The following is a 56623-nucleotide window of genomic DNA, read 5'->3' as shown; positions in this document are numbered from 1 at the left end:
GTGTGGATCAGCCCACCGAACGGCGCGGAGGCGCCGAACCCGACGTCGTCCAGGAGGACAAGTACGACGTTGGGTGCCCCCTCGGGCGACTCGGGCAGGGACGGGCCGTCAGTTTGCGTCATCTGGTCATCGACTTCTTTGGGGCGCAGCGGATGGGTGAGGGGTTGATCGTCAGCGAGGCATGAAGGCGGCGAGCGGCTCTCCACCGGAGTTCCACTCATGTCCCCAGTAGGAGTCGGCGGTGATCTCCTCGGAGGTGTAGGAGGACTCATCGACGAGCATGCCCTCACAGCCGTACTCGACGTCCCAGCCGCCGGGTGCCCGCACGTAGAACGAGACCATCTTGTCGTTGGTGTGCCGTCCCAGGGTCGAGGAGAGCGGGAAGCCCTCCCTGTTCACGTTGTCCAGGGCACGGCCGACGGCGTCCAGACTGTCCACCTCGACCATCAGGTGGATCAGGCCGGGGGCGCCTCCGTGCGGGGCCGGGCAGACGGCCAGGCTGTGGTGGCGCTGGTTGATCCCCATGAAGCGGATCCGGGCCGAGGTGCCGTCAGGAGCCGCTGGGCCGACCTTCATCGCGCCGCGGGGCAGGAACCCGAGCACCTCGGTGTAGAACGCGACGGTCTCCTCCATCTCCGTGGTCGGGAGCACCACGTGGCCGAGACCCATCGCCCCGGTGACGAACTTCTGGCCGAACCCGGTCAGCACCGGGGAGTGGTCGAGCACCGGACCGAAGAACACCTCGACCGGAATACCGGCAGGATCGTCGAAGGTGATCGCCTGTTCGACGTTGCGCTCGGTGCAGTCGGCGGCGGTGAGCACCTTCACGGCAACCCCGGCTGCCTCGACCGCACGCCCGACGGCAGCCAGAGCGAACTGGTCACGCACCTCCCAGCCGACTGCGAGCACCTGGTCGGTCTCACCGGGCAGCACGATCAGCCGCGACGAACGCTCGTCCATCCTAAGGTAGAGACCGCCGTCGACAGGACCGGTGCCCTCGGCGAAGCCGAGGGCACCCACGGCCAGCTCACGCCAGCGGTCGACGTCGGTGGACTGGACCTTCAGGTAACCAAGGGCACGGAGATCTGTCATGGGAATCGTCCTCTTCTCGCAGTCGTTGGATCGGGGTCGAGTCAGATCATCGAACGCATCGGCCCGGCAGGTGGCTCGACGTCGATGTTGGTCAGCGCGGACGCATGGAAGACCGAGCCCGGCACGTGGATCGCGTGCGCCAGGCCCATGTGGGCGTCACGCCAGAAGCGCTGGATCGGATTGCTCATCCTCATCCCGTTGCCACCCGAGCGGCTCACGATCTCATCGACCGCGCGGACTGCGCGCCAGGCCGCCTGGACCTGGATCCGACGACCGACTGCACGTTCCTCGAACGTCGAGGCGATGCCAGCATCGGCCTGGTCGTAGAAGCGGCAGATGTTCTCGATCAGCGCGGTGCGCGAAGCGGAGATCTCGGCGGCGGCCTCGCTCACCGCGTAGAGGACGTAGGGGTCGTCCTTGACCTTCGTGCCGGTGATCTGTGTGCGGGTCTTCTGGTACGCCAGGTGGTGGGCGAGCGCGCCCTCGGCGATGCCGATCACGGCAGAGGTGATGCCGAGCGGGAACGCCTGGGAGAACGGCACGTGGAACAGCGTGTTGGTCAGCCCGGCCTCCTTGGCCGCCGAGCCGTCGGCGATCCCGGTGAACGGGAGTGCCCGGTAGTCGGGGATGAACGCATCCTTGACGATGATGTCCTTGCTGCCGGTGCCCTTGAGCCCCACGACGTCCCAGGAGTCCTCGACGATCTCGTAGTCGGAGCGGGGCAGGATCACGTGGTACTGCACGGGCGGCATCAACGCGTTGCCCTCGGCGTCACCGAGCATGGCGCCCAGGAAGATCCACTCGCAGTGGTCGGTCCCCGACGAGAACTGCCAGCGGCCGTTGAAGACGTAGCCGCCGTCCACGGGGCGGATCACGCCCATGGGAGCGTACGGCGAGGCCATCCAGGTGTCCGGGTCGGTGCCCCACACCTCGTCCTTGACGCGGGGGTCGGCCATCGCCAGCTCCCAGGGGTGCACCCCGACAATGCCGGCGACCCAGCCGGTGGATCCGTCGAGGCTGGCGATCTTCATCACCGTCTCGGCGAACTCCTTGGGGTGCAGCTCGAGGCCGCCGTGCGTGGCGGGCTGAAGCATCCGCATCACACCGGACTCGCGGAGGATCTTCGCCGCCTGGTCATCGAGACGTCCGAGGGATTCGTTCGAGGTCGCCAGGCCGGCGATCTCCTCGGCACTCTCCATCAGTGCGTCCAGCACCTGATTGCTCATCTTCGTCCTCGTTCTCTCGTACGTCTCGGCGGGAAGCCGCTGTCACTGTGACAACGGGCAGTACTGGTGGGGTGCCTTCTCCCGGTGACTGGGAGTGGGCCGGCGACCCGCACCGCGCTACTGGTCATAGGTGATCCGGACCCGATCACTGAGCGGGATCGCTTGGCAGGCGAGCACAATGCCGTCGGCGATGTCCTCGGCCTCGAGCACCTCGTTGTGCTCCATCTCCACCTCGCCCTCGAGGACGATGCACGCGCAGGCGCTGCAGTTGCCCTCCTTGCAGGAGAAGGGGGCGTCGAGACCGGCCTCGAGGAAGACGTCGAGCATCTTGTTGCTGCGCGGCCAGGCAAGCTCGGTGGTCCTCCCGTCCAGCTCGACCTCGACGATGCCGGCCGGACCGGTGCTGTCCAGCTCGACGGAGACATCATCGAAGGGATCGTTGCCCAGGGAGAGGAACTTCTCGTGGTGCACATGCTCTCGTGCACACCCCGCGGCCTCGACCGCCGCTGTCACGGCGTCCATGAACGGAGTCGGACCGCAGATGAACACCTGCCGGCCGGCGTACGGCGTCGCGAGCTCGGTCAGTGACTCGAGCGACGGCAGGCCCTGCACGGACTCGAGCAGGTGCACCACGTGGAGCCGGTCTCGGTACTGCTTCTCGAGAGCAATCAGCTCGTCGCGGAAGATCACCGACTGCTCGTCGCGGTTGGCATAGATCAGCGCGACCCGCCCGCTGCCCGCATGGAGCACCGACTTGAGAATCGACATCACCGGGGTCACCCCGCTGCCGCCGGCCACGAGCAGGAAGTCGCCATCCAGGGAACGCGGGGTGAACGTCCCCGAGGGTGCCAGGACCTCGATCTCGTCGCCTGCCGCGAGGTGGTCGCACACCCAGTTCGACCCGTAGCCGTCCGCGGTGCGCTTGACCGTGATCTTCAATCCCTCGCCGAGCACCGGCGCACTGGACAGCGAGTAGCAGCGAGCCGCGCCCCCTTCGCGGTCGGTGGGGATGCTCAGCGTGAGGAACTGTCCGGGGCGATGGTCGAAGTGACCGGCGTCCTCGTCACGCGGCTGGAGCACGAGAGAATGCGCATCCGCGGTCTCGTGGATCACCTCCGTCACCCGGAGCTGGAAGGTGTGTGGTCGTGACATGGCCGGCCCGCGCTCAGACGTGCTGTTCGGCGTCGGCAGTCGGGTCGGTCCTGACGAAGCCGTCTGCCGCGTGTCGAGCCGCAACGTAGCCGAAGACGATCGAAGGGCCGATGGTCCCTCCGGCGCCCGGGTAGTCGTTGGCCATCACCGAAGCAGTGGTGTTCCCGGTCGCGTACAGACCGTCGATCACCGAACCGTCGTCACGCAGCACCCGTGAGTGCTCGTCGCAGACCAGGCCGCCCTTGGTGCCGAGGTCGCCGGCCTCGACCCGGATCGCGACGTACGGCCCACGGTCGAGCGTGTCGATGGCGGGGTTCGGCAGGGTCGGGTCACCGTAGTAGCGGTCATAGGCGCTGTCACCCCGGCCGAAGTCCTCGTCCTTGCCTGCGCGGGCGAAACCGTTGAATCGCTCCACGGTCTCGACCAACGCGTCAGCGGGAACGCCGATGCTCTCGGCCAGCGCGGGCAGGGTGTCAGCCTTGTGCACCGTGCCCGACTCGTAGAACGCCTTCGGGAACTCGGCACCCGGGAGCACCCGAGCGAACGGGTAGCGCGAACGGGCCTTGGCGTCCATCACGAACCAGACCGGTAGGTGCCCGCCGGCCAGCTGGTCATGCACGAAGTCCACGTAGGGCGCGGACTCGTTGGTGAAGCGCTCGCCGGTCTTCCCGGAGACGATCACCGACGGCGGGATCGAGCGCTCCGAGACCAGTGGGATGGTCGCCCCGGCCGGGTGCTGGACTCCCGGCATCCACCACGCGTCGTCCAGCAGGTCGGTTGCAGCGCCGATCTCGACGCCGGCGAGGATGCCGTCGCCGACATTCTCGGCCGATCCCATGCTGAAGTTCTCCTTGCCGCCCTCAGGAAGGTGCTTGTCACGCATCTCGGGGTTGTGGTCGAAGCCGCCGGTTGCCAGCAGCACTCCTCGCCGCGCCCGGATCCGTACGAGCTTGCCTTCGCGCTCGACGACGATCCCGGTGACCACCCCGTTCTCGAGGACCAGCTCCCTCATCGGAGACTCGAGCCACAGCGGCACGCCGGCGTCACGCAGGGCCATCCGCAGCCGGGCCACCAGTGCGCGCCCGGTGGTGGCCATGTGCCGGCGCCGGATCATGTTGGAGGAGACTCGCCAGGCAGCGACCAGTGACATCCAGCGACCGCGCCACGTTCGTTTGACCATGGCCAGGTCGTGGTAGTCCTTCGCGGTCACCCAGAGGCCGAGCGGGCCGGCCATTCCGTTGTACGGCAGCGCCTTCTCCTCCGCACCCAGCTTCCGGGTGTCGAAGGGCAGCGCCTCGATCGAACGACCGGAGGCGCGGCCACCGGGCAGCTCGGGGTGGTAGTCGGAGTAGCCCTTGACCCAGAAGAAGCGCATCCAGCGGCTCTTCTCGAGGAACTCCATGGCCACCGGACCGTTGTCGACGAACGCATCGATCCGAGCCGCGGGCGTCTTGCCCTCGGTGATCGTGGTGAGGTACTCACGCACGGAGTCCGGGGTGACGGTCTGCCCCTTGCGGCGCAGCGTCGGACTGTTCGGGATCCAGATGCTGCCGCCGGAGATCCCGGTGCTGCCGCCGAAGGTTCGCCCCTTCTCCACAACCAGGGTGTCGAGTCCCTCGGCCGCAGCGGCGAGCGCCGCCGTCATGCCGCCACCCCCACTTCCGACAACCACGAAGTCGACGTCCTGATCCCAATTCACGTCCATGCCCGGGACGCTAGTGAGCGGCGCTGCAGGGGCTGGTCAACATCCCGTTGAGCGGGACGCGCACCAGCCCACCGACGCGTGCACCGAGGCTAGGCTGAGGAGGAAGCGTGCCGCAGTCCCCGACAGAAAGGCAGCCCGACGTGTCGATGGAGATCGTCGAGCGGGTGCGTGCCCTCGTGCCGACCCTCCGGGAACGGGCGTCCCGGACCGAGTCGGAGCGCACCATCGCCGATGAGACCATGGCTGCACTCATCGATTCCGGGTTGTTCCGCATGCTCCAGCCACGCCCATGGGGGACCGAGTCCGCTCCGGCTGACTTCTTCACCGCGATCCGGGTGCTCGCCTCGGGTTGTGGCTCGACCGGCTGGGCTGCTTCCCTGATCGGGGCGACGCCTTGGCATGTCGCGCTGCTCGAGCCACGGGCCTCCCATGACGTGTGGGACGTGGACGCCGACGCACTGGTCACCTCCTCCTACGCACCGATGGGGCGCCTGGTGCCGATCGAGGGTGGCTATCGCCTCAATGGGTCGTGGCGTTCTGCCCCAGGCGTCGCACATTGTCAGTGGATAGTGCTGGGCTCATTGCTGATCGGTCCGGCTGGCGACCCGCTCGACTACACCGCGGTCCTGGTTCCTCGTGAGGACCTGACCCTGACCGACGACTGGAACGTGGTCGGCCTGCGGGGCGCCGGCTGCCGGGACGTCGTCGTCCGCGACGCGTTCGTCCCACTGCATCGCGTCTACGGCTCGGCGGGTCGGACCAGAATCGCCGGAATCCAGCGTCAGGCCGACTCCCCCGCGCTCTACCGGGTGCCGTTCGCGACCATCCACAGCACCGCCATCACCATGCCGCTCCTGGGTGCGGCAGAGGGCGCCTACGACTATCACCTGGCCCGGATGCGGGACCGCAGCCGGCTCAGCCACGGCGGTCGCAAGGGCACCGAGGACGACTTCGCCCATGTCGCCGTCGCTCGCGGAACTGCTGAGATCGACGCCTCGGTGTTGCAGGTGGACCGGGATCTTCGCGAGCAGATGGATCACGCAAGGCGCAACGAGCCGATCCCCATGGAGCTTCGGCTGCGTTCGCGTCGCGACCAGGTCCGGAGTACCGAACGTGCGGTGGAGGCTGTCGACCTGCTGTTCAAGGCCGCCGGCGGGCACGCCGTACGCACGAGCACGCCGATCCAGCGCGCGTGGCGTGACGTGCACACAGGCGCGGCTCACCTGGTCAACGACGTCGATCAAGGCCTGTCCCTGTACGGACGTTGGGCCTACGGGCTCGGCGTCGACGACAGCCTCATCCTGGTCTAGACGTGCCGCCCCCGCCCCAAGGAGAGTCTCCGATGAAACAGGACCAGCCGGCCGATCCCAGCGTGGCTCCACCCTCGATGGTGGAGCGGATGACATTGATCCTCGATGCATTCGACGACCGCAGCGTGCGCCTCCGGCTCGATGAGATCGCCGCCAGCAGTGGTCTTCCGCGATCCACCTGCCATCGAATCCTCGAACAACTGCTCCGGCTGGGCTGGCTTCGGCACACCCAGGGCGGCTACGCACTCGGTCAGCGCGCCCTTCAGCTGGGTGGCGTGGTCAGTGACCACTCCGAGCTCCGTTCGGCGGTGGTGCCACTGCTCGAGGAACTGCATGCCCAGACCGGCCGGATCGTCCACCTCGGTGTGCTCGACTTCGCCGACGTGGTCTATCTCGATCGGATCGGTGGGGCCTCGGCCGCTTCGCTCCCGTCACGGGTGGGCGGCCGGGCACCTGCCCACGCCGTGGGCCTCGGCAAGGCGATGCTCGCCTGGCTCTCGCCGGAGGAGGCCGACACCCTGCTCGAGGACGGCATGAAGGCCCGAACCCGCAACACGATCACCGACCTGTTGGTGATGCACGAAGAGCTGCGGCGGATCCGAGGTCGCCACGGCCTCGCCTTCGAACGCGACGAGTACGTGCCGGGCATCTCCTGTGTCGGCGCCGCGATCCGTGGACCTGAAGGCGTCGTCGCCGGAATCTCCCTGTGCGGCGATTCCGGCGCCGGGCCGCTCGAGCGATACGCCCCACTGGTCCTCGACGTGGCACGTCGGGCATCACGGCGGATGTTCCCGCGCAGCTCACCCGAGGACATGCCCTCCACCGTCTGGTCCGACGGCATGATGGAGCGGATTCTCACCCTGATCGATGACGACGCACTGATGTGACCTTCACCGTCGGTCGAGCACGGCCCACCAACGGTCGCCGTGGACTTCCGGTCCGTCAGTGCCCCTGATCACGCGGGAGAGCCCGCAGACTCCCGCCGCGCGATGTTCGCCGCGACCTCGGCACGCCAAGCCTTGACTGCCATCGTGGTGTCGATCTCGAACTCGAAGCGGTCGGTCATCTCCGGGGTCACGTCGGCGACGTCGACGTAGAACTGCTGGTACCACCGACGCAACTGGTAGACCGGGCCGTCCTCCTCGCAGAGCAGGGGGTTGTCGATCCGGGTCTTGCTGCGCCAGATCTCGACGTCCTGCATGAAACCCGCCAGGATGCCTTGCCCGGTGGCCTGGGCACCGGCCTCTGCGGCCTCGGCGCTCATCCCGGGACGGCGCTTGACCCGCAGCCCGAAGTGCAGCATGAAGCTGTTGTTGTCGATCGGGTAGTGCGCGTTGATCAGCACCGAGGGGTTCTCGCCATCCTCGAACTTGTGGTCGAGGTAGTCGATCATGAAGGACGGACCGTGGTAGGCCGCCTCCGAGCCGGACCCGATGAACTTGGGCCCATCGGCCTTCTTCGCCTCGTCCATCTGGTGCACGACGTCCTCACGCTGTACGCCGTCGTAGTACTGGGTGGCGACGTGGCCCTCGAAGACGTTCTTGAAGTACGTCGGGAAGCCGTTGTGCACGTAGAAGAAGTGCGCCATGTCGACAACGTTGTCGATCACCTCGCGCGCGTTCGTGTGCACGACCATCTCGTTCCACACCCAGTCGGTCCACTCCCCGTCATCGAACTTTGTGATGCGCGGGATGGCGACCTCTTCGGGAGGCGGGTTGCCCTCGGGGTCGTTCCAGACGAAGAGCATGCCGTCCTGCTCCATCGTCGGCCAGGTCGCGGTGCGGGCACGCAACGGCACCCGGCGGGCGTACGGAATGGCCTTGCAGCGACCGTCGCCACCCCAGCGCCAGTCGTGGAACGGGCAGGCGACCTCGTTGCCCTTCACCGTGCCCTGGGACAGGTCACCGCCCATGTGGCGGCAGTAGGCGTCGAGAACGTTGACTTTCTCGTCCTCGCCCATGAACACGACCAGCTTCTGGCCGAATGCCTGGATCGAGTGCGGCTCACCGTCCCTGAAGTTCCGGGACAGTCCCAGGCAGTGCCAGCCCCGGGCAAAGCGCTCCTCGACAGCGGCAGCTTCGATGCTGCGCACCTCGTCGGAGGGGGTTTCGACAACCGACATTTCAACCACTGCCTTCCTGACCGGGTCCGACACCGTGCCGGACCGGGATGGTTCCACGATGCCGCGAATCTAGCCATCGGACCCGGCGACCAACTTCGGCGTCCTGATCAACGGGATCGTGACCCGAATCACGTCGGCAGGGCAGTGCGCGCGTCCCGGTCGGTGGGAACGACCACCGGGCTCAGACCTGTGCGCCGAGGCGCTTGGCGAGGAACTGCTCGCGGATCGTCTCGGCGACGTCCGCCACAGCTGAAGCGGCCGGTGCTGCGCTGGGCAGGTCGAACTCGAGTGCCGAGAGCCGAGCACTCTCCGCCGAGCTGGGGCTGTCCCCCGGCTTCGATGAGGACCTGCGATCGAGCGAACACGTTGACATGACGATGCTTGATCGCCCACCGCCCCTCTTCACGGGTGAACAGGTCCAGATACCACCCGTCGGAGCGAGACTCGATGATGCCGGCGTGGTCAGGTGTCGCGATGTCGACATGCGTGACCGCGGCGAAGGGGGTCTCCACGAACGCCCGCTCGTCGTTGATCCGGATCGCGCTCTCGGACAGCACATGATGGGACCTGAAGGTCTGACGGACCCGCCAGTCCGCGAACTCGTAGGCGTTGCCATTGAAGATGCCGTGCACCTCGTAGGCATCCGGGTGGTAGCAGCTCCGGATCAGCGCAGCATCCAGGCGGTCGACTCCACGCACGTAGCGGGCCAGTGCATCGCGGATCTCGCAACGTGTCGTGAAGTCGGCCGTGGACATCATCGGGTGGCTCCCCCGCTCGATCAGAATCCGGCGCCGGCGGACATGCCACCGTCGATCAGGAAGTGCGATCCCGTGGAGTAGCTCGATGCGTCGCTGGCCAGGAACAACACCATCTCGGTGACCTCCTGGGGCCGGGCGAGGCGCGGGATCGGGATCGTGGACATGGGACCGCTCGAGGCATCGACATCATCCGCCTCGCGCCCGAGCATGGGTGTCGCGACGCCGGCCGGATGCACCGAGTTGACCCGGATCCCCTTGGGCCCGAGCTCAATTGCAGCCGACTTGGTCAACCCGGTCACCCCGAACTTGCTCGCCGTGTAGGCGGTCAGGTTCATCCCGCCGACCACGCCATTGAGCGAGGAGATGTTCACGATCGAGCCACCCTTCATCGCGGAGCTGGCGTACTTCATGCCCAACCACTGCGACACCAGGTTGACGTCGATGATCTTCCGGAACGCGTCCGACGTCATCTCCTCCATCGACCCGAACCCGAGGATTCCTGCGTTGTTCACGAGGATGTCGAGCCGCCCGAAGGTGGACACGGCCAGGTCGACGATCGCAACCCAGCCCTCCTCCGAGGTCGCGTCGTGCGGCAGGAACCGGCAGTCGTCGCCGAGCTCCTTCTCCAGCGCCCGGCCCTCATCCTCCAGGACGTCGCCGAAGACGACCTGGGCTCCCTCGCTGAGCAGTCCACGCACGTGCGAGGCGCCCATTCCGCGAGCGCCGCCGGTGACGATCGCCACTCGCCCGTCAAGCCTTCCCATGATGCTCTCCGTTCCTGGTTCAGTCGGCGTCATTGATCATTCCGGCGCCGACGGTGACGCCGGTGGCCTCGTCGATCAGGATGAACGAGCCCGTGGTGCGGTTCTTCGAGTAGGGGTCGCACAGCAGTGGCACCGTGGTGCGCAGCTGGACGCGGCCGATCTCGTTGACCCCGAGCTCCTTCGTCTCCTGGTCGCGGTGCAGGGTGTTGATGTCCAGGCGGTACTGGATGTCCTTGACCAGGGCACGACCGGTGCGGGTGGTGTGCTTGATGGCGAGCTTCTGGCGCGGGCGCAGCGGCTCGTTGGTCATCCAGCAGACCATCGCGTCGATGTCCTGGCTCGGCTTCGGCGCGTTGTTCACCCGCGCGATCATGTCGCCCCGCGAGACGTCGATGTCGTCCTCGAGCCGCACGGTGACCGACATCGGCGGGAACGCCTGGGTGATCTCGTTGTCGAACAGGTCGATCGAGGCCACGGTCGAGGTCATTCCACTGGGCAGCACGATGACCTCGTCTCCCGGCTTCAGCACGCCACCGGCGAGCTGGCCTGCGTAGCCGCGGTAGTCGTGGAAGTCGTCGGACTTGGGTCGGACGACGTACTGCACGGGGAAGCGCGAGGTGTGCAGGTCGCGGTCGGAGGCGACGTGGACGTGCTCGAGGTGGTGCATGAGCGTGGGACCCTTGTACCAGTCCATGTTCTCGGAGCGGGTGACCACGTTGTCGCCCTGCAACGCCGAGATCGGGATGATCTCGAGGTCGGGGATGTTCAGCTTGGTCGCGAAGGAGGAGAACTCCTTCTGGATGCGTTCGAACACGTCCTCGTCGAAGTCGACGAGGTCCATCTTGTTCACCGCGAGCACGAGGTGCGGCACCCGCAGCAGCGACAGGATCACCGCGTGGCGGCGCGACTGCTCGGTCAGGCCCTGACGGGCGTCGACCAGCACCAGGCCCAGGTCAGCGGTGGAGGCACCGGTGACCATGTTGCGGGTGTACTGAACGTGGCCCGGGGTGTCGGCGATGATGAACTTGCGGTTCGGCGTCGCGAAGTAGCGGTAGGCGACATCGATGGTGATGCCCTGCTCCCGCTCCGAACGCAGACCATCGGTCAGCAGCGCCAGGTCGGTGTAGTCGTAGCCCCTGGACTGCGACGTCGACTCGACGGCCTCGAGCTGGTCCTCGAAGATCGACTTCGAGTCCAGCAGCAGGCGACCGATCAGCGTCGACTTGCCGTCGTCGACGGAACCGGCCGTCGCAAAGCGCAACAGATCCATCTGGGTTCCCATCAGAAATAGCCTTCCTTCTTGCGGTCTTCCATGGCTGCTTCGGAGAAGCGGTCGTCGCCACGGGTGGCACCACGCTCGGTGACCTTGGCGATGGCGACCTCCTCGATGATCTCCTCGATGGTCGAGGCGGTCGACTCGACGCACCCGGTGAGCGTGATGTCACCACAGGTGCGGAAGCGGACGACGCGTTCCTCGACGACCTCGCCCTCACGGGTGGGGTTCAGCGGGGTCTCCGACAACAGCATGCCGTCGCGCTCGAAGACCCGGCGCTTGTGGGAGAAGTAGATCTCGGGGATCTCGATGCCCTCGCGACCGATGTAGTCCCAGATGTCCAGCTCGGTCCAGTTGGAGATCGGGAAGATCCGCATGTGCTCGCCCGGGTGGATACGACCGTTGTAGAGGCTCCACAGCTCGGGACGCTGCATCTTGGGGTCCCACTGGCCGAACTCGTCACGGTGGGAGTAGACGCGTTCCTTGGCGCGGGCCTTCTCCTCGTCGCGACGACCACCACCGAAGGCGGCGGTGAAGCCGTTCTCCTCGATCGCGTTGATCAACGTCGGTGTCTGCAACCGGTTGCGGGAGGTCTTGCCGTCGTCGACCACGATGCCGCGCGCGATCGCGTCATCGATGCTCGCCACGATCAGCTTGACGCCGAGGCGCCTGACCCAACGATCGCGGGTCTCGGCCACCTCGTCGAAGTCCTGTCCGTTGTCGATCTGCATGATCGGGAACGGGATCTTCGCGGGAAAGAACGCCTTCTCCGCCAGACGGAGCATGACGATCGAGTCCTTGCCGCCGGAGAACATCAGCACCGGCTTCTCGAACTCCGAGGCAACCTCTCGGAAGATGTGGATCGACTCCGCCTCCAACTGGTCGAGCTGACTCAGCTGGTAGTCGGATTGAAGAGTAGTCATCGGTTGAAGCCTTTCACTATTCCTACTAGGCATAGATCTTTGTGTCAGGGTGAGGCCGAGGGGGGCGCCGGCCGGGACGGGATCCCGCAGAGCGGGACAGGAGCCTCAGTCGACCGGTCGCTCTCCAGTCGGGGAGAAGATGCTGAACACACCCACCTCGGTCTCCGCCGACAGCGGGCGACGCATCGTCCACAGCGTCCTGAACGAGGAACCCGCGATGCGCCACTCCCCCTGTTCGACGACGTACCGGTCGTCGTACTCGCCCGTCAGCACGGACTCGAACCTGCCGACGAGGTCGACGTGGCGCATCTTCAGCGTCCAGCTGCCCGTCGCTGACACCAGATCGTCAGCGACCGCTATCACCGGGTGCATCCCGTGGTGCATGTCCTGGCCGGCGAAGCTTCCGTCCGGCCCCAGCAACCTCGCCTTCTCGTCGAAGGCAGCTGCAGCGTCATCCGCGTCCTCGAACTCGCCGATGGCTCCCAGACCGACGGTTGCACCGTGCCGGATGAAGCAGCCCCGGAAGCCGGCGACGTCCTTGGCGTCACAGGCACGCCAATAGCGATATTTCAGTGCGGTGATCGCAATGGTCGCTTCGAGCACGGCGACCCTGTGGGCGAGGGTGCCCGAGTCATGTTGCACTACTTCACCTCGCTGGCGACCGGATACCGTGCGAGATAGAAGTCGAAGCGCTTGCGGAGCTCCTCCGGCGTGGTCCCGAAGTCGGCACGGATGTCGTAGCTCATCGAGCCGCCCTTGTCGCGCGGGTGCGAGTCGATGTAGTCCTGAATGTGGTCGCGCGCCTGATCGGAGAACTCGATCCCCGCGGTCCGGTAGACCTCCGCCACGGTCCCGATCGGATCGGCCATGTAGCGGTCGAAGTAGACGTCGACCCGCTGACCCTCTGGGACGAAGTGGGCGTCCTTGATCCCCGAGCGCAGGAAACGCTCCACGAGCTCCGACCAGTATTCGAAGATCGCGCCGACGTCCGGCTTCACGTAACCCATCCGAGAGGTGTAGGCCAGCATGGTGGCGAAGGACTGCACCACACCCACCGGGTCACGGTGGGTGACCACGACCGTGGCGTCAGGAAAGGTTGTCATCAGCGGACCGAGGTTCTCCAGGTGCTGCGGGCACTTGAGCACCCAGCGCTGGGGCCCACGGAACCACGTCAGCACCTTGAGCACGGTCTTCAGGTATTCGTAGTGCGGAGTCTGGTCGTGGGACAGGTAGTGGTCGCGCCACTGGGGCGCCATCTGCACCAGCGACTCGAAGTAGTAGCTGGAGAAGTCCAGCTGCATCAGCGACATGTCCTCGTCGATGTGTTCCGGGCTCATCGGATGCCAGGCAGCCAGATAGGGGTTGGTGACCTGGAACGTCTCCCAGGCTTCCTGGCAACGTTTGAAACGGGGGTCGACACCGTCGGGCCCGGGCCCTTCGCCGTGCACCGGGACCGGCTCGTCGGCCTCCCACAGCGGCATCGACCGGAACCTGTCGTCCGCAGCCAGCATGTTGACCAGGTTCGTGGTGCCCGTGCGCGGCAGCCCGGTGACGACCACGGGTGCCGTGATCTCGATGTCGTGGATCTCGGGATGCCGGCTCAGCAGGTCCTGGATCCGGAGCCGGCTGCTGGCGTACTTCACACTGAGCATGAAGGTGAGCATCCGCGTGTAGGCGCTGCGATTGGGGTCGCCGTCGATCTCCTCGAGCCAGACTGCCAGCCGCTCCTTGAAGTCGTCCGGCCCGAAGTCACTCAGACCGGTGGCTGCGGACGCGGCATCCAGGACGACCTCGACCCTCAGCTCGACCGGGTTCTGCTCCGCGAAGGCCATGATGCCCTGCTGCGCCTCCGTCAGCACCGGTGCGTGCAGGTCGTCGATGCGGATCTGCTCAGCCATGTTCAGCCCCTCTCAGCCGCCGGTCAGGTCCTCGGCGGGCTCGTGCCCCGGACGCTAGTGCGGCGCTCGTGAGCCACGCCACACGATCCCGGTGATCGGGACCCCGGTCCATGATGTGACCCAGGCCACCTAGCGTCGCCGCAACGTATCCGTTGGAAGGCACTGCCTACCACGACCGAAATGGAGTGCCATGAGCCGCTTCGAAGGCAAGAACGTCCTGATCACCGGTGCCTCTGCCGGCATCGGCCAAGCCGCCACAGCCCGATTCATCGCCGAAGGGGCCACCGTCTTCGGCCTGGGCCGCAGCAGCGAGGGCCTCAAGGAGACCGAGGCAATGGTGGAGGACCCGACGCGCTTCGCCTCACACCAGGTCGACATGCTCGAGGACGCCTCCATCGTCGAGGCAGTACGGGCCGCGGCGGAGCACCTGGACGGCAGGTTCGACGTGGTCTGCAACATTGCCGGTGTCACCCTCAACACCCCCATCGACGCGTTCGACCCCGCTCGCGCCCGCGACATCGTGCAGGTCAACTTCGTCGGCCCGCTCTCGCTGATCAGCGCGGCCGTCCCGCACATGCCGGCCAACGCCGGAGCATCGATCATCAACATCTGCTCGTCCTCGGCGACCCAAGCGGTCCCGACCCTCGCCGCGTACGCCGGCTCGAAGGCTGCCCTGGTCACGGCGTCGTTCACCCTGGCGATTGAGCTCGCCCCCAAGCGGATCCGGGTTGTCCCGATCTCGCCCTCCGGCGTGCAGACGAAGATGATGTGGGAGATCTGGGAGCAGGTCAAGGACTACGAGGGCGACTGGTTCAGCCGGTTGATCCACCCGTGGGGCCAGGAGGAGTCGGGCCAGGCAGCCGACCTCGCCGGCTTCATCGCGTTCGCGGCATCGAAGGAAGCGGTCTACTGGAACGGCGCGGAGCTCCGGGTCGACGGCGCTGCGCGCGCTTCGTTCTGAGGGGTCGACGTGGAGAAGCTGGTCTACGTGGTCTGGCGACCGGAAGGTGGCGAGATCGAGGATCTGCACTCCAGCCTGCTCGGCCCGGTTGCGAACGATTTGTGCGCGGCCGGTGCTCGCGGCGTACAGGTCAATGTCACTGATGCGGCGGTCTCCCACGCGGCGCTGCAGCGTGCCCCGTGGGGGCGCCCGGCCGATGCAGTCGTGAGCCTGTGGGCGGACGGCTCACGGGACGCGGTGCGATGCCCCATGGAGGAGGCGTTGCGGTCGGCAGCGGGCGAGATCGCCGGCTGGCTGGTGACGGAGAGCGTTCCCCTTGCGCCGCCCGCGGTTCCACCGGGCGACCGCACGCCCGGCCTCTCCAACATTGCGTTCATCCGGCGCCCGGAGACGATGACTTCGGCCCAGTGGCTCGACCGTTGGCACAATCACCACACGACCCTGGCGATCGAGACCCAGGCGACTTTCGGCTACGTGCAGAACACGGTGATCCGCAGCCTGACTCCGGGTGCGTTCCCGGTCGACGGCATCGTCGAGGAGCTCTTCCCCATCGAAGCGTGCACCGACCAGCACGCGTTCTACGGCAGCGGCGGCGATCCGGACGAGCTGGCCCGTCGAATGCGCTCGATGTTCGGGAGCGTCTCGACATTCCTCGAGGGTGAGGCGACCGGGGTGATGCCCACCAGCCGCTTCGTGCTCACCTCACCCTTTGCCTGATCATCACGCACCGAAGGCTCCGGAACCTGTCCCGGAGCCTTCGGTCGATCGTCGGTCCGACGTGTGCAGTCACGAACCTGCCGCCATCGAACCTGCCGTCAGCTCACGGGCAGCCTGCGACCGTGCTCGGCCAGGTAGTGCACACTCAGATCCGGAGGTTCCGGGGTGGCGGTCACGGTCTCGTAGATACGGAAGTAGCCGGTGTCGATGATCTGCCAGGCCCCGTTCGTCTTGAGGTACTTGTCGGTGTAGATGGCGGTGCCGACAGTGGTGGACTGGCGACGAAGACTCATCGCGATGTCGGCGAGGTACCACTTGCCGGTCGCCTCGGTCTCGCTGAGGATGTCGATCTCGGGGTGGTGCCCGGTGTGCTGTCCGACGAACTCCGAGTTGAACGAGTTGGCCAGCATCTCGAGGTAGTCGTCCCGGTTGTCGAACTCGAGGTGGTAGTGACCACCCACCATCTTCGACTGCAGCTGCGGGTGCAACAGCTCCCGGAGCTCCTCCCAGTTCGCCGTGTCCAAGCACCGGAAGTAGGCGTGCTTGACCCTCTTGATCGCCTCGATGTCCTTGAGGACACGGACGTCATCGAGGAGCCGTTCGAGGCGGTCCCCCGACGTCGCACTCACCTGTGAGCCTCGGGAAAGTAGGTCTCGAGGTAGTCCGTGAACCTTTCGCCCACCTCCGCCGAACTCAGCCCGAAGTCGGCGAGGTCGTACCGGTGGACCGGACGACGCTCACTGATCTTGCTCTCCGCATGGCTGGCGTCGACCGCTGCCCGTGCTTCGTCGGAGAAGGGCAGCCCGAAGCGTCGATAGATCGAGTCGACCGTGCCGACCGCATCCTTGACGAAGTCCTCGTAGTGCACGTCGATGAACTGCGCGGGGTCGTAGCGGGTGCGTGCCTCCATGGCCGCCTCGGCGCCACGGGCCCACAGCTCGAGGCAGTCCCGACCCACCACGTCTCCGTGGAAGACCGTCGACCGACCGGTGCTGGCCTTCTGGTTCAGGCTGCTCACCGAGGCCACGATCGTGCGCGGGTCGCGGTGGGTCTGCACGATCAGGGCATCCGGGTAGGTCGCCATGAGTGTGTCCAGGTTGAAGATGTGCGACGGGCTCTTCAGCACCCAGCGACGCTGTTGGTCGTTGATGCCCACGAGCTGGAGCACCCGACGGTGCACGTCATAGGCCGGAGTCATGTTCTGGTCGGCCAGCCAGGCCGAGTACGTCGGAAGGTGTGCGGTGTTCTGGAAGGCCACCGTCAGCAGGGACTGCCGTTCGAGCCGCCAGCACTCCTCGACCATGTCGGCAGCCATGAAGTGCAGCCCCTTGAAGCCGGGGTCAGCTGCGTGTCGGCGGTCGATCGAGTCCTGGAGCCGCCGGTAGTCGGGGTTCGTGTCCCAGCTCTCGCGGGGCGGGCGCGGCTGAGGGGTGTCGGCGAGCCAGTGCTCGATGCCCTGGTGCGCCGAGTCCACGCACAGCAGCCGGTGCAGCGCCGTGGTCCCGGTCCGGGGCAGGCCGGTGACGAAGATGGGACGCTCGATCGCGACATCGGCGAACCCGGGGTTCTGCAGCCAGGACTGCTGGGTGGTCAGTCGGGCGCCCAGGATGTCCAGGATCATCGATCTGATCCCGGCGATGCCTGCCTCGGTCAGTGCGGCGTCGTCGCGGTAGCTGGCGAGCAGTACTTCGAGTGCCTCCAAGTAGTCGGTACCGCCGAAGTCGTCGAGTCCGGTGCGCACGGTTGCGACCTCGTGCAGCTCATCAACGCTCCCGAGCCCTGCGGTGCTGCCAGCGCTTCTGGCGCCGGTCGTGGTGGTCATCGTGATTCCTCCAGGAAGTGTCAGTCGTGGGTCTGGCCGCAGGTCACGTCGATGCACTGACCAGTGATCCCGCTGGCCATGTCCGAGGCGAGGAAGACGGCCGCGTCAGCGATCTCCTCAGGCGTCGGCAGGCGACGAAGATCGGTCTCGGCGGCAATCTCGTCATGGACCTGCTGCGCGCTGACCGCCCGTTGGGCGGCAACGCGCTCGAAGTGGCCACGCACCTTGTCGGCCATGATGTAGCCGGGGGCCACCGAGTTGACCCGGACCCCTTCGGGACCGAGATCCACCGAGAGCCCGCGAGCCGCAGCCAGCAGCGCTGCCTTGTCCATGCGGTAGGCCCCGAAGCCAGGCAGCCGGTTGCGGATCACCATCGAGTTGATCAGCACGACGGCACCGCGCGACTCGACCAGGGTCGGCATCAGCTTCTGCACCAGGCCCACCGAGGCCAGCACGTTCACGTCGGACCAGCGCCGGGCCTGGTCGAGGTCCACGTCCACGAGCCGCTGCTGAGGTTGGTGCACAAAGGCACTGTTCATCAGCGCATCGACGCGGCCGAAGTGCGAGACCGCTGCGTCGACGAGCTCGCTGCGCGAGGAGGCGTCAGCGATGTCGCTCGGCACGACCAGGGCCTTGCGCCCGAGGGCTTCGACCTCCTGGGCCACACTCTGGAGATTCGACTCGGTGCGGGCGGCGAGCACGACGTCCGCACCGGCATGGGCCGAGCGCAACGCGAGCGCCCTTCCGAGCCCGGGCCCGACGCCGCAGACCATGACGACCTTGTCGTCGAGAAGGTGCGCACCCGCAGCACGTTCGGCGGTCGGTGTGCTCACTTGATCTCGATCGGAACGCCGTGAGCGGCCAGGTACGCACCGAACGGTTCGCGGACCTCTTCCGGCTCCACACCGAAGTGGCCGCGCAGGTCATAGACGACCCGGCCGTCCTTGCCCTGTCGGTTGTGCTCGATGAAGGCACTGATCTCACCGCGGGCCTGCTCAGTGAGCTCCATCCCACTGCGCGCGTAGACCTTCTCCACAGCGCTCCAGTTGTCGGCGATCATCTCGTGGTAATAGACGTCGACGACCTGACCCTCGACCGCAGCCCGGTCACGCATGCCTGCCTCCAGCAGTCGCACGCCGACGTCACGCCAGTAGTCGAGGTGGAGGCCGGGGTTGACCTCCTTCTGCCACATCCTTGCCATGTACGTGTGCATCGTCGCGGCGGACAGCACCGGCCCGACCGGATCACGGTGGGTCTCGACGACGACGGCGTCGGGGAAGACCCGGAGCAGCGCCGGGAGGTTCTCGATGTGGGCGGGATACTTCGTGACCCAGCGCTCCCGTGGCCGGAACCAGGTCATCACCTGCATGCAGAGCTTCTGGAACTCGTAGTGCGGCGTCTGGTCGTGGGCCAGGTAGTAGTCCCGCCAGCCAGCAGCGTGCTGCATCAGGTGCTCCGGGTAGTAGCCGGAGAAGTCGGCCGCGTGCAGCTCGATGTCCTCCTCGATGCGCCAGGGGTCCATCGGGTGCCAGGACTTGATGTAGGGGTTGGACAGCTGGGCCTGCTCGAAGACGGCAGCCGTGGCGGTGAACCGCGGGTCGACGCCGTCGGGTCCGGGTCCGTCCCCCCGCCCCGGGACGATCTGGTTGAGCTCCCACAGTGGCGCCGAGCGGAAGCGCGAATCGGCTGCGAGGAGATTGACCAAGTGGGACGTGCCCGAACGGGGCAGTCCCGCGACCATCACCGGCGCCTTGATCTCGATGTCGCGTACCTCCGGGTGACGGGCGACGAAGTCGAGGACCCGCATCCTGTTGGCGAGATACTTCACCGAGAGACCGTGCATGGCCATCCGGGTGAGGTTCGTCCGGATCGGCTCGTGTGCCACGTCGATCCAGACCTGGAGCCGCTCCTTGTAGTCCGGGGTCCCGTCGTCAGTCAGACCGGTGGCCGCACGGGCGCCGGCAAGCACGCTTTCGACGCTGTAGTCGACCGGGTTCGCATCGGCGAAGTCGACCATCTGCTGTTGGGCAGGGTTCAGGACCGGATCGAGCAGGTCATCGAATCGAAGTTCTTTTCCAGGCATGTCTTTCCTCCTCGAGCACGTTTCGGCCAACCTAGAAGGACGTCCGCGATGGGCAGAGTGTGATCCCGGTCACCGGGACCCCCGGGAAGCGGTCGCACCCGGACGCCGGGCGCCTCGCGCACCTTGCCTCGCCGAAGCACGGAAGGCCGTCTGGCCGGGGCTGGACACGAGCCGTCGAGTCCGGCATGAAGGCCTCGACCAGTGCCTCATCCTCTCTGAAAGGATTCTCATGAGACGTTGGCTGGCTCGAACGGCCGGCCAGATTCGGGGGAAGTAGAAGCTCAGAGGTCAGAAATCTTCACCACCCGACTCGTGGGGACCGGGTGATGATCAGCCTTCACCCAGCGGATGAGGGCAGTTTCCTCGTTGTGGAAATCAGTGGAAATCCAGTTGCCGACGCCCGGGTCCGTTGCAGAGACCACGATGGTGACCGTGCCGTCGGCATTGAGCTTGGCCGTGTGGTTGTTGATGTAGGTGTTCGCCCGCTCGTGGTCCAGGGACTCCATCCACCAGTTGTGGAGCACGAAGTTCCAGTACTCGCAGTCGGGCACCTCGCTGTCGATCACCCAAGCCTCATCGGGGGCGAGCTGCCAGTAGCCGTGGAGGTAGAAGATCGTCGGATCCCCGCCAGTGTCCTGGAACAGTTCTTGGCCCCAGTCGATGATTTCATTCGGCCGTTTCATGAACATCTTGGTCCAGTCGGCGAACTTCTCGGCGGTCCCACTCACGAATGAGGTCGCCATCCGTAGCTGGGCCGCGAAAGCGACCGGGTCGAGTGGGGCAGGCCGCGACGGCTCGTCAAGCACCTGGATCCGGAACTCTGCCGCTTTCTCGTTCGACCGGTCCTGGAAGGATTGGCGACACAGGACGTTGGTGGTCTCCTCCGAGATCGGAAGCCATGCACCCGACTCCGGCCTGTCCTTGCTGACCACGAAACTGAACCGACCGTGCTCATCGACAGGGACGTCAACCATGTCCAGTTCACCCGTGGAGACAAACGTGCCATCGATGTGCAGCTTGTTGGCCTTCGAGCCGAAGGTCATCAACGGCGCCGTGCCGCGAGTCCCGCTGATCCGGTAGCGGCGGGTCCCTGCGACATTCATCCGCTGATAGATGTTGTCGGGGTTGTCCGCGCCGATCTTGCACTTCATGTTCGGGTTGAACGGGTCGAGCACCTTCGGACGCGAGGTGTCCGAGTTCTCCAGGAAGTTGACGGTGCCGAATCGCAGAAGGCGAATCAGGTAGCGAATCCCTTCGGCCTCGGTGAACGCGTCCCGGGGAACCAGATCGTCGGTGAGAAACGCGCCCGCCGCCTTCAGGTCATCGCAGAAGTCCGACCATGCCTTGTTCGACATCCGAGGTCTCCGGTTCGTGGGCAGAAGGGTCCGTCAAGCGAGCGTCACTTCATAACTATTAGTCATATATCAAATGGACAGTCTTGGTGAGCGGGACCGGTGACGGAAGCCGAAACGCACTTTCCTATCGTGCGCAAGGCACACCCCTTCCCAGACGACAGGCAGACCCATGACGACGACCAGCAAGGCATGGCACGACTTCTGCGACCAGCTCCGGGATGCCGGAGCGTCCCTGGTGGCCGAGGGCGCCCCTCAGGATGACTTCAGCCAGGCGGAGGGCATGCGCTCCCTCATCCGGATGCTCCGCTACGCGACGATCAACTCGATCGAGAACTCCGACCCGATGTACCCGTCGATCAGCGAATGCCTCGACCCGAACATGAAGTGCAAGATCGGCGGTGACAACCCCGACAACATCTACATGCGGATGAACGTGTCCGGGAAGTACCGCTACAGGGTCAGCGGCACCCGCGGCACGGTGCCACTGATGACCTTCGGCTCGAAGGTGCACAAGTTCGACTCCGACGGCACACTGGCGTCGACCGGCGAGCTGCACAGTGATGACATCCCCGTGGACGAGAACGGCCACTTCAGCTTCATCGTGAGCAAGGAGAAGCCAGCCGAGGGCGCGTGGCTGCCCATGGAAGACGACACCACCAACATCGTCGGCCGCCAGTCCTTCCAGGATCGGGCCAACGAGGTGCGGGCCGACGTGAAGATCGAGTTGCTGGACCAGCAGCCAACACCGGCCCCCTTGGACCCAGCAGTGTTCATCGAACAGCTGCGAACGGCCACGGCGACGGTCAAGGGCATTTCCTCGCTCTTCTCGGGGTGGGCCCGGAGGTTCAGCGAGCGCCCGAACGAGATGCCCGACTGGGGCCAGGACTACTTCCAGACGACCGGCGGTGACCCCACCATCTTCTACGGCCAGGCCTACTGGAGACTCGCTCCTGACGAGGCGTGGGTGCTCGAGACCGAGGTGCCCGACTGCGAGTACTGGAACTTCGTGCTCCAGAACTACTGGATGGAGTCACTCGACCACGATCGGATGAACACCTACATCAACAACCACACCGCGAAGCTCAATGACGACGGCACGCTCACCATCGTGGTTGCCGCTGAGGACCCGGGCTTCGGCAACTGGCTCACCACCGCATCCCACGAGGAGGGCACCGCCATGCTGCGCTGGGTGAAGGCGGACCACCACCCCCTGCCCAAGTGCAAGGTCGTCAAGCTCTCCGACCTCTGAGACGTGTGCGCAACAGGACGGGCTGGGAACTCCTCCCCGCCCTGTCGCGTCCTGGCCCACTGGGCGCCGAGGCCCCGCTCAAGGTAGGCCGCGAATGCGTTGTCGACCTCGGCCTCGGTGAGACCGAACTCCTGAAGGCTGTATCAGTGGACAGGCCGCCGATCGCTGACCTTGCTCGCTTCGTCGGCGACCCGGGCTGCCTCGCGGGTGGCCTCCGTCCACCGGACTCCCCACATGGTCGCAGATGGCATCCAACCACCGCCGGGGCATCGGCGACGAGGTCCTCGTTGGGCCACATGCATGAAGTGCCCGGGATCGTGTCGGTCGCGTCGCCGCCGGAGCGGACTCGGCACCCGGGACCAAGAGCGCGAGGCAATTGCGGCCGATTCTCTCGGTGGTGTGGACCGTGGACGTTCCTCGGCTGGCCCGGCCTGGTCAGCCAGCACTCAAGCCCGTGCTTCCCCGGGTCGACACACAGCACTCGGTGCAGCGCCGTCGTACCCGTGGTCCGAGAGCTCGTCGGTGCTCCACCCGACGCACACGCCCCAGTCCACCCGGCCACCCGGTCACCCGGCCACCCCGACTGATGGTCCAACGTCGCCATGGTCTTCGCCAACGTCCCGGTGGCCCTAGAGTATGTGAGATCGGGTCCTTGAAGTTGGCTGCTCGTTCACCCGGCAGGGGTGACTCCGGTCGCTGGGGCTCAGTGGTGGACTTCCCCGCAGGTCACGTCGAGGCACTGTCCGGTGACACCGCTGGCCAGGTCCGAGGACAGGAACACCGCGGCGTCGGCGATCTCCTCCGGCGTGGGGAACCGTCTGAGATCAACGGTCTGCGAGACCTGCTCGAAGACCTCCTCAGGTGCGATGCCGAGCTGGTCCGCCCTCTTCCGGAAGAAGCCCTGCACCTTGTCCGACCAGATGTATCCGGGAGCCACCGAGTTGATGCGCACCCCCTTCGGCCCCAGCTCCATGGACAGGCTTCGGGCCGCGGCGAGCAGTGCGAACTTGTGCATCCGATACGCACCGAACCTCAATGCACGGTTGCGCAGCACGACGGAGTTGATCAGGACGACGGCCCCTCGCGCCCGGACGAGATGCTCGGCCATCTTCTGGACCAGGCCTACGGACGCAAGCACGTTGATGTCGGTCCAGTGACGCATGTCGTCGAGGTCAACGTCGAGCAACGGGACCTGGGGCGGCTGCACGAATGCGCTGTTCATCAGGATGTCGATCTTCCCGAACTCGGCCATCGTCAGGTTGACCAGGTTGTCCTGGGCGTCGGCGTCCGAGACATCGGTGGGCACGGCAACCGCTCGCCGTCCGAGTGCCGTGACCTCGTCGGCGACAGCAGCCAGGGTCGATTCGGTGCGGGCCGCAAGCACCTCCGGCCGGGCCACGACCGGCCCGTTCTCCAATGCAGTCATCCAAAACTCCATGCTTCTGGTCGGTTGTCCATTGAGCACCGCTGGCCGTCCACCGGTGACGTGCGGCTGTGGTCAGTCCGCAAGGTGGTCGGCCGTCAACTCGAAGGAGGGCGTGTCGTCGAACGAGGTCTGGAACTCGTAGAGCCTCTCCAGCATCGTCCGGCTGATTCGCCAGGTGCCGTCGGCACCCCGTCGGTATTCGTCGGTGTAGATGCCGGCTCCCTCGACCAGTTGCCGGTTCGCCTTCTGGACGGAGCGAAATCTCAGCAGCCATGTTCCCGATGCCTCGTCCCCGTCGACATCGATCTCGGGGTGGTGGGCGAAGTGCACTGTGAGCCGGGAGTTGTCCATCGCCTTCCGGACGGTCTCCACCAGCTCCGCCGCCGAGTCGAACTCCAGCCCGTTGCCGTACGAGGCCCTGATGTCCGGGTCGAGCGTCGCCTCGAGCAGGCCCCAGTTCCGGGTGTCACCGGCCCGGAAGTAGCGGTACTTCAGCTGTTCGATCGCCTTGATGTCCTCAAGCACATTCGCCATTGCAGTCCTCTCCTCTGTGTCTTCCGGTGGCAAGGTCGGTGACTCCCACCTGGGCCGGTGCGCTTCTCGCCAGGGGCAGGTCAAGCCCGCTCACACTGCCGAGTTCGCAGCAGCAGGCGCCTTGAAGGGGTCTGTCAGCGCCTGGTCCGGGCCGGATGTCGTGTGTCCGAGCTCGCCGACTAGCGCATCACGCTACCGCCGTCGACACCGATCACTTGGCCGTTGACCCAGGTCGACTCTCCACCGAGCAGGAAGGCCGCGGCAGTGGCGATGTCCAGCGGCTCCCCGAGCCGACCGCTGGGGTTGGCGGTGACCGCAGCATCCCAGAAGCTCTCCGAGTTCGTACGCGCACTGGGCGTGTTGACCAGCCCGGGTGCGACCGCATTGCACCGAATCCCCTGACGCCCCCAGCGGGATGCGACATGCCGGGTGAGGGCACCGACCGCCGCCTTCGCCGCAGCGTAGGCGGGTCGCTGGGGTTCTCCGACGAAGGCAGCACCCGAGCTTGTGTTGACGATCGAGCCACCGCCACTGTCGATCAGCCGCGGGAGGGCTTCTCTGATGGTCAGCACATAGCCACGGAGCGCCACCGCCATCGTCCGGTCCCAGACCGCCAGGTCGAGGTCGAGCAGATCGGTGTCCTCCCGAAGGACACGCATGTCGGCGGCAACGTTGAACAGACCGTGCAACTGACCGTAGGTGTCCTCCACGTGGGAGAACGCCCCACGCACCGATTCCTCGTCGCCCAGGTCGACATGCAGAGCCGTCGCCGTACCGCCCTCACTCGCGATCGAGCGGGCCACCTGCTCTGCAGCCTCCATCGCCACGTCGGCGACAGCGACGGCGGCGCCACGCTCGGCCAGTAGCTGGGCTGTCCGTGCACCGATTCCGCTGCCACCACCGGCCACGAGGACGACCTTGCCGTCCATCGATGAAGTGGCGCTCATCGGAGGTCCGATTCCGGGTCCGGCCCCCGCGCGGGAAACGGATGACCGAGAGGAAACACGTTGATGCCCTGACTCATGAGTGCTCCGGATTCAGTGGGGCGAGCGCCAAGACGACTCGCAGAGGTGGGTGTGTCAATCGAGGGATCGCTTGTCCGTCAAGCATCCAGAGGCGCTGCTCCCGATTGCGGGGAGCCTCACGGTCGCTCTCCACGGGTCACCTCGAGATGTGAATGGGGCCGTGGGTGAACGGGGATTCCAGCACCCATTCGCCCACGGCCCGCGCTTGTTCCCGTGAGGTCTCCCTACTTCGTCAGGTAGACCTCGCGGAAGTCCGCGACGCCGCCGTTCACCGACGCAAGGTCGTCGAGACCCTGGACGTTGGGCGTCGACATGAAGCCCCCCACGCCCTGCCACAGCGGCGCGTAGAGCGCCTTCTCCGAGGCGTAGTCGATGATCTCGGCGGTCCGGGCAGCCCGGTCATCCTCGCTCATCGTCGAGTCGTCGAGACCGGTGGACATCGTGGCGATCTCAGGATCCGCCCCCACGCTCCAGACCGGGTTGACGAACAGTCGCTGCACCCACGAGTAGGCGTCGATGGACGGAAGGCTCATGTACATGAGCTCGGCGTCCGCCTTGCCCTGGGCCCACTCGGTCACGAGGGTGTAGACGTCGACGTTGCGCAACGTCACGTTGATCCCGACGTCCTTCAGGTTCGACTGGATCGTCTGCGCGGCAAGTGTGAAGACGCCCACGTTCGCGACCGCGATCTCGCCCCCGTCGAGGCCGTCCCCGTAGCCGGCCTCCTCGAGGAGTTCCCTGGCCTTGTCCGGATCGAACGAATAGTCGTCCTCACGTGCCTCGTCGAAGCCCGGAAGGCCGTCCGGCCAGGGCTGGACACGAGCCGCCGAGTCCGGCATGAAGGCCTCGACCAGTGCCTCACGGTCGATGGCGTAGTTGACTGCCTGACGCACCAACTGGTCGTTGTAGGGCTTGCGGGTGTGGTTGAAGTTGAGCCCCACCATGTTCAGCACCCCGTCCATCACGGTGTGCTTCAGCTTGCCGCTGTCGATGTCGGTCTGGAACCGGTCGACACCGCTGCTCCACACGATCAGGTCGGCCTGACCACCCTTGAGCGCATTCGTCGTCGCCTCAGTGTCACCCAAGGTGCTGATCGAGACGGTGGCCGACTGACCGGTCTTCGGGTCCCAGATGCCACCCTCATCAGTACGCCGCTTGTAGGTCACCTTCTGGCCCGGCTGGAACTCATCGATCACGTAGGCACCCGTGCCCACCGGGTGCGTGGAGAGATCCTTGCCACCCAACGCCTTCGGCGAGATCATCACGCCACCCAACTCGCTCGAGAGCGCCGAGAGAACCGTCGTGCTCGCCGACTTGAGGTCGAGCTTCACCGTGCTCGGGTCCACCACCTCCACCTTCGCAATGCCAGCCACGTTGGCACCCAACGCCGTTCCCGTGGCGCCGATGTAGTTGTCCAGGTTCGCCTTCACCGCATCCGCGTCGAACGGCGTCCCATCACTGAAGGTCACCCCTTCCCGCAGGGTCAGGGTCAACGACTTGCCATCAGGCGAGAACTCCCACTCGGTCGCCAACATCGGCTCGTACGTGGCCTGGGCACTGACCTGGATCAGGCGGTCATAGACCGGCCAGGTCGCAATCAGCAGCTGGGCCGGCTCCGGCGCCAGGTGCGGGTCCAACGACTGGGTCACCGGATAGGCGATCCGCAGGTGGGCGCTCCGGTCAACCTCGCCGGAGTCAGAGTTCGCCCCCGAGCTCGTCGCACCGCCACACGCGGCCACCAGCGCCGCCACCGCCACCGCGGCACAAGTGACGAGGAAGGTTCGACGCCTTCTTCCGCTTCTCATGGGCTCCATCTCAGTCCTCTCTCACGTCGGCTCGATCGACCAACGACTGCCGCGACGATAGGAGCGGACCAGCTCGCCGGCGGATGTGATTCCGGTCACTGGGACACAGTGGCTGGAATCACATCCGCACCGGTCCCGACGGGCGGCACTTTGTGTGCGGACCCGGTCAGTGCACCTTCATCACGAGATCGCGGGCCTCCATCGGATCCGGGGCATCGGCGCGATCGGCGAGCTCGATCCGGATCCGCTCGAGCACGCCGCGATAGGCATTGTCAGCCGGCAGCGCGGCGTACTCCTCGGTGACCGGAGTGCCACGATTGCACCCCACGTCCATGGTCTCGTCCATGGAGAACATGAATCCGATCGTGTTCTCCAGTCGACCCGATCCGCACGGGTCCCCATCGATGGTCACCACGACACTGGCCCCCTTGCCGACTCCTCCGCCGTCGTAGGAGACCGAGAGGCCGACTGTGTGGGCACCCGTGGGGACCTCACGCTCGCCACGCACCCACGTACGCTCCCCACCGCGGTTGTAGCAGTAGACCGGTCGTCCGTCACGGACATAGAACGACCACCCACTGAACCGCCCACCCTGGGCGATGAGCACACCGTCGGCACCGGCCTCGGGCACCACCACGTCGGCGCTGAGCTCGAACGAGGTGTTCTTGACGTTGGGTGCCACGCCCTCACGCAGTCCGTGCATCGACGGTCGCAGTGTGATGGAGCGTCGGTCGCCGAGCAGGTCCGGGTGCGGCGCCGCGGCAGAGTCGAACCTCTCCTGCATCCGGTCGTCGAGCGGCAGCACCTGGTAGCGCGCAGCCTCCACCAAGAACTTCGCCTTCAGCTCCTCGAGCTTCTCGGGGTACTTGTCGGCGACGTTCTCCGCCTGGGTCCAGTCCGACGAAGTGTCGTAGAGCTCCCAGACGTCCTCGGCGAACGGGACCTGTGGCTGGCGTGGCATTGCCCACGGCATCTGGTTGTGCCGGGTCGACGCGGTCCAGCCGTGGTCATAGATGCCGCGGCTTCCATGGATCTCGAAGTACTGCGTCGTGTGTCGCTCGGCCGCGTCCGCGTCGTCGAAGGTGTAGCCGAACGATGCGCCCTCCATCGGGGCCTGCGGCACCCCGTCGACCACGTCGGGCACCGGGATCCCAGCCGCCTCGAGCACCGTCGGAGCCAGGTCGGTGCAGTGGTGCCACTGGTGACGGACCCCGCCGCCGGCGATCCGTTCCGGCCAGTGCACGATCATGCCGTTGCGGGTGCCACCGTAGTGGGAGGCGTACTTCTTCGACTGCTGGTAGGGGGTGTTCATCGCGAGTGCCCAGCCGACCGGGTAGTGCGGGTAGGTCATCGGTCCACCCAGCTCGTCGAGCTGGCCGACGATGTCCTCGACCGAGCTGGGGATTCGGTTCAGGGGACGCACGAGGTTGGCTGACCCGTACAGCCCACCTTCGGCAGCCGCCCCGTTGTCGCCGAGGATGTAGACCACCAACGTGTTGTCGAGCTGTCCGAGCTCCTCGATGGTGTCGAGCAGCCGGCCGACCTGGGTGTCCATGTGCTCGGCGAACTCCGCATAGAGCTCCATCAGCCGCTCGCACACGAGCCGCTCGTCGTCGCCCAGGCTCTCCCAGTCCGGCACGTCCGGATCGAAGTCCGGGAGCGTGGCATCGTCGGGCACCAGGCCGAGCGCCTTCTGCCGAGCCAGCGTCTGCTCTCGTTGGGCATTCCACCCGTGCGCGAACTCGCCGCGTGCACGACCCCGCCAGGACTCGGGGACGTGCAACGGGTCATGGCAGGCACCGAAGCTCACGTAGCTGAACCAGGGACGATCGGGTTCGAGCGAGCTGACGTTCTCGATCCAGGTCGCCGCTTGGTCGACGATGTCCTCCGAGAGGTGGTACCCCTCCTCCGGCGTCCGTGGCGGATCGATCGGGGTGAACCCGTCGATCAACGCAGGCGTGTACTGGTTGGTCTCGGCGCCGATGAAGCCGTAGAAGCGGTCGAAGCCCTCATTGAGCGGCCACCTGTCGAACGGCCCGGTCTCGCCCATCTCCCACATCGGTGTCTGGTGCATCTTCCCGAAGGCACCGGTCTGGTAGCCGTTGCCGGAGAGGATCCGCGGCAGCGTCGCCATCGAGTCAGGTCGGATGCAGTCATAGCCGGGAGAAGAGGTCGCCATCTCCGGGACCGTGCCCATGCCCGCGCTGTGGTGGTTGCGGCCCGTGAGCAGGGAGACCCGGGTCGGCGCACAGATCGCGGTGGTGTGGAACCGGGTGTAGCGCAGACCGTTCTCGGCCAGCCGCTCGGCGGTCGGCATCCGACACGGTCCGCCGTAGGCGGAGGACGCGCCGAACCCCATGTCGTCGACCAGCACGACAAGGACGTTGGGAGCACCTGCGGGCGGCGAGATCCGCCCCCGCACCGGATAGCCCGGGCTCTGGTGGGCACGGTCGACCGACGGAGTGATCGTCGCGGTCGGCTCGGGGACGGGAAGGATTCTGCGGTTCACGTGGGAACACTCCTGTTGAATTGAGTTGAGGTGGGCGATCAGTCGACGACGGCGCTGTTCCAGGTGGTCGGGTTGCCGAGGAAGCCTCGCGGTGAGGTCGGCACCGAGCCGTCCACATCGGTGACGCCAAGGGCGCTCCCGATCTCTGCACCGACGAGGATCTGGCCGGACCAGGTCATTCGCTCCGGAGCGTCGGCGAGGGCGGCAATCACGCGCCCGGTGAACTCCGGCGACTCCGCCAGCGCGGTCATGGCCCCGTAGCGCTCCGGATCCGCGTCGAAGGCGGCCGCGGTGCGCTCGGTCCGGAGCAGGCCCATCCAGATCGAGACCACGGCCACGTCGTGCGGCCGGAAGTCGACTGCCATGTCGTGGGCCATCTTGTCGACGCCGGCCTTCACCGCGCCGTACGCCGGCCCGTGCATGTAGCAACCGCCTCCGAAGGAGGACGTGTTCACCACCAGCCCGGCGCCGCTGGCAACCAGCAGCGGCGCGGCGTGGTGGCTGGCCACGTAAGTCGATCGCAGCCCGACGTCGAACTGGTCCTGGAGCGCCAACGGCTTCTCCCAGAACGGGCCCTTGTCAGCGAGGTGGTCGGGGACGACATATGCGTTGTTGACCAGCACGTCGACGAGGCCGTGCTCCTGACGGATCCGGTCGAAGAGCGCAGCCACCTGGACATCGTCCGAGTGATCGCAGATCACCGGCACTCCCCTGCCGCCGCGTCGATCGATCTCCTCCGCCGTGGCACCGACCGTGCCCGGAAGTGGTGCGTCTCCCTCATTGCGGGAGCGCCCGGTCACATAGACGGTTGCACCGGTCTCGCCGAGGGCGAGCGCAATCCCCTTGCCTGCACCCCGGCTCGCACCGGTGACCACGACCACGCGTTCGGCGGCCGGGCGCAGGTCCAGGCCGGTCATGCAGCGGGACCGGCGGATCCCGCCATGTCGAGCGCGGCGAGATGACTGAAGACCATGCACGAGCCGATCGGGTTGCCGCCTCCGGGATAGACCGTGCCGCTGACGGCGGCCATCGAGTTGCCGGCTGCGTACAGGCCCTTGATGACCTTCCCTTCCGCATCGAGCACCCGGGCGGAGGCATCGGTGCGGAGACCGCCCTTGGTGCCGAGGTCGGAGATGCCGAAGGCGGCTGCGCGGAACGGGCCCTTCTCGATCGGCACGAGCGGCGATCCACCTTCGGAGAAGGCGCGGTCGTAGGCCTCGTCACCCCGGTGGAAGTCCTCGTCGACACCGGACTCGGCGAACGTGTTGAAGCGGGCCACGGTCGAACTCAGCCGGTCGGCAGGGACGCCGATCTTGGCGGCCAGCTCCTCGATGGTGTCGGCGCTGACCCACAACCCGGCGTCCTGGTAGTCGGCCGTCTCCCCCATCGGAACGCTCGTGGAGCGGACCGGGGGGCGCTCACCGTCACGGTCGTCATAGATCATCCAGAACGGCAGCGTGACCGTGCCGTCGACCATCCGGTCGATGACCACCCGACCGAGGCGGTCATAGGCCCACGACTCGTCCACGAACCGCTCGCCGTTGTCGTCGACGAAGATGCCTCCGGTGAACCACAGCGAGAACGTCGAGCTTCCGTCAGGGTGGGTGAGCCCCGGGGACCACCACGCCTCCGACATCAGGTCGACGTCGGCGCCGACATCGATACCGGCCTGGATTGCCTTGCCCTGGTTGGTGTTCGGACCCATCGCGTCGCGCGAGGTCCCGGGCACGCCGTACTTCTGCCGCATCTCCTCGTTCTGCTCGAAGCCGCCAGCGGCGATGAGCACGCCCCGACGAGCACGGATCCGGCGGCGTACGCCGTCCTGCGTCACGACCGCGCCGACGACGGTGTCGCCCTGGCGGACCAGCTCGTCGCAGCAGGTGTTCAACCGCAGGTCGGCGTTGTCCTTGCGGGACAGCGCCAACAGGTAACGGCCGACGAGGGCCTGGCCACCGATGATCATGTCGGGCAGCGGCTCGCCCGCACGTTCGACCGGCAGGGTCGGGCGCAGCGAGTCTCGCAGGGAGCCGAGCACCTCGGCCTGCAGCGGCTTCATCATGATGTGCCGACCCGTCGCGCTGGACTTGGGGGCCGACCCGAAGTAGTCCGGCCACGGCCACACCATGAACTCGAAGTCGTCGTCGGTCTCGAGATAGTCGACCAACGCCGGCCCGGTCGCCAGATAGGCATCCTGGAGCTCCACCGGGGTCCGGTCACCGACCACGGCGCGGTAGTAGGTGCGGGCGTCCTCGGGCGTGTCGGTGCTGCCGTCGCGCCGCAACGCGGCGTTGTTGGGGAACCACATCCCGCCACCTGAGTAGGCAGTGGTGCCACCAAAACTGTCGGAGGCCTCGACGAGGATCACCGACAGGTCCTCACGGGCGGCGGTGTAGGCGCCCGCGAGGGCACCACCACCGGAGCCCACCACGAGCACATCGCACTCGTCGTCCCAGGTCTGCTGCGTCTGTGCTGTCGTCATTCGAAGGCCATCCCGATCTCTCGTTGTCTTGCCAGGGTCTCGGGCCCCGTGCCGGGCGCTTGCTCCCCCGGGGTCCAGGTCACCGAGTGCAGGTCTCCGCTCCAGGCGAAGCTCCCCTCGGCGTCGTACCGTTCCCACGACACGGGTGATCCCCGGTCGATGCCGATGTCGATGCCCTGGAACATCGCCTGCCCCATCGGCATCACCAGCCCGTCGGCGCGTCCGCGCTCGGTGCCGTCGACCAGGACTCGTGCGTCCACGTGCAGGCCACCGGCGAGCGCAGTGGCCTCGAGCACGATCTCTCGGCGGCCGGCATCGAGACGGCCCAGGTCGAGCACGTCCATCTGACCGGAGTGGTTGTGGAAGTAGGAGAGTCGGTCGCGGTCGACCGAGAGCGAGTAGCCACCGCTCTGGCAGCCGTGGGCGAACAACACTCCTCGATCACCGGGACGGAAGTCGAGATCGACGGTGACGGTGAACGATCGCCGGTAGACGAGCATCAGTGATCGGTAGCGCTCCAGGGTCGGCGTCCCGGGCACCAACCGCACTGGCCGCGCGAAGGCATCCTCCCGCTCGGGCCGCTGGGTCCGCATCAGGCCGGAGCCCTCGTTCATCGGAAACACCTGGTTCTCCCACGCCGCACGCTCCCAGCGGGCAGCGAGCTCCGCCACGAGCTCGGGATTCTCATCCGCCAGGTCATGGGTCTCGGTCGGATCGTTCCGCAGGTCGTAGAGCTGCCACTCGTGGTCACCGAACGGAGTCAGTGCCCGGTGGCGGGTGACGATCTCCCAGCCGTCGCGGTAGTAGCCCCGGTGGCCCTGCATCTCGTAGTACTGCTCCTGGTGCGTCTCGGGTGCCGTGGCATCCGAGAGCGACCCCAGGAAGCTGCTTCCTGCGAGCGGCTTCAACGGCACCCCGTGGCGGTGGTCCGCAGCGGTGGCCCCAGTGACCTCGAGGATTGTCGGGAAGAAGTCGGTGACGTGCACGTACTGGCGACGAAGGCCCCCCGCAGCGCCGGGCGCGTCAGCCACCTTCCGTGGCCAGCTCACGATCGTCGGCACCGAGTGCCCGCCAGCGTGGGTGTTGGTCTTGTAGAGCCGGAACGGCGTGTTCGAGGCCATCGCCCACCCGCGCGGATAGTGCGGCAGGGTGCGCGGACCGCCGATCTCGTCGATGTGCTCGAGATCCCGCTCGAACTCCTCGTCCATCCCAGCACCGCCGCCGTGATAGTGGCGCAGGACGTCGAAGTACTGGCTGCTGCCCTGGGTCTCTCCGTCACGGGAGGCGCCGTTGTCCGAGGTGAAGAGGAGGAAGGTGTTGTCCCACTCGTCGATCTCCTCCAGAGCGGCGCGGAGGCGTCCGACGGAGGTGTCCACGGACTGCACCATGGCGGCGTACACCTCCATGTAGCGGGCGAACACCTCCTTGCGCGCGGGCGGCAGGTCGTCCCACGCCGGAACCTCGTCCCCTTCCTCGCTGTTGCGTGGCGAGAGCGGAGTGCCGGGCTCGACGATCCCGAGCTCCTGCTGACGCGCGAAACGTTGCTCACGAATCCGGTCCCACCCGGCCTCGTACGCCCCCCGGTGTCGCTCGATGTCCGCGGCCGGCGCGTTCAGCGGCGCGTGCACGGCGCCATGGGCGAAGTAGAGGAAGGCCGGCTTGGCCGGGTCGGAGGCCTTGACCGCCCTGATCATGGCGATCGCCTCGTCGGTGAGGTCGTCCGTGAAGTAGTAGTCCTCGGCGTGGTCGGTGGGCGTGATCCGACTGTTGTCGCGGTAGAGGGCATGCGGATGGAACATGTCCGTCATCCCGTCCATGATCCCGTAGAACCGGTCGAAGCCCCGCTGCAGCGGCCAGGACTTCCGCGATCCGGTGTCGGTGACGTCACTGTCCTTGCACAGGTGCCACTTGCCGACCATCAGGGTCGAGTAGCCGTTGTCCCGCAGCACCTCGGCGATCGTGCTGACGTCGTCCGCGAGTTCCATCGCGTGGCCCGGGAAGCCGGGGTCGGCGTGCGCCACGTAGCTGACCCCCGCCGCGTGCGAGTTCCGTCCGGTCAGCAGCGCGGCCCGGGTTGGCGAGCACATCGGGTTGACGTGGAAGTTCGTGTAGCGAACCCCCTCCTCGGCCATCCGGTCGAGGTGGGGGGTGGTGATCTCCGACCCGAAGCAGCCGATGTCGGAGAACCCCATGTCGTCGACGAGCACGACCACCACGTTCGGCGCCTTCGGCTGTGCCTTCGGCATCGGTGGCCACCAGGGCTCGGAGCCGGCGATCGTGCGGCCGATGCTGCCCTCGAAGCCCAGATACGCACGGCTCTGCTGCGGAAGGCCCTCCGGGACACCACGGGAGTCAGCGGTCATGTGGCCATGCTCACGTCTGGACCACCGGACAGGCCCATCGCATCCCACTGATCAGGACGTCGAAGGACGTTTCACCTCGTGGTTGAGCGGACCTGTGGGTGGGCCTCGAGATAGGCACCGAACCGTTCGTCGATCGCAGCCTGGCTGAGCCCGTAGTCGGCCAGCTCGTAGTGGTGGTTCGGGTCGCGATGGCCCAGGTGGCTGGCCTCGTCGGCGGCCCTGACCGCCGTACGCGCGTCATCGGTCAGGCTCTCGCCGAGCCGGTCGTAGACACGTTCGACCGTCGCCATGGGGGATGCGACGAACTCGTCGTAGTACACGTCGAGGAACTGGGCCTCGTCGTGGCGGGCACGAGCGGCCATCGCCTTCTCCACCCCGGTGGCGTAGTAGTCGAGCTGCCCCTGACCGATCAGCGCACCCTCGTAGGTGTGGGACTGCCCGGGCACCAGCTTCTCCAGCACGCTCGAGATCGAGGGGATGCAGGTCTCCGGGGCCCGGTGGGTCCAGATCACCAAGGCGTCCGGATAGACGCGGAGCAGCTCGTCGAGGTTGTGCAGGTGGCCCGGGTTCTTCAGCACCCACCGCTTGTCGGGGACGGTCATGCCGATCAGCTGCAGGTTCTTGCGGTTGCGCTCGAGGGCCGGCACCCAGTCCTGCTCGGCCAGCCACTTCGCATAGGTCGGCACGTTGGCCGTCGCCACCCACATGTTGCCCATGAACGACTGCTGGGACAGCAAGTCGCACTCCTCAGGCGCGTCCGCCGCGACGAAGTGGATGTGCGCGAACTCGGGGCGGCTGTACGGAGTCTCCTTGATCTTCGCGTCGATCATCTGGAAGACCGGGTGCTGTGGCCAGGTCTCCCGAGGGGGCCGAGGCATCGGCACGTTCGCGAGCCACAGGTCGAGTCCTTGGTGCTCTGCGGGAGCGCAGAGCAGTCGGTTCAGTGCCGTGGTACCGGTCCGGGCGACACCGGTGATGATCACCGGTCGCTCGATCCGTACGTCGGCGTGGCCCGGGTGCTGCGACCAGGCGGACTGGCTGAACAGCCGGGCGGCGAGTGCGCCGACGAGTGCGCCGAAGTGGTACTCCGCACCCAGCTCGGTGAAGTCCGCGTCCTGGTCGTAGGCCGTGGTGAGCACCTCCAGGGCCTCGAGGTAGGAGGAGCCGCCGAAGTCCTCGAGTCCGGTGTGGGCGGTGGCCGTCTCGTGCAGCCGATCGATGATTCCGGCGCCGAACATGGAACTGCTCATGGGGTTGCTCCTTCGTGTGCGTTCGGAGGGTTCAGAGGATCTGGTCGGCGTAGTCGCCGAGCAGGACCTTCGGCAGCACCGGCCGTCCAGCCGCCGTCGACCGCGATCTCGGCTCCGGTCGTGTAGGAGGCCTTGTCGGAGAGCAGGTAGACGATCGCTCCCGCGATCTCATCAGCAGCACCGACTTGCTCCATCGCGGTCCCGGGAAAGTTCGCCGCGCCCTCGACCAGCTGCGCGGACTCGGCAGCCAGTCCTCCTGCAACGACACGTCATGGGGCAGGAAGGTCGCCGTGTCGCCCACCTGGGCTGCGGCCTTGGCGCCCTTCGCCATGAGAACCACCTTGTCCGCGACCTCTGCCATGGCCCACTCCATCCTCTGTGACCAGTGACCGGGATCGTACCGATTAGGCATACTTCTAACAAGTACTTTGAGGATGTCCACCAGCCCTAGGAGTGAGAGCCATGACCCGCAACGATGCGACCTCCGCCGAGATCCCGGCGTCCATGCAGGACTCGATGGGACTCGCGTTCGCCGCCTGGACCGCGCCCGCCGGCAAGGCGATCGAAGTCGCCCCCCGCACCTGGCAGGTGTGTGCCCATGTCACGAACGTGAGCGTGATCGAGACCGATGAGGGCCTGGTCCTGGTCGACTGCGGCCTGCCGAAGGACGGCCCCGAGCTGCTGGCGCTGGTCCGCTCGGTGACCTCCGCGCCACTGCACACGGTGATCTACACGCACGGTCACATCGACCACGCCTTCGGCCTCAGCGCCTTTCTCGAGGAGGCGGGCGAGAACCGGCCGCGGATCATCGCCCACGAGAACCTGGTCGGGCGGTTCCAGCGCTACGCTCGCACCGCCCCGTACAACGCGACGGCGAACAGTCGGCAGTCCGGCGGACCCGGTGCCGGGCGACCCGCGACCTGGTGGCCGAGCCAGGAGGACGAGTTCCACTGGCCAGACACCACCTATCGCGACTCACTCACCTTGGAGATCGGTGGCGAGACGATCGTGCTCAACCACGCGCAGGGAGAGACCGACGACGGCACCTGGGTGTGGATTCCCGGGCGACGACTGGCCTGTGTCGGCGACCTGTGGATCGACGGCTTCCCGAATGCCGGCAACCCGCAGAAGGTGCAGCGCTATGCCGAGGAGTGGGCCTGGTCCGCCCGTAGGATCGCCGAGCACGATCCGGCCGTCGTGATCCCCGGCCACGGGATGCCGCTGACCCATCGCGCCGGCATCCAGGAGCGGTTCACCAACATGGCGCGCTATCTCGAGCTGCTCACCAGCTACACGATCGACGCCCTCAATGCGGGCCTCGACCACAACGCGATCGTGACCGGCTTCGAAGCGCCCCGCGAACTCGCGTCGTTGCCCTACCTCCAAGCCGTCCACGACCGTCCCGAGTTCGTGATCCGCAACCTGATCCGCCGCTACGGTGGGTGGTGGAACGGTCGCGCCGCCGACCTGATGCCGCCTCGCACGGAGGACCACGCACGTGAGGTCGTGAAGCTGGGTGGGGGTGCGGATGCCTTCGTACGGCGGGCGAGGGATCTTGTTGGTGAGGACCTGCCCCTCGCCTGCCAGCTGGCCGAGTGGGCGGTGCTCGGGGATCCCGACAGCATCGACGCTCACCGCTGTTTCATCGAGGTCTTCGAGCGCAGGCTGGCCGGCGAGACCGCCTACCAGGCGCGCGGCATCTACCGCACGGCGATGAATGCGTCAGCCGAGCGGATCAAGGATCTCGAGGGCTGACGGAGACACCTTCAGAACCGCCCCCTCGGGTCGCTGACCCCCGGTCCTGTGGAGACCAGCTCGAAACCACCACCGGGAGTGGCGTAGACGGTCAGACCCTCCCCCACGCCGTCACCGTCGGTGGCATTGGCGACCGCGATCTTGTTGCGAGCGTTGCGCTCGACATCGAGGACGATCTCGGCCAGCTCGTCGTCGCCGAAGTGCTCGTGCAGCCGGCTGGCGAGGCCGGACGGGAACTCTCCCGGGGACATCAGCACGGCGTCGGTCAGCGCCAGCGCCAGCTCGTGCCGCTCGTCGAACCCACCGGAGGCGTGGTCGTCGATCCTGGCGAACATCTCCTCGTCGCCTCCCGCCGCCAAGGCATCGGCATGCCGCAGCGCCTGGCACATCCGGCAGTTGTGGATCCGGGCACCGCGCAGCCGAACCAGCTCGGTGGTCAACGGATCCAGCGCATCCAGCCGGGCGATGTCGCGGGTCATCAGGTTGAGGGCGTCGGGCAGCGGGGCGAGCGGACCGGGATCGATCCGCTCGAACGGATCGATCCCGAAGAGCTGGGCGTAGGCAGCCCGCAGCCGCAGCTCGACGTCGATCGCGTAGAGCACGTTGACCAGGACCGGCGCATCGGGGCCCATCGCCGCGCGGATCATCGCGCGCTGCTCGTCATCGACCTCCGAGACGTCGAGGACGAACTGCTCCGCCATCGTCAGAACTGCCCGGTCGGCCCGGTCGAAGAGCTCCGAGGTCGGCCAGGCGGGCAGGTGAGCCCGGCGGTCGTGCCGCTCCGCTGGGCGCCAGGCGTCGTCGACGCCGAGCAGATGCGCCATCCGCGGCCTGGCCAGCGCATACAGGGCCGGGTCCAACGCATCGGCTGCGGAGGCGAAGACGGCAGCGGTGCGGGTCAGTGCTTCGGTGGAGGTCACGTGGTCCGTCATCGTGACAGCGTGCACCGCACGCGGTGCATCGCGCCTCCTGGTCCTGTCCATCGGGACTTCCGAGCGGTGACTCCTGCCAGCCGACGATGATGGCCGGCAACGTCCATCGAAGGAGCACGCATGGCCGACCTCCAGACCATCTCTGACCGGATCGAGATCGCCGACGTCATCACCCGCTACACCAGGGCGATCGACACCGGAACCTGGGACGGCCTCGACACCGTCTTCACTCCCGACGCCCTCATCGACTACACCTCGGCCGGAGGAACCAAGGGCTCCTTCCCGGAGATGAAGGCGTGGCTGGCCCGGGTGCTGCCCCGCTACGTACGACGCCAGCACGTGATCGGTCAGCTCGCCGTGACGTTGGAACCGGACGCCGCGGCCGTGACCGCGTACTTCAGCAACCCCATGGTGCACATCGGTGAGGACGGCTCGGAGCTGCTCACCGACTGCGGCGGCTACTACCACCACCGCATGATTCGTACGCCGGACGGCTGGCGTTCGTGTGAACTGGTCGAGGAGACGGTTTGGACTCGATGAACCTACGCAGCGATGTGGTGGATGTCGGTGCGATCCGGATGCGCTACGTCGAGCAGGGCACTGGCCCGGCCGTGGTGATGTGCCATGGCTTCCCGGGCCTCGCCCACAGCTGGCGCCACCAGCTGCCGGCACTGGCTCGGGCCGGCTTCCGTGCGATTGCCGTCGACATGCGTGGCTACGGGGGCACCGACCGGCCCGAGAACCCCATCGACTACGACCGGGCCAGCACGGTGGGCGACCTCACGGGACTCCTCGACGCGCTCGGCCTGGACGATGCCGTCTTCGTCGGCCACGACTTCGGCGCCGCCCTGGTCTGGGACCTCCCACAATGGGCACCCGGACGGGTCCGGGCACTGGTGCAGCTCAGCGTGCCGCGGGCGAAGACCTCGCCGATCCTGCCGAGCACGGCCTTCGCCTCGCTCGCGCGCGACCACTTCTTCCACATGCACTACTTCCAGCAGTACGGCGTGGCCGATGCGGAACTTACCGCCGACCCCGGCGGCTTCCTGCAACGGGTGTTCTGGGCGCTGAGTGGTGGTTACCGCTACACCGACATCTTCGCCCATCCCAGCGAGGGCAACGGCTACCTCGACGTTCTGCCGTCGGCACCTGAGCTGCCCTGGCCTTGGCTGACCCAGGAGGAGCTCGGGCACTACGTGGAGACGTTCACCAGCACCGGCTTCACCGGCGGCCTCAACTGGTACCGCGCAGCCGACCACATCTGGCGCGAGAAGCAGGAACGACCCGACGAGCCGATCACGCTGCCGGTCTGCTTCGTCACCGGTGACCGCGACCCGGTGCAGCAGATCACCGGACGCGATTCCGTGGAGGCCATGCGGGCCTCGGTTCCCGGCCTGCGCGAGACACACTTCCTCCCCGGGATCGGTCACTTCCTCCAGATGGAGGCGCCCGACGAGGTCAATCGGATCATGGTGGACTTCCTGCGCACGCTCTGAGGACCGGTCAGCGACCCTCCGTGGGGTCCGCCTGGCTGTCGGGGAACACCACGATCCCGGAGATCAGGCCGTCGTCACTGACCGTGATGATGTCCGTGGCTGCGATCGACCGAATGCCGTCGGGTGTGGGGACGTCCACCCCGATCTGGAAGGCGCCGCGGTTGCCGACCACGGTGACCGGTCCGAGGCGGGTGAGCTTGAAGCCGATGTCCTTGTACTGGTCGAGGAAGCCGAAGATCTCGTCGTGGCCATGTCGTACGGGCGTGCCGGCCGGCTCCTCGTGGCTCGCGTCCGGCGCGAACAGTGCCACGGTCGCGGTCGGATCTCCGACCGACATCGCCGCAATGTAGGCATCGCACGCAGCAATCACGGCTTCTCGGGTCGAACTCATCCATCTGCTCCTTGGGTTGGTTGTCTCAGTCCATGTCGGCGAGGAATGCCAGCATGGCCTCGTTGACCGCAGCCGGGCTCTCCATCTGCATCAGGTGACCGGCTCCGGGCACGATCCGTACGTCGCGCACGTCGCTGTAGTACTGCTGGAACCGCTCGAGTGGGTCCTTGCCGTGGAAGACCGCGAGGTCGATGTCCTTCTCACTGCCGACGAAGTAGTAGGGCACCGTGATCCGCTCGCCCTCGAACTGCTTGCGCTGCTCCCACCGGATGTCGCCCACGCGATACCAGTTCAGCCCACCGGTGAACCCGCTCGCACTGTAGTTCTCGACGTAGAGCTCCAGCTCGGCCTCACTGAGCCACGACCACGGCAGCGGCGGCGCCTCGTCCATCGCGTCGATGTAGGTGGTGCCCGGTGGGTGCTGCCAAGTGTTCAGGTAGTTGCCCGACCCCGAGAGGGTGTGGAAGACCTTCGTCAGGAACTCCCGGGGAGCGGCATCGAGATCGCGATCGGACGGACCCGGCTCGGTGAAGTAGGCGATGTGCTGGAAGTGCTTCCGCCCCGCAGCAGCCGCCATCTCCAGGGGTGGCTTGTCGGTCCAGTTCAGGAACGGGTTCTGCAGCCCGATCAGCGCACGAACCCGCTCGGGATGCAGGTGCGCCAGGTCGTAGGCCGCAGTCACCCCGAAGTCCAGACCACTGAAGACCGCCTTCTCCTCGCCGAGGTGCTCGAGCAGCCCGGTCAGGTCCGCGGTCAACGCCGGCAGGTCGTAGTCGCGGAAGTCGGCCGGAGCGGTGGTACGACCCATCCCACGCATGTCCGGGGCCACCACCCGATGGCCCGCCTCGGCGATCGGCCCGATCTGGTGGCGCCAGCTGTACCAGAGATGTGGGAAGCCGTGAAGGAGGACCACGAGCGGGCCTGACCCCTGCTCGACATAGTGCACGTCCAGGTCGTTGATGCGGGCGTACTGATGGGTCCATCCGGCCACGGTTGCCTCCTCGTCGCCTCGAACGTAGGGACCCGGCCCAGCCTGCGCAGCCCCGGTCCCGGCCAACGGGACCGGGCCGCAGCACGCCCGGTCAATGCTCAACGATCCCGGTAACCGTCTAGGAGGATTCATGCCCCGCACCGGAGTTCGCTTCACCTTCGCCCTTCCCGAGCCCGACCCCGTCCAGCAGTCCCAGGTCTTCCGCACAGCCATCGAGATGGCCCGATTCGCGGACGCCAAGGGCGTCGACATGATCAGTCTCGACGAGCACCACGCCAGCGGCTTCGGCTGGAGCAGCAACCCGATCCTCACCGGCGGCATGATGCTCTCGAACACCGAGCGGATCAGGGTCGGAGTCGCGGCAGCGCTCGGACCCCTGTGGGACCCGATCCGTCTCGCCGAGGACCTCGCTGTCGTCGACCAGGTCAGCGGCGGTCGGATGTCGGTCACGTTCGGCCTGGGCTACCGCCCGGTCGAGTACGCCGCCCTGGGCAGGGACTACCACCAGCGAGGCAAGCTGATGGACCAGATGCTGGAGACCCTCCTGAAGGCTTGGACCGGTGAGCCCTTCGAACACAACGGCGACACCGTGGCGATCACTCCCCGGCCCCTGACCCAGCCGCACCCCTACATCCTGGTCGGGGGGTCCGCGAAGGCGACCGCCCGTCGAGCGGTGAGGTTCCGGCTGCCCCTTCAGATCCCCGACCACATCCCGGAGCTGAAGTCCTACTACGAGGACCTGTGCCGCGAAGAGGGCATCGAGCCCGACGTCAACATGGTCGCCGCACACCGGCCGGGCATGGTCATCCTGCACGAGGACCCGGAGAAGGCCTGGGCGGTGCTGGGCAAGCACCTGATGTGGGAGGCGGTCGAGTACGGTGCCTGGGCAGCCTCCGACATGAAGTCGGTGATGCACGTCCGCGGCGTGACCGACATCGAGCAGGTCCGCGCGTCCGGTCGCTACCGGGTGCTCACGCCCGACGAGCTGCTCGACGATCTGTCCCAGCACGGTTCAGAGGCCTCGGTCACCCTGCACCCGCTGGTCGGCGGGATGCCGATCGACGAGGCGTGGAAGAGCCTGCACCTGCTCACCGACGAGGTGATCCCGCAGCTGGTAGGACGCCGATCGACGTCCTGAGACCGACTCAGTTGCCGAATCGCTGCTGCACGTGGCGGCGGCGTACGGCGATCTGGGCGGTCCGCTGCTCCGCGTCCAGTCGCGGAGTGTCGGAGGGCAGGACCTGGTCGAGCTCGGCGAGCTTCACCACGACCGCGTGCGGTCGTTCCGAGGTCGGGAACGACGCCACCGCAGCGCCGTCGAAACGCATCAGGATCATCCCGTCCGCGCGACCCACGGTGTCCAACCAGTTCGGTACACCCGGGTCACGGCCGCACACCACGAACCGGTAGACGCCGTCCGAGTCCAGGTGCGCCTGGTCGCCGGAGAGGCTGCTCTGGCGGTTCGCGTACTCCAGGGACGAGTACCACGGGTCGGTGAGCTGGATGCCCTGGTAGTGCCCTGCCCACGGCCATGCCGTGATGACCAGGGCCTCGTCGTCGGCCAGGTCGAACCGGCCCGAAACCATCCATCGACCGGGAACGCCCCCTCGGGTTCCCGGGTCGAACGGATCATTGAGCCGGTTCGCCGCCCGTGCGTAGGACTGCGTCGTGACGGCCGGCCAACATCGCGTCTGCACCTCCAGATCGGCGGCAGCGGCCCGGAGTCGCTCGGCCAGCTCGGCGGCACCCAACGGCGGACGCAGGTCTCCCTCGTGGCCGACCCGGTCGATGTGGACCTCACCCGGCGACCGGGCAGCCCCCCAGTCGCTGTAGATCTGGCGCACCAGCATGCGGGTGGCATCGGCCGGGTTCTCCAGCCAGTTGCCCGGTCGAGGATCCAGTGAAGCGATCACCTCGAAGGTGCCGTCTTCCTCGACGTCGAGGTCCTCGAAGGCCAGGTAGGACGCCATCCGCCCGTTGAGATAGGGGTCGCCGGCATACACCTGGAACTCCAGCCGGCGCGCGTCACCGATCGTGCCCCAGACCCGGTAGGTCTCTCCCGGCACCAGGCGGGAGATGAGGTAGCGCTGGTGGGGTTGTCAGCGCCCTCACGGATCCGGGTGTCCATCACCCGGAAGAAGGGGAACAGCGGGTCGAAGAGGACGTGTTCCTCGAGCCTGGCGAGCAGCATGCCCAGCAGGAACGTGTGCGCACCTGCCCGGTTGTGCTCGTCGGCGTAGAACTCGTGCCCACGCAGCTCCCCGGCGGCAGCGGCGACGGCCGTCAGCAGTCCGTCGAAGGAGTCGGCAACATCGTCGGTGGTCATCGTCCACTTCCTTCGCTAGCGGTTCGGCAGGGCGTCAGTCTGTGGAGCCGATGACGACGACCCCGAGACGTTCCCGTTCACTGGGACGAACGTCCGGCCCTCTGCTGCTCTCCGCGACGGTCGACCCGACCCGTCCTGACGCCCGCGAATGAGCAGCCTCCACAGAGGAGTTGGCAGTTGACCTTCACATCGAGCTCCTCCCTCGGCCGCGACGACCTGGTGCTGTGCGCGGGAACCGTCCTCGGGACCGACTTCCTGACGCGGGTCGAGGTCGCGGCGGCGACCGGCTACCGCGGCGTCACCCTGCGGGTCGGCGAGTGCGGAGCTGCGCTGGCGTCGGGCGCGGCGGAGATGCTGCGCGTGCTCGACGAACATGACGTCGAGATCGCCGAGCTCGACGGGATCACCGATTGGGCGGGGCACCACGACGAGGACAGGAGCCGGTTCGATCCGATGTGGTCCGTGGTCGAGGAGGTCGGTGTCCGCGCGCTCAACGTGATGGAGATGGGCACGGCGCAGATGCCGGTCGAGGCGTACGCCGAAGGGTTCGCCTCCCTGTGTGACCGGGCCGCGGACTCGGGCACCCTGGTCGGGTTGGAGCCCCTCCCCTGGACCGGGATCCCGGATCTGGCCCGTGCGGCCGACATCGTCCGCGCAGCGGGACGTCCGAACGGGGGTCTCACCGTCGACACGTGGCACCTGTTCCGCGCTGGCCACGGCGTTGCCGAGCTCACCGCGGTGCTCGACCTGGTGATCGGCATCCAGGTCAACGACGCCCCCACTGCACCCATGTCCGACCTGCTCGTGGAGACCCAACATCATCGACTCCTGCCCGGCCGTGGGGATGCTGCAGTCGCGAACACCCTGCGTGTCCTCCGTGACGCCGGCATCGACGCGCCCCTGGGCGTCGAGGTGATGTCGGACGCGCTGGCCGCCATGACGCCCATCGCGGCCGCAGCCCTCGCGGCCGAGGCCGCCCGCGAGGTGTCCGGGCCCTGAGGCCCCATTCCCGGATCCGCAGCAGACGCAACGGACGACAACAGACGGCAGAGGACGAGGAGTTCACCCATGCAGACCACCTACGAGGACGAACGCGAGATCAACCGGTGCATCATACGGTTCGCACGCGCCATGGACGATCGGGATTGGGCCGAGATCGAGAAGATCACCGTGGAGGATCTCACCGCCGACCTCGGCACCGGCGCCCTGGGCAGCCGCGGCGAGGTGATCGCGCTGATGCGCAGCTTCCTCGACGACTGTGGCACCACTCAGCACCTGATCGGCAACGTCCTGATCGAGATCGAGGGCGACACCGCCAGCAGCCGCGCCTATGTCTCCGACATGCACCTCGGCACCGGTGCCCTCGAGAGTCAGACCTTCCGCACCCTCGGCGACTACCACGACCGGTGGCGCAGGACAGCGGACGGATGGCGGATGACCCACCGGACCAAGCTCAACCGCGGAAGCCTCGGCGATCACGCCGTGCTCGGACAAGGGCCCTCCGGCTGGTCGGCCCCGTAGCTGGGTGACGTCGGTCCTGGTCTCGGTCAGCTGTGGATGGGCGCGACAAGGCAGGTCCGCTGCACAGGTCCACCAGAGCATGCTGCCCCGCGGGCACTCCTCAGCTCACGCGTGCTTCTCCGCGATGGACGCGATCGCGTCGACGATCCGCTGCACGTGCTCCGGCGGCAGTCCGTGACTCATGCCCAAGGTCATGCCGCGCTCGAAGACCTCGTCGGCCACGGGCAGACCGTCCTCGGGGATGCGGTGCTCGATGCCGGCCATCATCGGGTGGCGGGTGATGTTCCCGCTCCACACCGTTCGGCTGTCGATGCCGCACTCGTCGAGGTGCTCCTGCAGGTCGCTGCGGGTGAAGGGCGCGTCCGCGTTGACCATCACGGGGTAGCAGAGCCACGCGGTGTCGAGGCCCTCGGTCTCCACCGGTGTGGTGAAGAACTGCGGGTAGCGGGCGTACACCTCGGTGAAGGCCTGCCAGGTCGCCTTGCGGGTCTTGTAGTTCTCGCCGAGCTTGTCGAGCTGCACGACGCCGTACGCCGCACCGAGCTCCTGCGGCTCGAAGTTCCACGAGAGAGTGTCGAAGATGAAGTCGTTGTCGTAGTCGACCCCGTCGAGGTCTTCGCGGAACACCCTGCCGATGCCGTTGCCGAAGAGGTTCGGCTCGGAGCGACGGCCCCAGCGGCGCAGCAGAAGGGCCTGGTCGCGGGTCTCGACGTCGTCCATCATCACCATGCCGCCGGTTCCGGCGCAGGTGATGATGTGCGCCATCGAGAAGCTGGTCGCCACGAGATCGGCGCGGGCGCCGGTCGGGGTGCCGTGCAGGGTGGGGCCGAGGGCATCACAGGAGTCCTCGATGACCTTGAGACCGTGCCGGTCGGCGACGTCGCGGATCTTGTCCCAGTCGGGACAGTTCCCCGCCAGGTTGGGCACCAGGATCGCCACCGTGCGGTCGGTGACCATGGCCTCGATCTTGTCCTCGTCGATGTTGAACGTGTTCGGTCGGACGTCGACGAAGACCGGCACCAGGCCGGCGCGCACGATCGGGGCCACGTCGGTGGAGAAGGTCAGGGGCGACGTGATCACCTCACTGCCTCTCGGAAGGTCGAGCAGCTCCACCGCCAGGTAGAGGGCCGACGAGCCGGAGTTGCACATCACGCCGTACTGCTTGCCGGACAGCGCGGGGACCCGGCGCTCCAGCTCGAAGACGGACTTGCCGATGCGCAGGCCCTGGTGGCCGCGGTTGAGGACTTCGAGCACGGCATCGACCTCCGCCTGCCCATGGGTGGCGCGGGCGTAGGTGATGCGCTCGGTGGCGACGTCGGACATTCGTTCTCCTTGGAGGTGAGGTTCGTCAGCGGCTGGAGTGGAGGGGCGGGAGGCTCAACGCACCTCGACCGGGACGGGGTGCCGCTCGAGATGGAAGTCGAACCGCTGCCGGAGCTCGGCGGGGTCGACCCCGAAGTCGCTGCGTAGGTCATAGGTCATCGAGCCGTGCTTGTCGCGCGGATGGTCGTCGATGTAGCCCTTGATCTGGGCCCGGGCGGTCTCGGTCAGCTCCATGCCGGCATGGCGGTACACCTGCTCGACCGTGCCCATGGTGTCGGCCATGTAGTCGTGGAAGGGCACGTCCAGCACGCGATCGGGCGGGAGCAGCGCTCGCCCTTCGCCTGCTCGGCGCAGCAACCGTGCGACCAGGTCGGCCCAGTACTCCAGGATCTCCCCGACGTCGAAGGAGTGGTACATCGTGCGTGCTCCGTAGGCGCGCAACGTCGCAGCCGACTGGACCACGCCGACGGGGTCGCGCTGGGTCATCACCAGGGTCGCATCCGGAAACACCGCGGTCAGCGCACCGAGATTCTCCAGGTGCTGGGGGCACTTGAGGAGCCACCGCTCCCCCGGCCGCTGCCACTGGAGCACCTTGAGGACCTTCGCCAGGTATTCATAGTGCGGCGTCTGGTCGGCCGTCACGTAGTGGTCCCGCCAGCCCGGAGCCATGTGGAAGATCCACTCGATGTTGTAACCGGCGAAGTCGTTGGCCCACAGCTCGATGTCCTCATGGATCGAGTCCGGCGCCATCGTGTGCCAGGCCGCCAGGAACCGGTTGTTCGCCTGCATCTGCTGCCAGGCGGCGTCACACCGCTTGAACCGCGGGTCGATCCCGTCGACACCCGGTGCCTCACCGAGGTCGGGCACGGGTTGGTCCGCCTCCCACAACGGCAGTGACCGGAACCGCCGGTCGGCCGCGAGCAGATTGACCAGGTGGGTGGTGCCGCTGCGAGGCAGACCGGTGACGAACAACGGCGCCACGATCTCTTCGTCCTCGATCTCCGGGTGGCGCGCGAGCAGGGCTTCGATCCGCAGCCGGTTCGCCGAGTGCTTCACGCACACATCGAACATCACCCTGCCGGCCAGGGCCGTGCGATTCGGGTCCGTACGGATCTCGTCGAGCCAGACCTGCATCCGCTCGATGAAGTCGTCGGGCCCGAAGTCGTCGAGGCCGGTGAGCTCCCGCGCCCGGGCCAGCACCGCTTCGACCGTCAGCGTGGCGGGGTGCTGGTCGGCATACGTGAGGCCGGCGCGCTGGCGATCAGTGAGAACTGGCTTGCGCAGGTCATCGATGCGCAGCTTCACGAGGCCAGCACCAGCCTCGCGCCCGGTGAGTCCGTCGGATCAGTCTCACGGTCGGGGAAGGCCAGGAGCTCCGAGATCAGGCACTCCTCATTGACGACGATCGTGTCGATCGTCGTCATCCGCACCTGGCCCTGCGGTGTGTCGATCTCCACCAGCACCTGGAACGCAGCCCGGTTGCCGACCACGTTGATCGGCCCGAAACGGGTCAACCGGAAGGGAATGTCGTTGCTGTCCTCGAAGAACGCCCGGATCTCCGCATGACCGACCCGCGGCGGGCTACCCACCGGCTCCTGCTGCTGGGCATCCTCGGCGAACAGTGCGACGACGGCATCAGGGTCGTGCGCGGAGACTGCGTCCAGGTAGGCGTCGCACAGGCGGCTGATCTCCTCGCGGCTCGGTACGGCTGTGGACATGGTGGACTCCTTGTGGTTGGGGGTCTGATCACTCGGGAACGAGCACGGTGCTCACCAACGAGGTGAGGGTGAGGTCGGTGAGGCGGTCGGCATCGATGGGCTCGGTCCAGCCATGGGCATGCAGATCGGCGAGGCCCATCAGCCCGGCCCAGACGAAGGGGACCACCTCGGGGTCGCTGATCAACCGACGCCCCTCGGCGGCCGCGCACTCCTCGAGTGCGCGTCCCAGCGCCGCGAACTGCGCGGCGGCCATGGCCAGCCGTTGGTTGCCCGCTGTCGCGGAGTCGGCGGCATCCTCGGGCCTCTCCACCCTCCACACGGCAACCATCCGACCCACCTGCCGCCACTGCACCTCGGCCACCGGCACCATCGCCCGCAGCAACGCAGCCACTCCGGGCTCACGCGGCTGGGCATCGAGGAAGTCGATCATCACGCGCTGCTGTTCCTGCATCAGCGCCTCGAACACCGTGTGCTTGTCCGCGAAGTAGTAGTAGCTCAGGCCAAGGCTGATGCCGGCTCGCGCAGCGAGGGAACGCAGGGACAACGCCCCGTAGCCACCTTCTGCCAGCAGGCCTGCAGCGGCGTCCAGAATGCTGCGACGCCGCTGGTCCGCGGTATCCGGCTGGGTGCTGTCGCGACTCATGGGGCGAGCGTATCGACCTCTTGAACAATGTTCAAGACCCTGTTAGATTCACGGCTCCACGGCCCCAGGAACGGGAGACAAAGATGAGTGTGACCTTCGACTTCGGAGGCCGCCGGGTGCTGGTCACCGGAGGCTCCAACGGCATTGGCCTCGGCATCGCCCAGGCATTCCGCAGCGCCGGTGCCGACGTCACCGTCACCGGACGGCGCCAGAGCGCCGCCGACTACGACACCGACCTGTCCGAGTTCGACTACGTCCAGTGCGAGCTCGGTGATCGCGACCAGATCACCGCCCTCGCGGCGGGCCTGGACAAGCTCGACGTCCTGGTCAACAACGGCGGCCAGAACCTCGCCCGGCGCAACGAGTGGGATCCGGACATCTTCGAGGACGCGTTGCGGATCAACCTCGCCAGCGCCTTCCGGCTCTCGAAGGCCAGCCACGCCCTGCTGGCTGCGGCACCCGACGGGGGCACCGTGGTCAACATGGCCTCGATGACCAGCTATCAGGCGGTCGAGGTCGTCCCGGCGTACGGCGCAGCCAAGGCCGGCGTGGTGCAGATGACCAAGTCCCTGGCCGTGGCCTGGGCCCGGGACGGCATCCGCGTCAATGCGATCGCACCCGGCCTGATCGAGACCAACATGACGGCGGGGATGGTTGCCGACGACGCCGCCATCGGCCCCACGATCGCCCGCACGCCCATGCGTCGGGTCGGCTCTCCGGCGGACATTGCGCCGGTCGCCCTGTTCCTGGCGAGCAACGCCGCCCCCTTCCTCACCGGACAGACCATCGCCGTCGACGGCGGCTACCTAGCCCAAGGATGAACCAACGATGACCACTGCCCTCTCCACCAGCACCGCCCCCACCAGCCTGGCAGCCAGGGTCGACCAGGTGATCGACGAACGCCCCGGCAAGGAGCTGCTCGACTTCGTCTACGACGACAAGGCGGTCCCGATCACCGACTTCCTCTATCGCTCGAGCGGTTCCTCCTACGCCTACATGCTGGTCACCGACGCCGGCCGGATCATCGTCAACACCGGGATCGGCTACGAGTCGGTGCACCACCGACACCTCTTCGACCAGGTGTGCGCGGGCCCCACGCCGTACATCATCACCACGCAAGGTCACACTGACCACGTCGGCGGGGTCGCCACCTTCCGTGAGCCCGGGACGACGTACGTCGCCCAGGAGCGCAACCAGTTCGCCCAGTGGCAGGATGCCCGGATCCGTGGCCGGATGCGGCAGTGGAACGCCGCCTGGTTCGACCTCGACCCGACCGCGACGATCAAGCAGTTCGCCGCAGAGCGCCCGGACCTGCCCATCCAGCAGGACACCCCCGTGCCCGACCTCACCTTCGACGACCGGATGGCGTTCAGCCTCGGTGGTCTCGACGTGGAGCTGCTGCACGGCACCGGCGAGACCACCGACGGCGCGATGGTCTGGTTGCCGCAACATCGGATCGCGATGATCAGCAACCTGCTCGGGCCACTGTTCTGCCACTTCCCCAACCTCAACACGATCCGCGGCCACGAGTACCGCCAGGTCGAGCCCTACCTCGCCACGATCCGGCGGCTGCGCGACCTGCACCCGGAGCTGCTCGTGACCGGCCGGGGGAATCCGATTGTCGGCGCGGACCTGATCGATGCCTGCCTGCAACGCATGCACGACGCGGTCTGCCATGTTCGCGACCGGACCCTGGAGGGCATCAACAGTGGGGTCGACCTGGACTCACTGGTCCGCGACATCACCCTGCCGCCCGAGCTGCGAGTCGGCCAGGGTTACGGTCGGGTCGCCTGGGGCGTGCGGACCATCTGGGAGACCTACCTCGGCTGGTTCCGCCACGAACGCACATCCGAGCTGCTGGCGGTGGGGTGCGACGAGGTGCTCGCCGATCTGGTCGACGTCGCCGGCGTGGACGGCGTGCTGGAGCTCGCACGCACCCGCACGCAGGAAGGCCGGCACGCAGAGGCGACCGCCCTCGCCGAGGCCGTGCTCGCGCACTCCCCCGAGCATCCCGAGGCGATCCACCAACTTCTGGGCTCGCACCACGCTCTGCTCCGGGACCCCGCCACCGAGGCGAACTTCTGGCTCTCGGGCTGGATCAACCACCGGATCCGTGGGCTCGAGGACGCCCTCTCCCGAACGCCTCGACCGGAGCGCTGAGCCATGGCGAAGCTCATCGGCCTCTTCAGCAGGAAGAGTGGGACCTCGCTCGAAGAGTTCCGCGACTACTACGAGACCCGGCACGCACCCTTCGCGGTCCGACACTTCGGGCACCTGTTCGCCAGCTACACCCGCAACTACGTCACACCCGACACCGAGCCGGGTGGCGGGAGCCGCATCGACGTCGTGACTGAGATCGTCTTCCCCGACGACGCCTCGATGGCTGCGATGTTCGCGATGACGCGTGAGGATCCGTCGCTCCAGCAGGCGATCGCGGAGGACGAGGCCAACTTCATGGATCCGGAGTTCCGTCAGGTCCTCCTGGTCCACGACGCCGACCAGCAGAGCACCCGCGGCATTCGCTGACGGCCCGACGCAACGCAGACCCTGAGCACGTACGACGGGCAAGGTGCCTCACTGCTCGGCGACGAAGCATGCGTGCCACCGACAACCAGGTCAGTGTGTCGTCAGCAGAGCACTCCGGCGGTCGTCAGGATCGATCGGTAGGGCATCGTCACCGAGCTCGAAGCGGACCAGGCCGACCTCCCCGGCGTACCGACTCCCTGCGCCCGCCGGGTAGTCGTGCGTCACCGGCGTGCCGCGATCCAGCCCGATGCTCAGCATCTCGTCGATGGAGAAGTTGAACTTCAGGGTTCGTTCCAGCCGGTCGGAGGCGACCAGTGCCCCGTCCACGAGAAGCCGGAGCTCACCACCGAGGCCGAGGCCGCCGCCCTCGTAGGCGAACTCGAGACGGATGGCATGCTCCCCGCCGTCGAGCGCATCGGCAGCACGTACGTGGGTCCGGTCGATGTCGGCGTAGTTGTAGCAGTACGTCGGCCGCCCGTCGCGCACATACAGCGCCCAGCCACCGAACTGGCCGCCCTGCGCGACGAGCACCCCGTCGGCACCGCCGTCCGGGACGTCGACCAGGACTGTCACCGCGAACGAGGTGTTCTTGACGTCCGGAGCGATGTCTTCGACCAGCGGCCCGGTCGAGCGCTGGAACTCGACCCGGGTCCGCTCTCCCAGCAGCGTCCGCCGGCCCGCGATCGAGGGCACGAAGCGCTCGTTGAGCCGGTCATCGAGCGGGAAGACCTGGTAGCGGGCCGCCTCCCCCGCGAAGATCTCCTTCAGCTCGGCCAGTCTCTCCGGGTGCTCGGCCGCGATGTCGCGGGTCTGGGTCCAGTCGGTGCGGGTGTCGTACAGCTCCCAGACGTCGTCGACGAACATCGGCAGCTGGACCCCGCGGCGCCAAGGGATCTTGTGCACGGTGACTGCGGTCCAGCCGTCCTGGTAGATCCCGCGGTTGCCGAAGATCTCGAAGTACTGCCGAACGTGCCGGTCCGGCGCGTCCGGCTCGGCAAACGTGTAGAACATCGAGGTGCCCTCGATCGGGACCTGCGCGGCTCCGTCGACCACCTCTGGCTCCGGGATCCCCGCCGCCTCGAGGATCGTCGGCACGACGTCGATGCAGTGGTGCCACTGATGCCGAAGGCCTCCTCCCGCCTCGATCCCGCGCGGCCAGTGCACGATCATCCCGTTGCGAGTGCCGCCGTAGTGGGAGGCGACCTGCTTGGCGAACCGGTACGGCGTATTCATCGCCAGGGCCCACCCCGCCGGGTAGTGGGCGTAGGAGTCCGGTCCGCCGATGTCGTCGAGCCGCTCGAGGATCCGGTCGGAGTCGTCGACCAGATGGTTCATGTGCAGCACCTGGTTGAGCGTTCCGTGCAGTCCCCCCTCCGCTGACGCACCGTTGTCACCGAGCACGTAGAAGATCAACGTGTTCTCCAGCTGACCGAGCTGCTGCAGCGTGTCCAGGAAGCGGCCTGTCTGCGCGTCGGCGTGCTCCGCCATCCCGGCGTAGGTCTCCATCAACCGGCAGGCGACGATCCGCTGGTTGTCCGTGAGGTCCTCCCAGAGCGGAACTCCCTCGCCCCATGCGGCGAGCTCGGCGTCGTCGGGCACGATCCCCAGCTGCTTCTGGTTGGCCAGGATCGCGTGCCGATGCTGGTTCCAGCCCTCGTCGAACCGGCCGGCGTACTTCTCGGCCCAAGGTCGCGGCACCTGGAGGGGGTCGTGGACCGCCCCGTAGGACAGGTGGCAGAACCAGGGCTTGCCCGGCTCGAGGGTGTCCAGGGTCTGCACCCAGCCGATCGCCTGGTCGACGATGTCCTCGGAGAAGTGGTAGCCCTCCGCCGCCGTGCGCGGCGGGTCGATGCGGGTGGTTCCGTCGATCAGGTTCGGCGCGTACTGGTTGGTCTCAGCGCCGAGGAAGCCGTAGAAGCGGTCGAACCCGTCACCGGTGGGCCACCGGTCGAACGGGCCGTGCTCCGAGAGCTCGTAGGGCGGGGTCTGGTGCATCTTGCCGAATGCCGCAGTCGCGTAACCGTTGCCCTGGAGGATCCGGGCAACTGGCGCCATCGAGTCGGGGCGGACCGAGTCGTAGCCCGGCGCGGAGGTCGCGAGCTCCGGTATGGCGCCCATCCCGACACTGTGGTGGTTGCGGCCCGTCAGCAACGCCGCTCGGGTCGGCGCACACAAGGCGGTCGTGTGGAATCGGGTGAAGCGCAGACCACCTGCCGCCAGTCGATCAGCGACGGGCATCTCGCACGGCCCTCCGTAGGCAGAGGACGCACCGAAGCCCATGTCGTCGAACAGCACCACCAGCACGTTGGGAGCCCCTGCGGGAGGCCTGACCGGGGTCGGCGCCGCGAACGGAGACTTCTGCTCCCGGTAGTCCATCGCAGGAGCCGGTTGCACGGTGTGGTCGGGAATCGGTAGGACTCGACGGTTCAACACAATTCATCCTGTCCTTGAAAGTGGTTTCATTGCCTGCCTCGGCACGGCCCGGCTCTCCGGGTCAAGTCGCACCGAACGGGGTCGGCTCACTTGCCGACTGTGGTCCACCCGCCGTCGACCGGGAGACACACACCGGTCACGAACGTTGCATCAAGCAGCAGGTTCTCGATCGAGGCAGCCATCTCGTCGGGTGTGCACAAGCGTCCCAACGGAGTGCGCGCCTCGGTCGCGGCCACGTCGTAGCCCTGGTCGATCATCTGCTGCACCATCGGCGTGAGGGTGTGTCCGGGGGCCACGCTGTTCACCCGGATGCCGAGCGACGCCCACTCGACAGCGAGATTCCTGCTGAGCTGTGAGATCGCTGCCTTGGCGGTGCCGTAGTCGGCCTGGTTCGCCCAACCGCCGAAGGCGGTGGTCGAGGACACGGTCACGATCGAGCCCTCCGCGGGCCGCCCTCCTGCCCCAGCCATCGCCCGGACCATGGCGCGGGCCACGACCAAGGTGCCGACGACATGGACGTCGAGGACCCTGCGCATCATGTCCAGGTCCAGGTCGAGGGCTGGCACGAACGCCCCCCGAATGCCGTGCGAGGTCACGAGCCGACTGGCGACTCCGGCAGTCGCCGAAGCAACCTTGATCGCCTCCTCGACTGCCACCTCGTCGGTGACGTCAACCTCGATGTACCGCACCCCGCGCGATCCGGTCCTGTGCGGTTCCACAGGACCCTGCAGATCCAGCACGGTCACCTCCAGCCCCCGGTCGATCAGCCGCTGGGCCACGGCCCACCCGATCCCACTGCTGCCGCCCGTGACCAGCGCGTGCTCGCGTGCCTCGAGGCCCGAGCCCGACCCGTGCTCCGATCTCTGAGTCATGGCTCAGGCCGGGACGTCGCCGTCGATGACCACCCGGTGCATCCGGCGTCGACCCGAGTAGTCCGCCACCGCATAGTGCTGCGTGCAGCGGTTGTCCCAGAGCACGACGGAACCCGGCGTCCACCGGAACCGGACCTGGAAGTCTGGCGAGCGGACGTGGTCGGTCAGCATGGGCAGAAGGATCTCGTTCTCGCGGTCCGTGACGTCCACGAGCCGGGTGGTGAAGGTCTTGTTCACGAACAGAGCCTTCCGGCCGGTCACCGGGTGCGTGCGGACCACCGGATGTGCGACCGGGTCGTAGTCGGCGTTGGCAGTCTTCTTGGCGTGACTCGTCGAGTTCGACGAGTCATGGATGGCGGTCATGCCCTCGATCAGCCGCTGCACCCGCGACGAGAGTGCGTCGTAGGCGGCGTACATCGAGGCCCACAGCGTGTCCCCACCGGTGTCCGGAAGGATCACCGACCGCAGCATGGAGCCGAGCGGAGGGGCTGCCAGGAAGGTGGCGTCAGAGTGCCAGATGTCGGCGTTCGCCGTCTTCGGCTTCGCCCCGTCGATGTCGATGGCGTGCACCTCGGGCACATCCTCCGAGACCGGCGGCAGGAAGGCGAAGTGCTGCAGTGGGCCGAAGTTCTTCGCGAAGTCCCGGTGCGAGACATCGTCGAGCTCCTGGTCGCGGAAGAACAGCACCTGGTGCTGGTGGAAGAGGTCGACGATCTCCTTCACGACGGCGGGATCGGGACCTGCCGCAAGGTCGACTCCGGACACTTCCGCACCGATCGAGTGGGTCAGCGGGGTCACCGTCAGGGCGGCTTCGGTCATGGTTCCTCCAAGCGAACGGGAATAAGTCACTCTGTCTTAATCTCACGGTAGCCGCGCATCGGAGACGGCGTCAAGGGTCGTGTCCCGGTGCGGCACAATGGCGCGCGTGGCCACTGACGTACGCACCAAGATGCTGATCGCAGCCGAGCGTCTGTTCGCGGAGCGGGGGGTCGACAACGTCTCGCTGCGCGAGATAGGCGAGCAGGCCGGACAACGCAACAACTCGGCCGTGCAGTACCACTTCGGCAACAAGCAGGGCCTGATCCAAGCGCTCTACGACCTCCGCCTCGTGCCGCTCAACCGGGCCAGGCACGCGATGCTCGAGCAGACTCCCGATCCGTCACTGCCCGATCTCGCACGCATCTACGTCATACCGATGTCGGACGCCGTCATCGACTCACGCGGTTCTTGGGCGTATGCGCGCTTCCTGGACCGCTATCTCGGTCGTGGACGTGAGTTCGAGCCGTTCGACGACCAGCACGGCAGTGGATCCCGTGAGGTTGCCCGGCTGATGTCCGCACAGCTCACCGGGCTCGGCACCGCGGTCCGAGACGAGCGTCTGCGGATGATCCAGGTGCTGACCATCCGCACCCTCGCAGACCTCGAGCACCGGCTGGAGCACGGTCTCGCCGATGACGACGACGCGACCCTCACCGTCGCGGCGTTGGTCGAGGCGGTCTCACTCCTGCTGGACTCCCCCACTTCCGTCGGCTGATCCGACCAGGTCGTGATCACCGACTGCGACGAAGCCCGTGTCGGCGAACAGATCGCGGTGGCGTGGAAACGGTTGTGGCGCAACCCCTCGCCCGCCAGCTCCGCGACCGCCGGCGTCTCCACCGGGCCGCCGAAGGGCATCGAGGCACCGAACCCGACATCATCGAGCAGGACGATGACGACGCTCGGCGCCTCTGATGCCACGCTCACCTACTTGCTCATCCAGGCGTAGCGGAAGTCCTGCCCGCCCAGCGGCGCGAGGAAGGCCTTGCCGGTCTCGACCCCGTGGACCTTGTCGGTCATCACCCAGCCGGGCACGCCCTGCCACATGGGTGCGTACATCGCGTTCTCCGTCGCCCACT

General features: G+C 67.0%; 55 protein-coding genes (2 of these 55 only partly in view). 16 read left to right on the top strand and 39 right to left on the bottom strand.

Annotation, left to right across the window (positions count from 1 at the left end):
* The 5 genes from ncot_RS07845 to ncot_RS07825 all read right to left on the bottom strand — a co-directional run.
* A protein-coding gene (locus ncot_RS07845) for an arylsulfatase (protein WP_168617107.1) crosses the window boundary here: on the bottom strand, positions 1-122 show its beginning. Its footprint begins 2074 nt before the window's first position; the window shows 122 of its 2196 coding nt (coding positions 1-122); its start codon is at positions 120-122; the stop codon falls past the left edge of the window.
* Positions 123-171: 49 nt separating this feature from the next.
* Positions 172-1092, bottom strand: coding sequence for a VOC family protein (locus tag ncot_RS07840; protein WP_168617106.1), 921 nt, complete (start codon positions 1090-1092; stop codon positions 172-174).
* A 41-nt stretch (positions 1093-1133) separates the two neighbouring features.
* The gene (locus ncot_RS07835; RefSeq protein ID WP_168617105.1) at positions 1134-2318 is read right to left on the bottom strand and encodes an acyl-CoA dehydrogenase family protein; all 1185 of its coding nucleotides are present in this window, start codon (positions 2316-2318) and stop codon (positions 1134-1136) included.
* Between the two features lie 117 nt (positions 2319-2435).
* Positions 2436-3470, bottom strand: a complete 1035-nt coding sequence (locus ncot_RS07830) for a ferredoxin--NADP reductase (RefSeq protein WP_168617104.1) — start codon at positions 3468-3470, stop codon at positions 2436-2438.
* Positions 3471-3483: 13 nt separating this feature from the next.
* Complete coding sequence (locus ncot_RS07825) at positions 3484-5175, bottom strand: FAD-binding protein (protein ID WP_168617103.1); 1692 nt, start codon at positions 5173-5175, stop codon at positions 3484-3486.
* 146 nt (positions 5176-5321) lie between these two features.
* Here ncot_RS07825 and hsaA point away from each other — a divergent pair, with 146 nt between their 5' ends.
* Positions 5322-6485 (top strand): 3-hydroxy-9,10-secoandrosta-1,3,5(10)-triene-9,17-dione monooxygenase oxygenase subunit, encoded by a 1164-nt coding sequence (gene hsaA / locus ncot_RS07820; protein ID WP_240938171.1) that lies wholly within the window; start codon positions 5322-5324, stop codon positions 6483-6485.
* Between the two features lie 32 nt (positions 6486-6517).
* The gene (locus tag ncot_RS07815) at positions 6518-7372 is read left to right on the top strand and encodes an IclR family transcriptional regulator (RefSeq protein ID WP_206065224.1); all 855 of its coding nucleotides are present in this window, start codon (positions 6518-6520) and stop codon (positions 7370-7372) included.
* A gap of 68 nt (positions 7373-7440) precedes the next feature.
* Here the strand turns inward: ncot_RS07815 and ncot_RS07810 are convergent, their stop codons facing one another.
* The 7 genes from ncot_RS07810 to ncot_RS07780 all read right to left on the bottom strand — a co-directional run bounded on the left by ncot_RS07810 (position 7441) and on the right by ncot_RS07780 (position 14223).
* A complete protein-coding gene (locus tag ncot_RS07810) occupies positions 7441-8607 on the bottom strand; it encodes a Rieske 2Fe-2S domain-containing protein (RefSeq protein WP_168617101.1) in 1167 nt (388 codons plus the stop codon).
* A 128-nt stretch (positions 8608-8735) separates the two neighbouring features.
* A complete protein-coding gene (locus ncot_RS07805; RefSeq protein WP_168617100.1) occupies positions 8736-9365 on the bottom strand; it encodes a nuclear transport factor 2 family protein in 630 nt (209 codons plus the stop codon).
* A gap of 20 nt (positions 9366-9385) precedes the next feature.
* The gene (locus ncot_RS07800) at positions 9386-10129 is read right to left on the bottom strand and encodes a glucose 1-dehydrogenase (protein ID WP_168617099.1); all 744 of its coding nucleotides are present in this window, start codon (positions 10127-10129) and stop codon (positions 9386-9388) included.
* Positions 10130-10148: 19 nt separating this feature from the next.
* On the bottom strand, positions 10149-11411 hold the full coding sequence (cysN, locus tag ncot_RS07795; RefSeq protein WP_240938127.1) for a sulfate adenylyltransferase subunit CysN: 1263 nt from the start codon (positions 11409-11411) through the stop codon (positions 10149-10151).
* On the bottom strand, positions 11411-12325 hold the full coding sequence (gene cysD, locus ncot_RS07790; protein WP_168617098.1) for a sulfate adenylyltransferase subunit CysD: 915 nt from the start codon (positions 12323-12325) through the stop codon (positions 11411-11413). The genes cysN and cysD overlap by 1 nt, the downstream gene beginning before the upstream one ends.
* 105 nt (positions 12326-12430) lie before the next feature.
* Positions 12431-12928: a nuclear transport factor 2 family protein gene (locus ncot_RS07785; RefSeq protein WP_206065222.1), complete on the bottom strand. Its 498-nt coding sequence runs from the start codon at positions 12926-12928 to the stop codon at positions 12431-12433.
* A gap of 38 nt (positions 12929-12966) precedes the next feature.
* Positions 12967-14223, bottom strand: coding sequence for a sulfotransferase (locus tag ncot_RS07780; RefSeq protein ID WP_168617096.1), 1257 nt, complete (start codon positions 14221-14223; stop codon positions 12967-12969).
* 190 nt (positions 14224-14413) lie between these two features.
* Here ncot_RS07780 and ncot_RS07775 point away from each other — a divergent pair, with 190 nt between their 5' ends.
* Together ncot_RS07775 and ncot_RS07770 are read left to right on the top strand one after the other, a co-directional pair.
* Positions 14414-15184 carry an SDR family oxidoreductase gene (locus tag ncot_RS07775; RefSeq protein ID WP_168617095.1) on the top strand — a complete coding sequence of 257 codons (771 nt, stop codon included), beginning with the start codon at positions 14414-14416 and terminating at the stop codon, positions 15182-15184.
* Between the two features lie 9 nt (positions 15185-15193).
* Positions 15194-15901 carry an EthD domain-containing protein gene (locus ncot_RS07770; RefSeq protein ID WP_206065220.1) on the top strand — a complete coding sequence of 236 codons (708 nt, stop codon included), beginning with the start codon at positions 15194-15196 and terminating at the stop codon, positions 15899-15901.
* Between the two features lie 98 nt (positions 15902-15999).
* Here the strand turns inward: ncot_RS07770 and ncot_RS07765 are convergent, their stop codons facing one another.
* The 5 genes from ncot_RS07765 to ncot_RS07745 all read right to left on the bottom strand — a co-directional run bounded on the left by ncot_RS07765 (position 16000) and on the right by ncot_RS07745 (position 21161).
* Positions 16000-16530: a nuclear transport factor 2 family protein gene (locus tag ncot_RS07765; RefSeq protein WP_168617094.1), complete on the bottom strand. Its 531-nt coding sequence runs from the start codon at positions 16528-16530 to the stop codon at positions 16000-16002.
* On the bottom strand, positions 16527-17723 hold the full coding sequence (locus ncot_RS07760) for a sulfotransferase (RefSeq protein WP_168617093.1): 1197 nt from the start codon (positions 17721-17723) through the stop codon (positions 16527-16529). Before ncot_RS07760 ends, ncot_RS07765 begins: the two co-directional genes overlap by 4 nt.
* A 20-nt stretch (positions 17724-17743) precedes the next feature.
* The gene (locus tag ncot_RS07755; RefSeq protein ID WP_240938126.1) at positions 17744-18556 is read right to left on the bottom strand and encodes an SDR family oxidoreductase; all 813 of its coding nucleotides are present in this window, start codon (positions 18554-18556) and stop codon (positions 17744-17746) included.
* Positions 18553-19806 carry a sulfotransferase gene (locus ncot_RS07750; RefSeq protein ID WP_168617092.1) on the bottom strand — a complete coding sequence of 418 codons (1254 nt, stop codon included), beginning with the start codon at positions 19804-19806 and terminating at the stop codon, positions 18553-18555. The genes ncot_RS07755 and ncot_RS07750 overlap by 4 nt, the downstream gene beginning before the upstream one ends.
* A 281-nt stretch (positions 19807-20087) precedes the next feature.
* Positions 20088-21161, bottom strand: a complete 1074-nt coding sequence (locus ncot_RS07745) for a DUF1214 domain-containing protein (RefSeq protein ID WP_168617091.1) — start codon at positions 21159-21161, stop codon at positions 20088-20090.
* A gap of 169 nt (positions 21162-21330) precedes the next feature.
* Here ncot_RS07745 and ncot_RS07740 point away from each other — a divergent pair, with 169 nt between their 5' ends.
* Positions 21331-22410, top strand: a complete 1080-nt coding sequence (locus ncot_RS07740; protein WP_168617090.1) for a DUF1214 domain-containing protein — start codon at positions 21331-21333, stop codon at positions 22408-22410.
* Positions 22411-23113: 703 nt separating this feature from the next.
* Here the strand turns inward: ncot_RS07740 and ncot_RS07735 are convergent.
* The 10 genes from ncot_RS07735 to ncot_RS07690 all read right to left on the bottom strand — a co-directional run bounded on the left by ncot_RS07735 (position 23114) and on the right by ncot_RS07690 (position 35995).
* Positions 23114-23836 (bottom strand): SDR family oxidoreductase, encoded by a 723-nt coding sequence (locus tag ncot_RS07735; protein WP_168617089.1) that lies wholly within the window; start codon positions 23834-23836, stop codon positions 23114-23116.
* Positions 23837-23908: 72 nt separating this feature from the next.
* A complete protein-coding gene (locus ncot_RS07730) occupies positions 23909-24370 on the bottom strand; it encodes a nuclear transport factor 2 family protein (RefSeq protein ID WP_168617088.1) in 462 nt (153 codons plus the stop codon).
* Between the two features lie 179 nt (positions 24371-24549).
* Complete coding sequence (locus ncot_RS07725; RefSeq protein ID WP_206065218.1) at positions 24550-25317, bottom strand: SDR family oxidoreductase; 768 nt, start codon at positions 25315-25317, stop codon at positions 24550-24552.
* Between the two features lie 302 nt (positions 25318-25619).
* The gene (locus ncot_RS07720) at positions 25620-27209 is read right to left on the bottom strand and encodes an ABC transporter substrate-binding protein (RefSeq protein ID WP_168617087.1); all 1590 of its coding nucleotides are present in this window, start codon (positions 27207-27209) and stop codon (positions 25620-25622) included.
* A 157-nt stretch (positions 27210-27366) separates the two neighbouring features.
* Entirely contained in the window at positions 27367-29709 is a 2343-nt protein-coding gene (locus ncot_RS07715; RefSeq protein WP_168617086.1) for an arylsulfatase, read from the bottom strand.
* Positions 29710-29747: 38 nt separating this feature from the next.
* Complete coding sequence (locus ncot_RS07710) at positions 29748-30626, bottom strand: SDR family NAD(P)-dependent oxidoreductase (protein WP_168617085.1); 879 nt, start codon at positions 30624-30626, stop codon at positions 29748-29750.
* Positions 30623-32188 (bottom strand): FAD-binding protein, encoded by a 1566-nt coding sequence (locus ncot_RS07705; RefSeq protein ID WP_168617084.1) that lies wholly within the window; start codon positions 32186-32188, stop codon positions 30623-30625. Before ncot_RS07705 ends, ncot_RS07710 begins: the two co-directional genes overlap by 4 nt.
* Positions 32185-34551, bottom strand: coding sequence for an arylsulfatase (locus ncot_RS07700; protein WP_168617083.1), 2367 nt, complete (start codon positions 34549-34551; stop codon positions 32185-32187). The genes ncot_RS07705 and ncot_RS07700 overlap by 4 nt, the downstream gene beginning before the upstream one ends.
* Before the next feature lie 71 nt (positions 34552-34622).
* The gene (locus ncot_RS07695) at positions 34623-35801 is read right to left on the bottom strand and encodes a sulfotransferase (RefSeq protein WP_168617082.1); all 1179 of its coding nucleotides are present in this window, start codon (positions 35799-35801) and stop codon (positions 34623-34625) included.
* Positions 35798-35995 (bottom strand): SDR family oxidoreductase, encoded by a 198-nt coding sequence (locus tag ncot_RS07690; RefSeq protein WP_206065216.1) that lies wholly within the window; start codon positions 35993-35995, stop codon positions 35798-35800. The genes ncot_RS07695 and ncot_RS07690 overlap by 4 nt, the downstream gene beginning before the upstream one ends.
* Positions 35996-36263: 268 nt before the next feature.
* Here ncot_RS07690 and ncot_RS07685 point away from each other — a divergent pair, with 268 nt between their 5' ends.
* A complete protein-coding gene (locus ncot_RS07685; protein WP_168617081.1) occupies positions 36264-37556 on the top strand; it encodes an alkyl sulfatase dimerization domain-containing protein in 1293 nt (430 codons plus the stop codon).
* Positions 37557-37567: 11 nt separating this feature from the next.
* Here the strand turns inward: ncot_RS07685 and ncot_RS07680 are convergent, their stop codons facing one another.
* Positions 37568-38488, bottom strand: a complete 921-nt coding sequence (locus tag ncot_RS07680; protein ID WP_168617080.1) for a hypothetical protein — start codon at positions 38486-38488, stop codon at positions 37568-37570.
* Positions 38489-38608: 120 nt separating this feature from the next.
* Here ncot_RS07680 and ncot_RS07675 point away from each other — a divergent pair, with 120 nt between their 5' ends.
* On the top strand, positions 38609-39028 hold the full coding sequence (locus ncot_RS07675) for a nuclear transport factor 2 family protein (protein ID WP_168617079.1): 420 nt from the start codon (positions 38609-38611) through the stop codon (positions 39026-39028).
* Positions 39025-39984 (top strand): alpha/beta hydrolase, encoded by a 960-nt coding sequence (locus ncot_RS07670; RefSeq protein ID WP_206065214.1) that lies wholly within the window; start codon positions 39025-39027, stop codon positions 39982-39984. The genes ncot_RS07675 and ncot_RS07670 overlap by 4 nt, the downstream gene beginning before the upstream one ends.
* Positions 39985-39991: 7 nt before the next feature.
* On the opposite strand, the gene ncot_RS07665 is transcribed toward ncot_RS07670, so the two are convergent.
* Positions 39992-40375, bottom strand: coding sequence for a nuclear transport factor 2 family protein (locus ncot_RS07665; protein ID WP_168617078.1), 384 nt, complete (start codon positions 40373-40375; stop codon positions 39992-39994).
* A 25-nt stretch (positions 40376-40400) separates the two neighbouring features.
* Entirely contained in the window at positions 40401-41366 is a 966-nt protein-coding gene (locus ncot_RS07660) for an alpha/beta hydrolase (protein WP_168617077.1), read from the bottom strand.
* A 130-nt stretch (positions 41367-41496) separates the two neighbouring features.
* Between ncot_RS07660 and ncot_RS07655 the strand changes: the two genes are divergently transcribed.
* Positions 41497-42504, top strand: coding sequence for an LLM class flavin-dependent oxidoreductase (locus tag ncot_RS07655; protein WP_168617076.1), 1008 nt, complete (start codon positions 41497-41499; stop codon positions 42502-42504).
* A 7-nt stretch (positions 42505-42511) separates the two neighbouring features.
* Here ncot_RS07655 and ncot_RS07650 read toward each other — a convergent pair whose 3' ends face one another.
* Positions 42512-43432 (bottom strand): hypothetical protein, encoded by a 921-nt coding sequence (locus tag ncot_RS07650; RefSeq protein WP_168617075.1) that lies wholly within the window; start codon positions 43430-43432, stop codon positions 42512-42514.
* A gap of 437 nt (positions 43433-43869) precedes the next feature.
* Here ncot_RS07650 and ncot_RS07645 point away from each other — a divergent pair, with 437 nt between their 5' ends.
* Both ncot_RS07645 and ncot_RS07640 read left to right on the top strand, forming a co-directional pair.
* Complete coding sequence (locus ncot_RS07645) at positions 43870-44691, top strand: sugar phosphate isomerase/epimerase (protein ID WP_168617074.1); 822 nt, start codon at positions 43870-43872, stop codon at positions 44689-44691.
* 69 nt (positions 44692-44760) lie between these two features.
* Complete coding sequence (locus ncot_RS07640) at positions 44761-45213, top strand: nuclear transport factor 2 family protein (RefSeq protein WP_168617073.1); 453 nt, start codon at positions 44761-44763, stop codon at positions 45211-45213.
* A 105-nt stretch (positions 45214-45318) separates the two neighbouring features.
* On the opposite strand, the gene ncot_RS07635 is transcribed toward ncot_RS07640, so the two are convergent.
* From ncot_RS07635 to ncot_RS07620, 4 genes are read right to left on the bottom strand one after another with little or no spacing between them, the layout of a single operon-like run.
* On the bottom strand, positions 45319-46536 hold the full coding sequence (locus ncot_RS07635; protein ID WP_168617072.1) for a DegT/DnrJ/EryC1/StrS family aminotransferase: 1218 nt from the start codon (positions 46534-46536) through the stop codon (positions 45319-45321).
* 54 nt (positions 46537-46590) lie between these two features.
* Complete coding sequence (locus tag ncot_RS07630) at positions 46591-47841, bottom strand: sulfotransferase (protein WP_168617071.1); 1251 nt, start codon at positions 47839-47841, stop codon at positions 46591-46593.
* Positions 47838-48254: a nuclear transport factor 2 family protein gene (locus ncot_RS07625; RefSeq protein ID WP_168617070.1), complete on the bottom strand. Its 417-nt coding sequence runs from the start codon at positions 48252-48254 to the stop codon at positions 47838-47840. The genes ncot_RS07630 and ncot_RS07625 overlap by 4 nt, the downstream gene beginning before the upstream one ends.
* Positions 48255-48282: 28 nt before the next feature.
* Entirely contained in the window at positions 48283-48897 is a 615-nt protein-coding gene (locus tag ncot_RS07620) for a TetR/AcrR family transcriptional regulator (RefSeq protein WP_168617069.1), read from the bottom strand.
* A gap of 83 nt (positions 48898-48980) precedes the next feature.
* Between ncot_RS07620 and ncot_RS07615 the strand changes: the two genes are divergently transcribed.
* Genes ncot_RS07615 through ncot_RS07605 form a run of 3 tightly spaced genes read left to right on the top strand, consistent with a single transcriptional unit; the run spans position 48981 to position 51423 of the window.
* Positions 48981-49718: an SDR family oxidoreductase gene (locus tag ncot_RS07615; RefSeq protein WP_168617068.1), complete on the top strand. Its 738-nt coding sequence runs from the start codon at positions 48981-48983 to the stop codon at positions 49716-49718.
* A 7-nt stretch (positions 49719-49725) separates the two neighbouring features.
* Entirely contained in the window at positions 49726-51057 is a 1332-nt protein-coding gene (locus ncot_RS07610) for an alkyl sulfatase dimerization domain-containing protein (protein WP_168617067.1), read from the top strand.
* Positions 51058-51060: 3 nt separating this feature from the next.
* The gene (locus tag ncot_RS07605; RefSeq protein ID WP_168617066.1) at positions 51061-51423 is read left to right on the top strand and encodes an EthD domain-containing protein; all 363 of its coding nucleotides are present in this window, start codon (positions 51061-51063) and stop codon (positions 51421-51423) included.
* A gap of 90 nt (positions 51424-51513) precedes the next feature.
* On the opposite strand, the gene ncot_RS07600 is transcribed toward ncot_RS07605, so the two are convergent.
* The 3 genes from ncot_RS07600 to ncot_RS07590 form a co-directional block, all read right to left on the bottom strand.
* A complete protein-coding gene (locus tag ncot_RS07600) occupies positions 51514-53853 on the bottom strand; it encodes an arylsulfatase (protein WP_206065212.1) in 2340 nt (779 codons plus the stop codon).
* An 89-nt stretch (positions 53854-53942) separates the two neighbouring features.
* Positions 53943-54728: an SDR family oxidoreductase gene (locus tag ncot_RS07595; protein WP_206065210.1), complete on the bottom strand. Its 786-nt coding sequence runs from the start codon at positions 54726-54728 to the stop codon at positions 53943-53945.
* Positions 54729-54731: 3 nt separating this feature from the next.
* Positions 54732-55547, bottom strand: coding sequence for a TauD/TfdA family dioxygenase (locus tag ncot_RS07590; RefSeq protein WP_168617065.1), 816 nt, complete (start codon positions 55545-55547; stop codon positions 54732-54734).
* 106 nt (positions 55548-55653) lie between these two features.
* Between ncot_RS07590 and ncot_RS19640 the strand changes: the two genes are divergently transcribed.
* Positions 55654-56262, top strand: a complete 609-nt coding sequence (locus tag ncot_RS19640; RefSeq protein WP_240938125.1) for a TetR/AcrR family transcriptional regulator — start codon at positions 55654-55656, stop codon at positions 56260-56262.
* Positions 56263-56274: 12 nt separating this feature from the next.
* Positions 56275-56493: a hypothetical protein gene (locus ncot_RS19805; RefSeq protein WP_168617063.1), complete on the top strand. Its 219-nt coding sequence runs from the start codon at positions 56275-56277 to the stop codon at positions 56491-56493.
* Here ncot_RS19805 and ncot_RS07575 read toward each other — a convergent pair.
* Positions 56472-56623, bottom strand: the 3' end of a protein-coding gene (locus ncot_RS07575; RefSeq protein WP_168617062.1) for an ABC transporter substrate-binding protein. 1438 nt of this gene lie beyond the right edge of the window; only the last 152 of its 1590 coding nucleotides appear in the window; its start codon lies off the right edge, out of view — the gene reads right to left on this strand; it ends in the stop codon at positions 56472-56474. The genes ncot_RS19805 and ncot_RS07575 overlap by 22 nt on opposite strands.

This window comes from Nocardioides sp. JQ2195 (genome assembly GCF_012272695.1).
In the GTDB taxonomy this organism is placed as follows: Bacteria; Actinomycetota; Actinomycetes; order Propionibacteriales; family Nocardioidaceae; genus Nocardioides.
Note: the sequence above shows the minus strand (reverse complement) of the source record. Positions and strands in the feature narration are given on the sequence as shown.

Excerpts from the sequence above, each read along its gene's own strand:
- ncot_RS07840 (WP_168617106.1), bottom strand. The coding sequence starts at position 1,092 with ATGACAGATCTCCGTGCCCTTGGTTACCTGAAGGTCCAGTCCACCGAC.
- ncot_RS07835 (WP_168617105.1), bottom strand. The coding sequence starts at position 2,318 with ATGAGCAATCAGGTGCTGGACGCACTGATGGAGAGTGCCGAGGAGATC.
- ncot_RS07830 (WP_168617104.1), bottom strand. The coding sequence starts at position 3,470 with ATGTCACGACCACACACCTTCCAGCTCCGGGTGACGGAGGTGATCCAC.
- ncot_RS07825 (WP_168617103.1), bottom strand. The coding sequence starts at position 5,175 with ATGGACGTGAATTGGGATCAGGACGTCGACTTCGTGGTTGTCGGAAGT.
- hsaA (WP_240938171.1), top strand. The coding sequence starts at position 5,322 with ATGGAGATCGTCGAGCGGGTGCGTGCCCTCGTGCCGACCCTCCGGGAA.
- ncot_RS07815 (WP_206065224.1), top strand. The coding sequence starts at position 6,518 with ATGAAACAGGACCAGCCGGCCGATCCCAGCGTGGCTCCACCCTCGATG.
- ncot_RS07810 (WP_168617101.1), bottom strand. The coding sequence starts at position 8,607 with ATGTCGGTTGTCGAAACCCCCTCCGACGAGGTGCGCAGCATCGAAGCT.
- ncot_RS07805 (WP_168617100.1), bottom strand. The coding sequence starts at position 9,365 with ATGATGTCCACGGCCGACTTCACGACACGTTGCGAGATCCGCGATGCA.
- ncot_RS07800 (WP_168617099.1), bottom strand. The coding sequence starts at position 10,129 with ATGGGAAGGCTTGACGGGCGAGTGGCGATCGTCACCGGCGGCGCTCGC.
- cysN (WP_240938127.1), bottom strand. The coding sequence starts at position 11,411 with ATGGGAACCCAGATGGATCTGTTGCGCTTTGCGACGGCCGGTTCCGTC.
- cysD (WP_168617098.1), bottom strand. The coding sequence starts at position 12,325 with ATGACTACTCTTCAATCCGACTACCAGCTGAGTCAGCTCGACCAGTTG.
- ncot_RS07780 (WP_168617096.1), bottom strand. The coding sequence starts at position 14,223 with ATGGCTGAGCAGATCCGCATCGACGACCTGCACGCACCGGTGCTGACG.
- ncot_RS07775 (WP_168617095.1), top strand. The coding sequence starts at position 14,414 with ATGAGCCGCTTCGAAGGCAAGAACGTCCTGATCACCGGTGCCTCTGCC.
- ncot_RS07760 (WP_168617093.1), bottom strand. The coding sequence starts at position 17,723 with ATGACCACCACGACCGGCGCCAGAAGCGCTGGCAGCACCGCAGGGCTC.
- ncot_RS07750 (WP_168617092.1), bottom strand. The coding sequence starts at position 19,806 with ATGCCTGGAAAAGAACTTCGATTCGATGACCTGCTCGATCCGGTCCTG.
- ncot_RS07745 (WP_168617091.1), bottom strand. The coding sequence starts at position 21,161 with ATGTCGAACAAGGCATGGTCGGACTTCTGCGATGACCTGAAGGCGGCG.
- ncot_RS07740 (WP_168617090.1), top strand. The coding sequence starts at position 21,331 with ATGACGACGACCAGCAAGGCATGGCACGACTTCTGCGACCAGCTCCGG.
- ncot_RS07735 (WP_168617089.1), bottom strand. The coding sequence starts at position 23,836 with ATGACTGCATTGGAGAACGGGCCGGTCGTGGCCCGGCCGGAGGTGCTT.
- ncot_RS07730 (WP_168617088.1), bottom strand. The coding sequence starts at position 24,370 with ATGGCGAATGTGCTTGAGGACATCAAGGCGATCGAACAGCTGAAGTAC.
- ncot_RS07725 (WP_206065218.1), bottom strand. The coding sequence starts at position 25,317 with ATGAGCGCCACTTCATCGATGGACGGCAAGGTCGTCCTCGTGGCCGGT.
- ncot_RS07720 (WP_168617087.1), bottom strand. The coding sequence starts at position 27,209 with ATGGAGCCCATGAGAAGCGGAAGAAGGCGTCGAACCTTCCTCGTCACT.
- ncot_RS07710 (WP_168617085.1), bottom strand. The coding sequence starts at position 30,626 with ATGACCGGCCTGGACCTGCGCCCGGCCGCCGAACGCGTGGTCGTGGTC.
- ncot_RS07705 (WP_168617084.1), bottom strand. The coding sequence starts at position 32,188 with ATGACGACAGCACAGACGCAGCAGACCTGGGACGACGAGTGCGATGTG.
- ncot_RS07700 (WP_168617083.1), bottom strand. The coding sequence starts at position 34,551 with ATGACCGCTGACTCCCGTGGTGTCCCGGAGGGCCTTCCGCAGCAGAGC.
- ncot_RS07695 (WP_168617082.1), bottom strand. The coding sequence starts at position 35,801 with ATGAGCAGTTCCATGTTCGGCGCCGGAATCATCGATCGGCTGCACGAG.
- ncot_RS07690 (WP_206065216.1), bottom strand. The coding sequence starts at position 35,995 with ATGGAGCAAGTCGGTGCTGCTGATGAGATCGCGGGAGCGATCGTCTAC.
- ncot_RS07685 (WP_168617081.1), top strand. The coding sequence starts at position 36,264 with ATGACCCGCAACGATGCGACCTCCGCCGAGATCCCGGCGTCCATGCAG.
- ncot_RS07680 (WP_168617080.1), bottom strand. The coding sequence starts at position 38,488 with ATGACGGACCACGTGACCTCCACCGAAGCACTGACCCGCACCGCTGCC.
- ncot_RS07675 (WP_168617079.1), top strand. The coding sequence starts at position 38,609 with ATGGCCGACCTCCAGACCATCTCTGACCGGATCGAGATCGCCGACGTC.
- ncot_RS07670 (WP_206065214.1), top strand. The coding sequence starts at position 39,025 with ATGAACCTACGCAGCGATGTGGTGGATGTCGGTGCGATCCGGATGCGC.
- ncot_RS07665 (WP_168617078.1), bottom strand. The coding sequence starts at position 40,375 with ATGAGTTCGACCCGAGAAGCCGTGATTGCTGCGTGCGATGCCTACATT.
- ncot_RS07655 (WP_168617076.1), top strand. The coding sequence starts at position 41,497 with ATGCCCCGCACCGGAGTTCGCTTCACCTTCGCCCTTCCCGAGCCCGAC.
- ncot_RS07640 (WP_168617073.1), top strand. The coding sequence starts at position 44,761 with ATGCAGACCACCTACGAGGACGAACGCGAGATCAACCGGTGCATCATA.
- ncot_RS07635 (WP_168617072.1), bottom strand. The coding sequence starts at position 46,536 with ATGTCCGACGTCGCCACCGAGCGCATCACCTACGCCCGCGCCACCCAT.
- ncot_RS07625 (WP_168617070.1), bottom strand. The coding sequence starts at position 48,254 with ATGTCCACAGCCGTACCGAGCCGCGAGGAGATCAGCCGCCTGTGCGAC.
- ncot_RS07620 (WP_168617069.1), bottom strand. The coding sequence starts at position 48,897 with ATGAGTCGCGACAGCACCCAGCCGGATACCGCGGACCAGCGGCGTCGC.
- ncot_RS07615 (WP_168617068.1), top strand. The coding sequence starts at position 48,981 with ATGAGTGTGACCTTCGACTTCGGAGGCCGCCGGGTGCTGGTCACCGGA.
- ncot_RS07610 (WP_168617067.1), top strand. The coding sequence starts at position 49,726 with ATGACCACTGCCCTCTCCACCAGCACCGCCCCCACCAGCCTGGCAGCC.
- ncot_RS07605 (WP_168617066.1), top strand. The coding sequence starts at position 51,061 with ATGGCGAAGCTCATCGGCCTCTTCAGCAGGAAGAGTGGGACCTCGCTC.
- ncot_RS07595 (WP_206065210.1), bottom strand. The coding sequence starts at position 54,728 with ATGACTCAGAGATCGGAGCACGGGTCGGGCTCGGGCCTCGAGGCACGC.
- ncot_RS07590 (WP_168617065.1), bottom strand. The coding sequence starts at position 55,547 with ATGACCGAAGCCGCCCTGACGGTGACCCCGCTGACCCACTCGATCGGT.